The organism is Streptomyces changchenzhani, from assembly GCF_039766235.1.
In the GTDB taxonomy this organism is placed as follows: domain Bacteria; phylum Actinomycetota; class Actinomycetes; order Streptomycetales; family Streptomycetaceae; genus Streptomyces.
On the sequence record NZ_JBDHNH010000007.1, the window covers coordinates 1 to 56,905 of the forward strand.

A 56,905-nucleotide genomic window follows, 5' to 3' on the forward strand; every position below is an offset into this window, starting at 1 on the left:
CATCCGCGGGTCGAACTCCTCGTCCTGGAGCCGCGGGTCGAAGTCCAGGGAGAGGCCGCCGAACGACGGACGCTCCTCCACCGGGTCACCGAGCACCCAGACCCCGCTGCGGCCCTCGACCCGGGAGGTCTCTACGCCGAACTCCGCACAGGTGCGGATCAGGGCGTCCTCCAGGCGGCGTACATGCGCCACGACGTCCACCGGGCGCGGCAACTTCATGATCGGGTAGCCGACGAGCTGGCCGGGGCCGTGCCAAGTGATCTTGCCGCCGCGGTCCACGTCCACCACGGGCGTGCCGTCCAGCGGGCGCTCACTGTCCGCGGTGCGCCGTCCCGCCGTATAGACGGGCGGGTGCTCAAGGAGCAGGCAGGTGTCCGGGACCTCGTCCGCGAACCGCGCCGCATGCACCTCACGCTGCTTCTGCCAGGCCTCCTGGTACTCGACGGCTTCCTCGCCGAACCCAAGACGGACAAACCGCAGCTCACTCACGGCAACGCCTCCCTAGAACCTTCACCGTGCACGTTTGCGCGCCCTCCGCCACTGTACGACCGCGCGGAGTGCGAACCCCCGGCAGGTCGTTTTCGTCAGCGACTCCAGAAATCCTCACACGATCGGATGAATGCGGGGCGAAGGCGGCAGTGCGGGCGGCCAGGGCCGCTAAATTCGCGCCGTTCCATGAGGGCTACTCCAGGAGCCCCGAAGGCAGGAGACCGCACAGCTGATGACGGAACGACCTCCGCAGCGCACACCCAACCGCCAGCTCGCCACGCTCGTCGCAGAAGCGGGATTCTCCAACGCAGGCCTTGCCCGACGGGTGGATCAGCTCGGCCTGGAGCACGGCCTGGATCTTCGGTACGACAAGACATCGGTGACCCGCTGGCTGCGCGGGCAGCAGCCGCGCGGCACCACGCCCGCCCTGATCGCCGAGGTGTTCACCCGGCGGCTCGGCAGACGGCTGACCGCCCAGGACCTGGGGCTCGACGCGTGTGCGCCCGTCTACGCGGGGCTGGAGTTCGCGGCCACCCCCGACGAGGCGATCGACATCGTCAGCGGGCTCTGGCGCAAGGACTCCGGCAGCCATGCCGAGTTGAGAAAGGTCGCGTTCACTCCGGCCGGTCTGGTGGTTCCGAGCCGGGACTGGCTGATCGGCAGGCCCGACGACCGGGTGGCGCGCCCAGAGCCGTCGAACGGTGTGCGGGTGCCCGTGCAGGGCCGCCCCGTGGTGCCCCGGCAACGGCAGACCGACCGCGCCCCCGGGCAGCGCGTCACCTCGGGCGACATCGCGGCGCTCCGCTCGGTCGGCGAGCTGTTCCGCACGCTGGACCAGGCCTACGGCGGCGGGCACGCGCGGCAGGCCCTGGTGCGCTATCTGGAGCACGAGGCGGAGCCGATGCTGCGCGGTACGTACGGGGAGGCGACGGGGCGGCGGCTGTTCGCGGCCGCCGCCGATCTGACCCGGCTCGCGGGCTGGACGTCGTACGACATCGCGGCGCACGGCCTCGCCCAGCGGTACTTCGTGCAGGCGCTGCGGCTGGCGCAGGCGGCCGGCGACCGGTCCTACGGGTCGTATGTGCTGGTCACCATGAGCAGGCAGGCGGTTTATCTGGGTCACGGGCGGGAGGCGGTGCAGCTGGCCCGGGTCGCCCAGCAGGGGGTCGGCAGCTCGGCGCCGGCTGTCGTCCAGGCGATGCTGCACTCCGTCGAGGCGCGCGGGCACGGTGTGCTGGGCGAGGTGCGGGCGTGCACGGCTTCGCTGGTGCGGGCCGAGCGGGCGATGGAGACGGCACGGCCCGGCGACGAGGTGCCGCACTGGGCGCGCTTCTTCGACGAGGCGCAGCTGGCGGACGAGTTCGGGCACTGTCACCGGGATCTCCAGCAGTACCGGGCGGCGGCGCAACACGCCGAGCGGTCGCTGCAGTTGCGGTCGCCCGGGTACGCGCGCAGCCGGCTCTTCTGCCGGGTGGTGCTTGCCACGGCGCGGCTCGGGCTCGGGGAGCTGGACCAGGCGTGCGCACTGGGTGCCGAGTCGGCGCAGCAGGCGGGCGAGATGCGGTCGGCGCGGGCGCTGGAGTACGTACGGGACTTCGAGAAGCGGCTGGAGCCGTACCGGGAGTCTGCGGCGGCACGCAACTACCGGGACAAGGTCGCGGCGCTGGGGTGAGGACGGTGGTGGGCCGGACGGGCTCGAATCGTGTGAGCCCGTCCGTGCCTGCCTTCAGTTGGCCGGTACGCCGCTTACCCGAGCCGGCGCCGTGGCTGCCTTGCCGAGCGCGAGGTCTCCAGGGCCGTCGCCCCGTCGGCCTCAGGCGGCGTCGCGCAGTTGCTCCGTCGCGTATCCCGGCCGGATGCCGAAGTCGTGCAGGATCGCGTGCGCGGCCCGGCGGCCCGAGTAGAGCGCGCCCTGCACCGTGCTCGTGTCGCGGTGGTCGCCGCACACGTACAGGCCCGACAGCAGCCGCACGGGGCGGCGCAGGTCGTGGGGCGCGGGCATGGCGGGGACCGCCTCATGGTCGTGGTGGACGGCGAGGAGCTCCCAGTCGTCCGTCGGGGCGCCGTAGAGCCTGGCCAGGTGGGCGCGTACGACGCGGTCGGCGTCCGGCGGGGGAGCGGCGAGCACCGTCGACGAGATCAGCGCCCTGCCCAGCGGGGCGCGGGTGGGGTCGACCTCGCTGAGTACGGCGGTGTGCGAGACGGGCCCGCTCCGGTCGGCGTCAAGGAGCAGCGCGGCGTCCTTCAGCGGGGACACGGGGGCAGCGTGGTGCAAGACGGTCACCGGATGGAAGGACGGCATCCGCAGCCCGGGCAGCAGCCCGGCGGCGGCGCGGGCGCCGGTGGCCAGCAGGAGGGAGCGGCAGGAGAGTTCGCCGTGCTCCGCGGTGGTCACGGAGGTGGTGGACGCCGAGGTGACGCGTATGCCGGTACGGACCGTGCCGGGCGGCAGGGCGGCGGCCAGCAGTTCGGGCAGCGCGGACGCGCCGCCCGCGGGCACGCACAGCCTGCCGCGTGCGAAACCGCGCAGCGCGAGGTCGGCGCACCGGCTGGAGGTGGTCAGTTCGGGGTCGCACAGCAGCGCGGACAGCAGGGGGCGCAGGAAGCCGTTGACCGTACGGGGCGAGAGCCCGCGCCCGGACAGGGCTTCGAGGGCGGGCAGTTCGGGCCGGGCCGTCAGCCGGTGCGTCGGCGTGGCCGCGAACCGTGCGAGTGCCACGCCGAGGCGCGCCTGATCGAGAGCGCCGCCGAACGGGGGGCGGGGGGCGCCCTTCATGGCGCGCGCGGCGGTGAGTGCGCCCCGTGCGCTCCCCGCCGCTCCGGCCCGGTAGCGGCGGCCTTCGCTGTGCACCAGGACGCCGGGGGTGAACGGGCGCAGGGCGAGTCCGCCAAGACCCGGCGTGCGCAGCAGTTCGGGATAGGCGGTGCTGAGGACCTGGCCGATGCGGTCGAGCCGGAATCCGTCGATCTCCTCGGTGGACATTCGCCCGCCCGCGTAAGGGGCTGCCTCCAAGACAGTGACCGTTACACCCGCGCTGGTCAGCTGGTGCGCGGCGGAGAGACCGGCGACGCCGGCCCCCACAATGACGACGTCCGCATGATGAGCGCTGCTGAGCACGTGCCCCTCCCCGAGGCCGGCGCGACTGACGGGGTTCTCATGCCCCCTCGGCCGCGGAATACCGAAATCCGGATACCGGATCCGGGTTGCAGCGTAGGAGGGGACGCAGCCGCGCACAGTCGCGCACCGACCGGGCACCGGAGCACAAGCGGAGCACAGAGCGGCACGAGAGCGGCAGAACCGGAGCGCAATGGCCGCTCAGCGAAAGGGAGTTGCCTGCATTCGATCAGCGCAGTGCCGACCGCACCGCTTCCTCGATCCCCGGGAACGCGAAGGAGAAGCCCGACTCCAGCAGCCGCCGCGGCACGACCCGCTGACTGCCCAACACGTCCCCGGCGAAGTCGCCCAGCGCGATCCGCAGCGCGGGCGCGGGCACGGTGAAGAGCGTCGGCCGCTTCAGTACCCGCCCCATCGCCTCGGTCACCTCGCGGTTGGTGACCGGCTGGGGCGCGGTGAGGTTCACCGGACCCGAGAGCGACTCGGTGTCGATCAGGTGGCGCAGGGCGGCCACATGGTCGTGCAGCGCGATGTAGCTCCAGTACTGGCGGCCCGATCCCATCCGGCCGCCGAGACCCGCCTTGAAGAGGGGGAAGAGCTTCCCCCAGGCCCCTCCATCTCGCGAGACCACCAGACCGGTGCGGGCGAACACGGTCCGCACGCCCGCCTCCTCGGCCGGCGCGGCGGCCTCCTCCCACTCCACACAGACGTCCGGCAGGAAACCCGCGCCCGGGGGTGCTTCCTCGTCCACCGCGCGGTCCCCGGTGTCCCCGTAGAAACCGATGGCGGAACCGCTCACGAGCACCGAGGGCTTCACATCGAGCGAGGCGACGGCCTCGGCGATCGCGGCCGTACCGAGCACCCGGCTGTCGCGGATCTCCTTCTTGTACGCCTCGGTCCACCGGTGGTCGCCGACGCCCGCCCCGGCGAGATGGACCACGGCCCCGCACCCGGCGAGGCCGTCGGCGTCGACGTACTGCCGCTTCGGGTCCCACGTCACCTCGTCCTTCGTGCGCGAGGGGCGCCGCACCAGGCGCACCACCTCGTGCCCGTCGGCGAGCAGGGAGCGCACGAGCGCCGTTCCGATAAGACCGGTCGAGCCGGTGACTGCGATCCGCATGGGACCCATCCTGCCCCGCATCCGGGCCCGTTGGGCTCCCGTGGCACAGTGGCGGGCATGTCCGAGCCGATGATTCCGAGTCCTTCCGACGCCGTGAAGCCCCTCATACGGCCCGCCACCCGGGCGGACGACAACGACCTTGCCGAGCTCGCCCGGGACACCTGGTCACCGCTGCACGCCGTACATCCGAGGGCCGAGCCGCCGTACGCGCCCTTCTTCGACGACAAGTACCCGCCGGAGGAGATCCTGGTGGCCGAGGTGGACGGCCGGATCGCCGGTTTCATCAGGCTGCTCGGGCCCAGCCACCTCGCGGCCAACGCGCACGTGCGGCTCATCCAGGGCCTCGCCGTGGCGGGGTGGTCCCGAGGACGCGGCGTGGCGCGTGCGCTGCTGCGCGCGGCGATGGACGACGCGCGGCGGCAGGGTGCGGTGCGCATCACCCTGCGGGTGCTCGGCCACAACGCGCCCGCCCGCGCCCTGTACGCGTCGGAGGGCTTCGGCGTCGAGGGTGTGCTGCCGGGCGAGTTCTTCCTGGACGGGAAGTACGTCGACGATGTGCTCATGGGGCGGACACTGGCTCCCTGAGCGATAGTGGGGCGAGTGATGAACGATCACCGGACGCCGCCCGCACCAGCGCCCCACGCCATGCGCCCGGGGCGCGCGGACCGATGAGCTCGACACGGGCCAGGGGCGCGGGCGAGGCCCCCAAGTGGCTGACCGGGGCGCCGCAGCCACGCTGGTTCAAGCTGCTGCCCGTACTGATCCTGGTGCTGCTGAGCCTCGCTCAGCTCGTCACCCCCGAGAGCGTTCAGCTGGGCTTCTTCCTTGTCGCCCTGCCGCCGGTCGCGGCCCTCGCCTACGGCCCCCTGAGCGTCGCCGTGCTCGGCGCCCTCACCCTGCTGGTGCTGTCCCTGCCGTACAGCCGCCATATCTGGTACGTCGAGGCCGGCGACCTGCTCGCCGTGCTGATGGTGATCCTGCTCAGCGTGGTCATCGCCTGGGTGCGCACCCAGCGCGACGAGCAACTGGTGACGGTCCGCACCGTCGCCGAGGCCGCCCAGCTCGCGGTGCTCCCGCCGCTGCCCGCCGCGGTGGGTCGGGTGCGCTGCGCGGGGCTGTACCGGTCCGCGCAGCGCGGGGCGCTGGTGGGCGGGGACCTGTACGACGTACGCGAAGGGCCTCATGGCGTACGGGCCGTGGTGGCGGACGTGCAGGGGCACGGGATGGCGGCGGTCTCCACGGTCGCCGCGCTCCTCGGCGCCTTCCGGGAAGCAGTGCTGGACGAGTCGGACCTGGCGGGGATCGCAGCGCGGCTCGACCGGCGGCTGGTGGTCGACGCAGGCTCGGTGACGCACGCGGAGCTCTTCGCGACCGTGCTCGTGCTGGAGTTCCCGGCCGACGACTCCGTCGTACGGATCATCTGCTGCGGCCATCCGGCGCCGCTGCTGTTGCGCGGCGGGGCCGCGCACGAGCTGCCGGTGGACTCGTCGCCGCCGCTCGGCATGGGACTGGCGGGAGTGGCCCCGCCCAAGGTGGTCTCGGTGCCGCTGGAGCCGGGGGACCGGATCCTGGTCCATACGGACGGCGTGACGGAGGCGCGGGATGCGGCCGGAAGCTTCTACCCGCTGGAGCGGCGGCTGGCCGCCCTGGCCGAGTCGGTGCCCTCCGCGGATCTGCTTGGCCTCACCGAGGCCGTACGCAAGGACCTGGTGCGCTTCGTGGGCCGCGCGGACGACGTCCACGACGATGTGGCCCTGCTGGCACTCGCGCCCGGTGACGTCCATGACCGCGCACAGACAGCAGCCGCCCGCCGCCACTAGCAACGGCGGGCGGGCGGCTGCGACAGGTGGATTGTTACGCGCCGAACCGCTCCCAGAGCCGCGGATAGCGGTCGGCCAGGGCGTCGTTGTTCTCGAAGTCGAAGGGTGATCCCTCCGGTTCGGGCGCCTGCGCCGGGACGCCCAGCTCAGGGGCGACCGCGCCGGTGAGCTGCTCGTACGCCTCGTCCGCCGCGAACCCCAGCTCCTCGCCGTCACCGTCGATCTCGTCGTCGAACTCGTCGAGAAGATCGGCCAGGTTGTCCGGATCGTGCAGCGAGCCCTCGAAGACCTCCCGGCCCTGGCCGATCAGCCAGCAGCGGAAGTAGTCGAAGGCGTCGTCGCTCGCGCCGCCGAGCAGCACGGCCGCCGCGCCCCAGAGGTCCCAGCGGTACGCGCGGTTGTAGCGCACCTCGAAATGTCTGGCGAAGTCGAGCACGGAATCGGGGTCGCGCTGGAGCAGGCGCTCGACAAGCAGGTCGGCATGATCCTCGGGGTCGCCCTCGGCGGCCACGCGGGTGCTGTCGATGATCTCCCAGAAGTCCGTCTCGTCCATCACGGGTCAAGCATCGGGGTTGAAACACGCGGGCGCACGCGGAGTGCACCGTATGCGGCTGTCTCGTTACTCACGTTCGAGCGCACGTCCGAGGGGTGCGGGGAGTCAACCGGGGGCGCATCCGGTGTGACCGTCCCATGATTCACTCGTTTGAAGGGCAAGCGAAGCACGATTACTCACCCTCTAAGGGGTTGCCCTCGTCATGCGCATCGCAGACCAGCCGGAGCCGTCGGAGCTGACCGGAGCCATCGGTTCCGCGGTGAGCGTGGAACAGGCCGAAGCCGCACTCGTCGAGCACTATCCGCGACTCGTCCGGCTCGCCTTTATCACCTTGCCGCCCGCTCTGGGCCGCCACCGGCGGGTGCTCGCCGCCCACGCCACCGTGCAGCGCGCCCTGCCAAGGATCCGCACCGGCCGAAGCGAATTGCCGACGGAGCCCAGAGTCCCGGCCCAGCGCGGCGCCCCGGCCACGAACCCCGGATACGCCCTGGTCCGCGCCCGGGTGCTGCACGACGCGCTGGCCCACGAGCGGCGCCCCGGCTGGTGGCCCGCCCGCCTCCCGGCGCCCACGGCACTGCGCCACGTCCTGCCCGCCGTCTGGGGGCTGCGGTTCTTCCCGGCGGCCGGTGGCGCCGACGAGCTGGCGCTGGAGCAGGTGCTGTCCGGGGCGGACGCGCCGACCAGGGCTGCGCTCGCCCTGCGTCGACTCGAAGGGCTCTCCGATGCGCAGACCCGCACCCTGCTCACCGAGGCGGGCGTCGCGGAGGCGGGCCTCAGCCTGCGCACCGCGGAGCGGCTGGCCCGTACGGCCGGGGAGGAGACGGGCGGGGGCTCCGCATCGCTGCTGCTCTCCGGCGAGTTCGACCCCTGCTTCGTGCACACCCGCCCCACGGATCTGCTGCGCAGGCGGCAGCGGGGCAGGGCGGCCGTCGCTGTGGCCGCGGTGGTCGCGCTGGCCGCCGTGACGCTGCCCGCGCTGGCCGGAGCCGGGGACGCGCGCGAGGACGCGCGCGCCCCCGTCGTGGCCGCCGGGCCCGTGGACCGCTCCGCGGCGGGGCGGGCGCTGGACCCCGCGCGCCTCCTGCGCGCCCCGGCCGGGGAGTGGGCCGACACCTCCCGTGTCGACTTCACCTCCTGGCCGGCCCGCGGCGACCGCACCGACGACCGCGCCCTGCTCGGCCGTGCCCTCGCCGTGTGGGCAGGCCCCACCCGTGAAGTGCGCGTCAGCGCCACCCCCGACACCGCCACCGCCGCGCCCGCGCAGCCGCCCCGCCTGCTGTACGCGGGAAAGGTAGACGGCGCCGCCGTGGTGCTGCTGCACGACGGGCAGCGCGTGGTCAGGTACGCCGAGCCGGAGTCCGGCTCCGGGGCCCCCGTGCTCGATTTCGCCCGTACCGACGACGCCGACGTCACCTCGGCCGCGGCGCTCGTCGTGGCCCGCCGGGCCGGTGGGGCCCGCTATCTGATGGCGCCGTGGATCGCCGAGTCCGCCACCCGTGACCTGCTGAAGCCCGACACCCCGGCGCGCGGACTCGCGGTGGGCAAGGACGGCGTCACCGATGCCGTCCCCGGCCCCTCGGGCGGCGGCAGTTGCGACTCCTGGCCCGTGCTTCAGCTGCGGTCGTCGGAACTCATCGTGGAGAAGCACGCCTTCCTGGTCACCGACCTTGGCGACCTCGCCCCCGTACACCTCACCTACACGCCGCCGCCCGGCAGCGGCGCCCCGGCCCGCCAGCCCCGCGAGGCGACCGGCGGCCCGGCCCTGTTGAGCTGGGCGCGCGGTGCCTGCCACCTCGACTCGCTGCGCGGTTCGGGCGTGCGCGCCGTCAACTACTGGGTGTACGCCCAGCAGGCGCTCCCGGAGTCCGGCGGCCGCGCGTCCTGGGTCTGCACCCGCGCCGACACCTGGCAGGGCCCCGGCAGGGTCCTGGTCCAGCTCCAGCTCCCCGGTTCGTCGCGGACCGCGCCCGGTGTGCGGGTGGCCGAGGTGAAGAACACCGCCTCGTGCAGCCGCTTCGGCCAGCACGTCCTGGCGGGTACCAACTGGAAGGCCAAGTCCGGCGATTGGTACCTCCTCGCGGCGGGCAGCCGCCGCATCACCCGCATCGAGGCCACCGGCGGTGTGCGCGCCACGGCGGCCGGACCGACGATGGCGGTACGGGCCCCCGAGGGGGCCGACGCGACCCTGCGCGCCACCCTGGCGGAGGGCGGGACGCTGGCCGCGCTGCGCTGAACGTGAGGTCCCCGCGCATACCCGAGCCGAACGAGAGCTCCCGCGAATACCGAATACCGAATACCCGACAGGAGATGTCTGCTTTCGGTGGCAGTGTCGAGGTGCAAGCACGACAGCGGCGCGCGTATTCACGCGGAAGCACACGGAGGAGCAGACATGGGCGAGCAGAACGCACCACTGGCAGGCCGGATCGCCCTGGTCGCCGGGGCCACCCGGGGCGCGGGCCGGCAGATCGCGGTGCAGCTCGGGGCGGCGGGCGCGACGGTGTACGCGACCGGGCGCACCACCCGCGAGCGGATCAGCGAGGTCGGCCGTACGACGGAGACCATCGAGGAGACCGCCGAGCTCATCACCGCGGCGGGCGGCGTCGGTATCGCGCTGGCCGCCGACCATCTGGACCGGGACCAGGTCGGCGAAGTCGTCGCGCGCATCGAGCGCGATCACGGGCGGCTCGACATCCTCGTCAACAACCTTTGGGGCGGTGAGCACCTGGTCGTGTTCGGCAAGAAGATGTGGGAGACCGACCTCGAACAGGGCCTGCGCATGCTGGAACTCAGCGTGAAGAGCCACATCATCACCAGCAGCATCGCCCTCCCGCTGCTGATCAGGAACCGGGGCGGTCTTGTCGTCGAGGTCACCGACGGCACGGCGGAATCCAACCGCGACTTCCGCGAGAACTTCTACTACGACCTGGCCAAGAACGGCCCGATCCGGATGGCGTACAACCTGAGTGAGGACCTCAAGGACCTGGGCGGTACTGCGGTCTCGGTCACCCCGGGCTTCCTGCGCTCCGAGCAGATGCTGGACCACTTCGGCGTCACCGAGGAGAACTGGCGGGACGCGATCGCGAAGGACCCGCACTTCGCCATCGCCGAATCACCGGTGTTCGTCGGACGGGCGGTCGCGGCCGTCGCGGCCGACCCCGAGCGGGCGCGCTGGAGCGGGCAGTCGCTCTCCAGCGGGCAGCTCGCCAAGGTGTACGGATTCACGGACGCGGACGGCAGCAGGCCGGACGCCTGGGCGTACATCTCGGAGGTCGCGATGGGCGGCAAGGACGCGCCGGCGAGCGATTACCGCTGACCGACTGCCGCAAACAGTGGCTGTACGGCTGAGGGGTGGCCCTCAGCCGTCGTACAGCGCCCCCATCCTGGCCCCCGCCTCCGCGAACCGCGCCCGCAGTTCCACGGGTTCGAGCACCTCCACCTCCGGACCCAGGGTCAGCAGCTGCGCGTACGCCACCTCCGCCGACTCCACCAGGAGTGTGACCGTGGTCCGGCCCCGGTCGTCCGGCGGGCCCGCCGCCGCCAGGGCCTCCTGGGCGGCGGACCGGTCCGTGACGTGGGGCAGGGAGCGCACGCCCTCCTCCGAGAGGCGTACGACGACCTCCGCACGCAGGATCGACCGGCTGAACTGGGCCGCGCGCTCCGCCCAGAAGCCCGGTAGATCGAAGTCCTCGTCCCGTTCGAACCGGTCCTGCGAGACGGCCACCGCGGTGAATCTGTCCAGGCGGTAGACCCGGAAGTCGCCCTCCGCGCGGGCGCACAGGTACCAGACGCCGGCCTTGAGCACGAGCCCGTGCGGCGCCAGTTCCCGCTCCACCACCCGGTCGGCCCGCCCGTAGCGGACGGTCAGCAGCCGGTCGTCCCAGACCGCTTCGGCGACGGCGGGCAGCGCCTTGGGCACCTTGGGTTCCTGGTACCAGCCGGGCGCGTCCAGATGGAAGCGCTGCGCCGCCGAGTCCGGGGCGCCCCGCAGCGAGGGCAGGAGCGCCGCCGACACCTTCAGCCGGGCCGCGGACGCGGCGTCCTCCAGGCCCATCTCGCGCAGGGCGCCCGGCAGCCCGGACAGGAAGAGCGCCTCGGCCTCGCTGCGGCCGAGCCCGGTCAGCCGTGTCCGGTAGCCGCCGACCAGGCGGTACCCACCGGTCCGACCCCGGTCCGCGTACACCGGGACACCCGCCTCCGACAGGGCCTGGGCGTCCCGCGTGACGGTCCGCTCGGACACCTCAAGCTCGTGCGCCAGCTCGGCCCCGGTCATGGAGGGCCGGGACTGGAGGAGGAGCACCATCTTGATGAGCCGGGCAGCGCGCATGGAGGCATTGTGCCGCGCCACGGCGCGCGCGGCCCGGAGCGCGGGCCCGCGGGCGCGTGCGAAGCCCGGCCCGAGCGCCCCGCGGCCCGAAGCGCGCAGGCCCCCGCCGCAGCGCGACGAGGGGCGGGCGCAGGGGCGCGGGGGCGACTACAGCCCGTACCGCTCCCGTGCTTCCTTGATCGTCTCCGGCTTGATCTCGCCGCGCCGGGCCAGCGCGGCGAGCGCCGCGACCACGACCGACTGGGCATCCACGCCGAAGTGCCGGCGCGCCGCCTCACGGGTGTCGGACAGACCGAAGCCGTCCGTGCCGAGCGAGGTGTAGTCCTGCTCGACCCACTGGCTGATCTGGTCCGGGACCTGGCGCATCCAGTCGCTGACCGCCAGCACCGGGCCGGGGGCCCCGGCCAGCGCGCGGGTGATGTACGGCGTGCGCTGCTCGCCCTGCAACAGCGCCTCGTCGCAGGCCAGCGCGTCGCGGCGCAGTTCGCTCCAGGAGGTGGCCGACCAGATGTCGGAGGCCACGCCCCAGTCGGCGGCCAGCAGCTGCTGGGCTTCCAGGGTCCAGTGGATCGCCGTGCCCGAGGCGAGCAGCTGGATCCGCGGTGAGTCCGCGGCCGGCGCCTCGCCCTGGTTGAAGCGGTAGAGCCCCTTGACGATGCCTTCCTCGACGCCCTCGGGCATCGCGGGCTGGCGCTTGGGCTCGTTGTAGACCGTCAGGTAGTAGAAGACGTTCTCGTTCTTCTCCGGGTCCGGGCCGTACATGCGGCGCAGCCCGTCCTTGACGATGACGGCGATCTCGTACCCGAACGCCGGGTCGTAGTTGAGCGACGCCGGGTTGGTCGCGGCGATCAGATGCGAGTGGCCGTCCGCGTGCTGCAGGCCCTCACCGGTGAGCGTGGTGCGGCCGGCCGTCGCGCCGACGATGAAGCCGCGGCCGAGCTGGTCGGCGAGCTGCCACATCTGGTCGGCCGTGCGCTGCCAGCCGAACATCGAGTAGAAGATGTAGAACGGGATCATCGGCTCGCCGTGCGTCGCGTACGACGTGGCGGCGGCGATGAAGTCGGCCATGGAGCCGGCCTCGGTGATGCCCTCGTTGAGGACCTGGCCGTCCTTGGCTTCCTTGTAGTACATGAGCTGGTCGCGGTCGACCGGGTCGTACGTCTGGCCGAGCGGCGAGTAGATGCCGGCCGACGGGAAGAGCGACTCCATGCCGAAGGTGCGGGCCTCGTCCGGGACGATCGGAACCCAGCGCTTGCCGGTCTCCTTCTCCCGCATCAGGTCCTTCATCAGACGCACGAAGGCCATGGTGGTGGCCATCTCCTGCGTCCCCGACCCCTTCAGTGCCGCCTTGAACGCCTTGTCGGAGGGCTCGGGCAGCGCCACCGGGTGCACCTTGCGCGCGGGGGCCGGGCCGCCGAGCGCCGCGCGGCGCTCGTGCAGATAGCGGATCTCGGGGGAGTCGGCGCCCGGGTGGCCGTAAGGCACCAGGGCCTCGTCCAGTTTCGCGTCCGGGATGGGGAGGTCGAGCAGGTCCCGCATCGTGCGGAATTCCTTGCCCGAGAGCTTCTTCATCTGGTGGTTGGCGTTGCGCGACTCGAAGCCGGCGCCGAGCGTGTAGCCCTTCACCGTCTGCGCGAGGATCACGGTCGGCGCGCCCTTGAACTCGACGGCGGCGCGGTAGGCGGCGTACACCTTGCGGGGCTCGTGGCCACCGCGCGAGGTGTGGAAACACTCGGCAATCTTCGCGTCGGTGAGTACACCGGCCAGCTGCACCAGCGCCGGGTCGGCGCCGAAGAAGTGCTCGCGGATGTACGCGACATCACGCGTGGCATACGTCTGGAACTGCGCGTCGGGCACCTCGCGCAGGCGGCGCACCAGCGCGCCCGTGGTGTCGAGCCGCAGCAGCTCGTCCCAGGCGGAGCCCCAGAGGGACTTGACGACGTTCCAGCCGGCGGCGCGGAACTGCGCCTCCAGCTCCTGCACGATCTTGAAGTTCGCGCGGACCGGACCGTCGAGGCGCTGCAGATTGCAGTTGATGACGAAGGTCAGGTTGTCGAGCTGCTCGCGACCGGCCAGCGCGAGGGCGGCGGTCGACTCGGGCTCGTCCATCTCGCCGTCGCCCAGGAACGCCCAGACGTGCGAGTTGGCGGTGTCCTTGATGCCGCGTCCGGTCAGGTAGCGGTTGAACCGCGCCTGGTAGATCGCGGAGAGCGGGCCCAGGCCCATGGAGACGGTGGGGAACTCCCACAGCCAGGGCAGCCGGCGCGGGTGCGGGTAGGAAGGGAGGCCCTGGCCGCCCGCTTCCTGCCGGAAGTTGTCGAGCTGCTGCTCGCTGATACGGCCGTCGAGGAAGGCGCGGGCGTAGATTCCGGGGGAGGCGTGGCCCTGGATGTAGAGCTGGTCGCCCGATCCGTCCGCCTCCTTGCCCCGGAAGAAGTGCTGGAAGCCGGTCTCGTACAGCCAGGCGGCCGAGGCGAAGGTGGCTATGTGGCCGCCGACGCCGAAGCGCGAGCCGCGAGTCACCATGGCGGCCGCGTTCCAGCGGTTCCACGCGGTGATGCGCTGTTCCATCGCCTCGTCACCGGGGTACTGGGGCTCAGCGCCGGTGGGGATGGTGTTGACGTAATCGGTCTCCAGCAGCTTGGGCAGCGCGATTCCCGCGCCCTCGGCGTGCTGGAGGGAGCGACGCAGCAGATACGCGGCACGGTGCGGACCCGCCGCCTTGGTGACGGCATCGAGGGAGTCCGCCCATTCGGCGGTCTCCTCGGGGTCGCGGTCCGGGAGCTGGTCGAGCTCGCTCGGAAGCTTGCGTGCGGGGTCGGTCATGACGCCGCCTTCCGTGAAGGAGGGGGGTGGAGAAAGGGGGGCCCTGGCTGGCAGGACAGGGCTGTGGACTGGTGGGTCCGTCGTCGACTGTAAGGCGCTGATCGATGATCGATCAAAGGGTTGAAGCGAAAAACTTCTCCGTATCCCAAAAGTGGCATTCCGTGCCACGGAAGAGGGCACGCTGTGCCTTCGTGAATCGGCTGAAATCAGGCACGCGGAGCACACCCGAGCACGTGTTCCTTCACCAGAGCGCCGATCCGTGGATCGCGTCGGCGGAACGCCTCGACCAGGTCCTGGTGCTCCTCGGCGTACGACTTCTGTACGGTCCCGAGCCAGCGGATCGCCAGTGCGGTGAAGACCTCGATGCCCAGGCCCTCCCAGGTGTGCAGGAGTACGCCGTTGTGGGCCGCTCGCACCAGCTCCCGGTGGAAGGCGACCGTATGCCGGACCTGCGCCGTCCCGTCGGCCGTGCGGTCCGCCTCGTACAGCGCCGCCACATGGGGCTCAAGCGCCGAGCAGTCCTCGGCCAGCCGCTCCGCGGCCAGCTCCGCGGCGATCTGCTCAAGCCCGGCCCGGACTGGATAGCTCTCCTCCAGATCGGCCGCGGACAGGTTCCGCACCCGTACGCCCTTGTTGGGGGCCGACTCGATCAGCCGCAGCGTCTCCAGCTCCCGCAGCGCCTCGCGCACGGGCGTCTGGCTGACCTCCAGCTCGACCGCGATCCGCCGCTCCACGATCCGCTCACCCGGCTTCCAGCGTCCGCTGACGATGCCCTCCACGATGTGCTCGCGGATCTGCTCGCGCAGCGAGTGGACGACGGGCGGGGTCATGAAGGCTCCTTGGCGCGGTGGTGGACGTGGAGGCCCTGGACGGGTGGAGATTCTGGACAAGCGGAGGCTTTAGACCGACCGACAAATGGGGTGCGGTCTTAGACAATACGACGGCGCCCCCGCCCGGATGTTCCGGGCGGGGGCGCCGACAGCACGCGTACGGTCCTGCTGGGGCCTACAGACCGAGCTCGACCTCGAACTCGCCGGCTTCCAGAATGGCCTTGACGGCCGTCAGGTAGCGGGCCGCGTCGGCGCCGTCGACCAGGCGGTGGTCGTAGGACAGCGCCAGGAACGTCATGTCACGCACCGCGATGGTCTCGCCGAGGTCCGGGTGGTTGATGACCACCGGGCGCTTGACGGTCGCGCCGATGCCCAGGATGGCGACCTGGTTCGGGGGCACGATGACCGTGTCGAACAGCGCACCGCGCGAGCCGGTGTTGCTGATCGTGAAGGTCGCGCCGGACAGCTCGTCCGGAGTGATCTTGTTGCCGCGGACCTTGCCGGCCAGCTCCGCGGTCTTCTTGGAGATACCGGCCAGGTTGAGGTCGCCCGCACCCTTGATGACCGGAGTCATCAGACCCTTCTCGGAGTCCACCGCGATACCGATGTTCTCGGTATCGAAGTAGGTGATGGTGCCCTCGTCCTCGTTGATCCTGGCGTTGACGACCGGGTAGGCCTTCAGCGCCTGGGCAGCGGCCTTGACGAAGAACGGCATCGGGGACAGCTTGACGCCCTCACGGGCGGCGAAGGACTCCTTGGCCTGGGCGCGCAGTCGCATCAGCTTGGTGACGTCGACCTCGACGACCGTGGTCAGCTGGGCCTGCGAGTGCAGCGCCTTCATCATGTTGTCGCCGATGACCTTGCGCATGCGGGTCATCTTGACGGTCTGGCCACGCAGCGGGGACACCTCAAGGGCCGGAGCCTTCGAGGCGGCGGCGGCAGGGGCCGGGGCGGCAGCGGCGGCCTTGGCGGCCTCCGCGGCGGTGATGACGTCCTGCTTGCGGATACGGCCACCGACGCCGGTGCCCTTGACCGAGGACAGGTCGACGCTGCTCTCGGCGGCGAGCTTACGGACCAGGGGGGTCACGTACGCGCCTTCGGCGTCACCGCTGGAGGCGGCGGGCGCCGGGGCTGCCGGAGCGGCGACAGGCGCCGGAGCGGCCGATGCCTGCTGCGGAGCCGGAACGGAGGGGGCCTTCGGAGCGGGCGCGGCGACCGGAGCCGGTGCCTCCTGCTTCGGGGCCGCCTGAGCCGGTGCCGGGGCTGCCGGAGCGGCGACGGGCGCCGGAGCGGGCGCGGCCGGGGCCGCGCCCTTGGCACCGATGACGGCGAGCCTCGCGCCGACCTCGGCGCTCTCGTCCTCGGCGACCAGGATCTCCAGCAGGGTGCCCGCGACCGGGGAGGGGATCTCGGTGTCGACCTTGTCGGTCGATACCTCAAGCAGCGGCTCGTCCTCCGCGACCTCGTCCCCGACCTCCTTCAGCCAGCGGGTGACGGTGCCCTCGGTGACCGACTCGCCCAGTGCGGGCAGCGTGACATCGGTACCGGAGGCGCCGCCGGACGGTGCCTCGGCCTGAGCCGGAGCCTCGGCCGCGGGCGCCGGAGCGGCCTCGGGCTGTGCCGCCGGAGCCTCGGGCTCGGCGGCGGGGGCCTCGGCGGCAGCCGGGGCGGACTCGGCAGCGGGCGCGCCCGAGCCGTCGTCGATGAGGGCCAGCTCCGCGCCGACCTCCACCGTCTCGTCCTCGGCGACCTTGATGGACGCGAGGATGCCGGAAACGGGGGCCGGGATCTCGGTGTCGACCTTGTCGGTCGATACCTCAAGCAGCGGTTCGTCGACCTCGACGTGCTCGCCCTCGGCCTTCAGCCAACGGGTGACAGTGCCCTCAGTGACGCTCTCGCCGAGCGCCGGAAGGGTTACGGAAACCGACATGGTTTCAGTTGCTCCTTACGAAAGTGAAGTGGTTGCGCCCGGGATGACTAGTCGTGGGAGTGCAGAGGCTTACCGGCCAGGGCCAGGTGAGCCTCGCCCATCGCCTCGTTCTGCGTCGGGTGGGCATGGATGAGCTGCGCGACCTCGGCCGGCAGCGCCTCCCAGTTGTAGATCAGCTGAGCCTCGCCGACCTGCTCGCCCATACGGTCACCGACCATGTGGACGCCGACCACGGCACCATCCTTGACCTGGACGAGCTTGATCTCGCCCGCGGTCTTGAGGATCTTGCTCTTGCCGTTGCCCGCGAGGTTGTACTTCAGAGCGACGACCTTGTCCGCGCCGTACACCTCCTTGGCCTTCGCCTCGGTGATACCGACCGAAGCGACCTCGGGGTGGCAGTACGTCACGCGCGGCACACCGTCGTAGTCGACCGGCACGGTCTTGAGACCGGCCAGCCGCTCCGCCACCAGCATGCCCTCCGCGAAGCCGACGTGCGCGAGCTGGAGGGTGGGGACGAGGTCGCCGACCGCCGAGATGGTGGCCACGTTGGTCTGCATGTACTCGTCGACGAGGACGAAGCCGCGGTCCATCGCGACGCCCTGCTCCTCGTAACCGAGGCCCTGCGACACCGGGCCGCGGCCGATCGCGACGAGCAGCAGCTCGGCCTCGAACTCCTTGCCGTTGGCGAGGGTGACCTTGACGCCGTCGTTGGTGTACTCGGCCTTCTCGAAGAAGGCGCCGAGCGAGAAGTTGATGCCGCGCTTGCGGAACGCGCGCTCAAGCAACTTCGAGCTGTTCTCGTCCTCGACCGGCACGAGGTGCTTCAGGCCCTCGACGATGGTGACTTCGGTGCCGAAGGACTTCCACGCGGAGGCGAACTCGACGCCGATGACGCCGCCGCCCAGCACGATCGCGGACTTCGGGACCCGGTCCAGCGTCAGCGCGTGGTCCGAGGAGATGATGCGGTTGCCGTCGATCTCCAGGCCCGGCAGCGACTTCGGCACGGAGCCGGTCGCCAGCAGGACGTGGCGGCCCTGGACACGCCCGCCGTTCACATCGACGGAGGTCGGGGAGGAGAGCTTGCCCTCTCCCTCGATGTACGTCACCTTGCGCGAGGCGACCAGGCCCTGCAGCCCCTTGTACAGGCCGGCGATGACGTCGTCCTTGTACTTGTGGACGCCCGCCATGTCGACGCCGTCGAAGGTGGCCTTGATGCCGAACTGCTCGGACTCGCGCGCCTGGTCGGCGATCTCGCCCGCGTGCAGCAGGGCCTTCGTCGGAATGCAGCCGTTGTGCAGGCAGGTGCCGCCGAGCTTGTTCTTCTCGATCAGTGCGACGTCCAGGCCCAGCTGCGCTCCGCGCAGAGCGGCGGCGTAACCGCCACTGCCACCGCCGAGGATCACTAGGTCGAAAACGGTGCCGGCGTCGTTCGCCACGTCACGTCCTCCATGCATGTGCGCCGGTCGCCGGTCACCGAAGACCGGGCGGCGGCTGGTGTTCGGCCGCTTTTTGTTCGGCCCTGTGGTGGGGGCCCTGTCCTGCCGAGAACCCATCTTCGCACTTGTTGACGGGAGGCGGGACGGGGGGCCGGGGTCCGAGACGGTCATGGACCGCTCTTCTCGGAATTACTCGGGTGTACGGGCGTACGGTTTCCGCCGAGTTTCATCGAGGGCGAAATCGCTCGTACGCCCGCAGCCGCACGCGGGACCCCGGACACATCCCGGGGCCCGCGTGCGGCGGCAGGTGTCAGCCCAGGTCGCCTGCGGCGGTGCGCTCGGCCAGCCGCACCAGGGTGCGGACCGAGGTGCCGGTGCCGCCCTTGGGGGTGTAGCCGAACGGGCTGCCCTCGTTGTAGGCCGGGCCCGCGATGTCCAGGTGCGCCCAGGCGATGTCCTCGCCGACGAACTCCTGGAGGAACAGACCGGCCGCCAGGCCGCCACCCGCACGCTCGCCGATGTTCGCGATGTCGGCGGTGGGGGAGTCCATGCCCTTGAGCAGCTCCGCGGGCATCGGCATCGGCCAGGACTGCTCGCCGACCTCCTCCGCGATCTCGTGGATCGCGGTACGGAAGGACTCGTCGTTGCCCATGATGGCGAAGGTGCGGTTGCCGAGGGCCACCACCATCGCGCCGGTCAGCGTCGCCACGTCGACGATCGCGTCCGGGTGCTCCTCGGAGGCGCGGGCCAGCGCGTCGCCCAGGACCAGACGGCCCTCGGCGTCGGTGTTGAGGACCTCGACGGTCTTGCCGCTGTACATGCGCAGGACGTCGCCGGGGCGCGTCGCGTTGCCGGACGGCATGTTCTCGGCGAGCGCGAGCCAGCCCGTGACGTTCACCTGGAGGCCGATGCGGGCGGCGGCCACGACGGCGGCGAGCACGGCGGCCGCGCCGCTCATGTCGCACTTCATCGTCTCGTTGTGACCGGCCGGCTTGAGCGAGATGCCGCCCGAGTCGTAGGTGATGCCCTTGCCGATGTACGCCAGGGTCTTCTGCGCCTTGGGGTGCGTGTAGCTGAGCTTCACCAGGCGCGGGCCGTGCGTGGCGCCCTGGCCGACGCCGATGATGCCGCCGAAGCCGCCCTTGAGCAGCGCCTTCTCGTCGAACACCTGCACCTTGATGTCGTGCTCCTTGCCGGCGGCGGTGGCCACGGCGGCGAAGGACTCGGGGTACAGGTCGTTCGGCGGGGTGTTGATCAGGTCCCGGGCGCGGTTGATCTCCTCGGCCAGGGCCACGGCGCGCTCGGTGGCGGCCTTGAGCGCCTTGTCGCGCGGCTTGGCGCCGAGCAGGGTGATCTCGCCGAGCGGCAGCTTGGCGCCGTTCTGGTCCTTCTTGCTCGTGCCGTCCTTCTCGATGTCCTGGTAGGCGAGGAAGGCGTACGCGCCGAGCAGGGCGCCCTCGGCGATGGCCTCGGCGTCCTCCACGGTCTCGACGGGCAGCGCGAAGCCGGCCTTCTTCGAGCCGGTCAGGGCGCGTGCGGCGGCGCCGGCGGCGCGGCGCAGCGACTCCGCGCCGTACGTGTCGTCCTTTTCCGGGACCGCACCGAGCCCGACCGCCAGCACGACCGGGGACTTGAAGCCCGACGGGGCGGGCAGCTTGGTGACCTCGCCCTCGGCACCCGAGGCGCCGAGGAGCTCAAGGACGGAGGCGAGCTTGCCGTCGAACGCCTTGTCCACGGCCTCGGCGCCCGGTGCGACGACCGGCCCCTTGGCGCCCTTCGCGACGCCGACGACGATGGCGTCGGCGCGCAGCGTCGCCGCGCCGGAAGTGCTGAGAGTGAGAGCAGTCACGGTGGTGAAATCTCGCTTCCATTGAGTTCTGTGGGCCGAGGGGGTGGGGTCGGCCGTACCCGGCGCATCGCCGTCCGGGGCGGGTGAGCGCCAACTGTGAGCCTACGCGCGGTTCAGTCGTTCGATCACAGCAGCGAGCAGTTCGCCCACCAGAGGTGTCTCAGCCATGTTGAGGACGTGACGGGTGGGGGGCGTCGTGCCCGTCACTGCCCCGGAAGGCATCCGCAAGCAACTGCCGGGGGGCAACTGCGTGTTCGGCGCCGCGTACGCAGGGCAGCGCTCGGCGTGGACCGGGCCCGAGGCGCTCCAGCAGACCGTCACGCTGAAGCTGCCCCTGCCCACGGCCTGACCTCGGCGCGGGCGGGCCGCTGCGCACGCGCCTGTTCGCGGTGTTGCTCCTGCTCCCGCTCGCGGGCTGCACGGCGGAGCCGCCGGGGTCGGACTGCGACGCACCGGCGGACGCGTGCCGGCAGCCGAGCTCGGTCTCTTCCGGCAGTGGCGGCTCAGCGCCGACGTCCACGTCCGCGGCCGGTCCAGTTCGCCCCCACCCCGGCCAGATGCACGGCCAGGATCGTGAGCCCGAACAGCAAGAGGCTCATCGGCGCGAAGAGCACCTCGGTCGACGTCTCGGTCGCGTGGAGGATGAACGCGATGAAGAAGATCGCGGCTGCTACGAAGGCCAGCATTTCTGCTCCCACTGGTCGAGGACGCGCCACGCCCCAGTCGGGGTGACTGCGTCGGTTCCAGCAACCAGGTGCCCCGTCAGGAACCGGCCATTCGTCCGTGGCGCGAACTGCTAGCGCGTTCGTCAGCCCAGCACCAGCACGACCAGCGCCACAGTCGCCGCCGTCTCGGCCAGCCCGCCGAAGACGTCACCCGTCACTCCGCCGAAGCGCCGGACGCAGTGGCGCAGCAGCAGTTGGGCCGCGCCCAGGGCGAGCAGGACGGCCGCGGCGTGGTGCAGCGCGGCGTACGGGCCGAGGAGCGCGCCCGACACGCCCGCGCAGACGGCGGTCACCCCGCCCGCGACCAGCGCCGCCGTACGGCCCCGGACCGTGCCCGCGACCACTGCGCCCAGGCCGTCGGGCCGGGCCGCGGGCACCCCGGTCCGGGCGGCGAGGGTCAGCGCGAGCCGGGCCGCGACCGCCGAGACGACCGTGGCCGACGCGCCGTACGCCCAGCCCGCCGCGTACAGCTCGTAGCCCGCCGCGACCTGCGCGAGCAGCACGAACAGCAGCGTGACGACGCCGAAGGGACCGATGTCCGACTGCTTCATGATCCGCAGCGCGTCGTCGGCCGGCTTGCCGCTGCCGAGACCGTCGGCCGTGTCGGCGAGGCCGTCGAGATGGAGGCCCCGGGTGAGCACCGCGGGCACCGCCGCCGACGCCACGGCGGCGAGCAGCCGGCCCGAGCCCAGGAGCAGCAGCAGGGCGGCCGGCGCCGCCGCGCACAGACCGACGACGAGCCCGGCCAGGGGGGCGTACAGCATCCCGGCGCGCGCCGCGTCGCGGTCCCAGCGGGTCACGCGCACGGGGAGCGCGGTGAGGGTGCCGAAGGCGAAGCGAATGCCGTCGCTGTGGAGGGAGGTCACCGCGCGCACGCTAGCCGGTGGCGCCGCCCGGTAGGTTGCGCATAACGCGCAAATAGGGAGCGAGTGGCATGAGTCACTGGTTGTACCGGAACATTGTCGAGCCGGGGAAGCTGCCGCTGCTGCTCGCGCTGGGCTCGTTCATGCTGTCCTTCCTGGTGACGCGGACCATCACCCGCCTCATCCGGGCGGGCAGGGGGCCCTTCAGGAACATCTCGCCCGGCGGCATGCACATCCACCATGTGGCGCCCGGCGTGATCCTGACGACGATCGGCGGCTTCGGGGCGGTGGCGAGCGGCCGGCACGGGTTCGGCGCGGCCCTCTGCGCGGTGCTCTTCGGGCTCGGCGCGGGCCTGGTCCTGGACGAGTTCGCGCTGATCCTGCACCTCGACGACGTCTACTGGAGTGAACAGGGCCGCAAGAGCGTGGAGATCGTGGTGCTGACCGCGGCGCTCGTGATGCTGGTGCTCAGCGGCGCCGTCCCGTTCGGGGTCAACGAGCTGACGGTGGACGAGCGGCAGAGCCGCGGTCTGCTCGTCGCGAACGTGTCCTTCAACTTCTTCCTCGCACTGATCGCACTGTCCAAGGGAAAGCTGCGCACCGCGCTGTTCGGCGCGGTGGTGCCCTTCGTGGCCCTGTTCGGCGCGATCCGGCTGGCCAGGCCGGGCTCCCCGTGGGCGAAAAACCTGTACCGCAGACGCCCCAGGGCCCGCGCCAGGGCGACCCGGCGCGCCTACCGGCACGACCGTCGCTGGGCGGCCAAGAGCCGCAAACTTCAGGATTGGCTCGGCGGGGCCCCGGACCGGGTGGAGGGAAGGGACGGCTGAACGGAGTGTCCGCGCACCGCGGACACCGCGCACAGCACCAGCACCCCCGCGATCGCCGCGAGGTGCTCCTTGCCCGCGAGGTTGTTCTTGACGAGCACCTCGATCACCATCGCCGCCACCACCAGGGCCGCCGTCCAGTACGCCCCGTAGCGCCAGCCCACGTAGACGGCGAGGCCGACGACGGCCGCCGATGGGCCGGTGTCGACGACCAGGGCGTCGGAGGCCTCCAGGCCCAGCGGGTTGGCGGGGCCCAGCGCGATGCCCACGCGCGCGTAGAGCGTCCCGGCGAGGGTCGCCACGTACGCGATGACCAGGGTCCGCAGTCGGCCCAGGCTGATCTCGGCGATGCCGAAGACCAGCAGGATCTGCGCGAGCGCGCCCCAGACCGGCAGGTCGAGCGCGGGCACGAACAGTGACAGGGGGGTACGCAACAGCGCGAGCCACAGCGGGTCCTCGGCCCGTACGGCGCCTATGTTCTGTACGGGCTGGTAGCCCCAGGGCTGGTTCTGCACGAGCTGGAAGAGCGCCGTCAGGGCGACGGCCGCCAGTGTCATGCGTACGGCGCGCCACTTGTGGGTGAGCAGGGCGCCGCGCAGGGTCGCGTACAGCGGCCCCCATTCGCGGCGCCCCGCACGGCGTAGAGCCGTTCTCAACGTCTTGTCTCCAGGTGCTTGCGGTGCATCCACTTGGGCAGTCCCGGCGCTTCCAGGAAGCCCTCGGCGCGGGCCGCGGCGATGCCGATGCGCAGCAAGTCGGAGCTCTTCTCGAACAGCATGAACCGGGGCTCCCAGATCGGCCGGTACTTGGCGTTGGCCCGGTACAGCGACTCGATCTGCCACCAGCGCGAGAAGAAGCTCAGCAGCGAACGCCACAGCCTCAGCACCGGTCCCGCACCGAGCCGCGAGCCACGTTCGAAGACCGACCTGAACATCGCGAAGTTCAGTGAGACCTGAGTGATCTTGATCTCCCCGGCGCGCTGGAGGAGTTCGATGACCATGAACTCCATCAGCCCGTTCTCGGCGTCGCGGTCACGGCGCATCAGGTCCAGGGACAGACCGCCCGGTCCCCACGGTACGAAGCTCAGCACCGCCCGCAGCTCGCCCTGGCCGTCCGTGCACTCCAGCATCACGCAGCGCCCATCGCCCGGGTCGCCGAGCCTGCCGAGCGCCATCGAGAAGCCGCGCTCGGTCGCGCCGTCGCGCCAGTCGTCGGCCTTGCGCAGCAGCTCGGCCATCTCGTCGTCGGGGATGTCCTCGTGGCGGCGGATACGGACCTCGTACCCGGCGCGCTTGACCCGGTTGTACGCCTGGCGCACGGTCCGCATCGCGCGCCCCTCCAGGGTGAAGTCGGCGATCTCCACGAGCGCCTCGTCACCGAGCTCCAGGGCGTCGAGGCCGTGCCGGGCGTAGATCGTGCCGGCCTCCTCGCTCGCGCCCATCACGGCGGGCGCCCAGCCGTGCTCACGCGCCTCCGCCAGCCACGGCTCGATCGCGCCGGGCCAGGCCTCGGGGTCGCCGATCGGGTCGCCGGACGCCAGCGACACGCCGCCGACTACCCGGTAGGTGACGGCGGCCTTGCCGGTGGGGGACCAGACGGCGCTCTTCTCGCGGCGCAGGGCGAAGTAGCCCAGGGAGTCGCGTTCGCCGTGCTGGTCGAGCAGGACGCGCAGTTTCGCCTCGTCCTCCTCGGTGAGGGGATCGATGGTTCTGCGGGAGCGGAAGGCGGCGTACAGGACACCGAGGAGCAGCAGCGTGCTGAGGATGTTGATGCCGACGTTGACCCACCCGGGGGTGGTGATGCCCGCGAACCGCGAGTCGTCGGCGGCCAGCGACACCAGCCGCATCACGCCGTAGCGCCACCGGTCCAGGAACGTCGAGTGCTCCGCGCCGCGCGCCGTGTTGGTGACGGTGACCAGCAGTGCGGCGATCAGCGAGGTGACCAGCAGCCCGCCGACCGCGACGACCGCGGCCAGCTTTGGGTTGGAGCGGTCGCCCTTCGCGCTGAACACACGCCGGCCGAGGAGCAGCGACACGAAGAAGGCGGCGGTCAGACCAAGCGAGATCCAGTTCTGCCAGTACTGCCGCACCTCGGGGAAGAACATCACGAGGGCGAAGAGCAGCAGGAACAGCCCGCTCAGTACGAGGTTGAGGATCCAGGCCGCACGCTTGCGGCGGCGCATGGTGATCGCCAGGAAGAGGGTGAAGAGGCCCGAGGCGAAGCCCGCGGTCAGCATGTACGGCGTGAAGTAGTTCTCGGTGTTGTGGCGTCGCAGGTCCTGGCCGAGGGAGACCCAGACGGCGCTCAGGAAGTTGATGAACGCGACGGCACGCAGGTACCAGACGGCGAACGCCGCACTGCGTCGCGACCGGACAGTGCCCCGGTTCGTTCCTTCGGTGGCCAAGCTGACTTCTCCCATGAAAGGTGATGATATGGGGGCATCACCGGTCAAGAGAGCGCGACTGAGCACGACTACGGCGCGAACGCGGCAAGGGGTGAGTGCGGCCGATGGTCGACGGCCGCACTCGGGTCGGCTACGTTTCGCTGTCCGCCTCGGCCGCCTCGGCCGCCTCGGCCGGTTCGGTCTCTTTCGGATCCTCCGGCCGCTCGGGCAGCTCCGCGGCCAGGGCGGCCGCGGCTTGGACGAGCGGAAGTGCGAGCAATGCCCCGGTTCCTTCCCCGACAGTGACGCCTTGATCGAGCAATGGGTTGAGTGCCATCCGGTCCAGTGCCTTCGCCTGGGCCGGTTCGCCGCTCACATGGCCCGCCAGCCACCAGTCGGGCGCCCGGAAAGCGGCCCGCTGGCCCACCAGCGCGCAGGCCGCGGACACCACACCGTCGAGGATCACCGGTGTACGTCGCACGGCGCACTGGAGCAGGAAACCGGTCGTCGCGGCCAGGTCGGCGCCGCCGACGGCCGCCAGCAGCTCCAGCTGGTCGCCCAGGACCGGCCTGGCCCGGCGCAGCGCGTCCCGGACGGCCGCGCATTTGCGCATCCAGGCCAGGTCGTCGATGTCGGCGCCGCCGCGCCCGGTGACCACCGAGGCGTCCGTGCCGCACAGGGCGGCGATCAGGACGGCCGCGGCGGTCGTGCCGCCGACGCTCAGATCGCCGAGGACGACCAGATCGGTGCCCGCGTCGGCCTCCTCGTCGGCGATCGTCATGCCCAGCCGCACCGCCTGCTCGGCCTCTTCGATGGTCAGGGCGTCCTCGACGTCGATACGGCCGGAGCCGCGCCGCACCCGGTGACGTACGACGTCCTCGGGCAGCAGCCCGGGGTCGCAGTCCAGCCCCGCGTCGACAACCCGCACCGACACGCCGTTGCGGCGGGCCAGTACGGCGACGGGGCTCGCGCCGTCCAGCACGGCGCGCACCAGCTCGTGCGCGCCCCCGGCGGGCCTGGCCGAGACGCCCAGCTGCGCCACGCCGTGGTCACCCGCGAAGAGGATCACGCGGGGGCGTTCCACGGGCTTGACCCGGGCGGAGGCCTGAGCGGCCGAAAGCCACTCGCCCAGCTCGTCGAGACGGCCGAGCGCACCGGGCGGCACGATCAGCCGCTCCCGGCGCTCTTCGGCATCGCGCCGGACGCCGCCGTCGGGGCGTTCTATCAGGTCGGAGAAGTCGTCCAGGTTAAGCGAGCTCATGCGGCGAACAGTACCGGGAGGCCCGGAAACCAGGCCTGCCCGGCGGTACGGGCCTGCCCGGCGACGACGGCCGGGCCCGCAGGGCACGCGCCCGTTCTGCGCTGCTCGTCCCCGCGTCGCTCGTTGCTACCCCGTGCTCGTCCCCGAGCCGCCCGCCTCACCCGCGCAGCGGCACCGCCTGCCCCGCGACCACCAGCAGGACGTGCTCGCACTCGGCCGCGATCGTCGCGTTCAGCCGTCCCAGCTCGTCGCGGAAACGCCGCCCGCTCGCCGTCGCCGGCACGATGCCCGAGCCCACTTCGTTGCTGACCGTGACGACCGTGCGCCGGGTCGCCCGTACCGCTGCCACCAGCTCCGCCGTGCGCTCGTGCAGCGCCCGCCGGCCGTCCGCCGCCCACTTCGCGTCGTCCCACGCACCGACCCGGTCCATCGCGTCGGTGAGCCACAGCGCGAGGCAGTCGATCAGCAGCGGCGGGCCATCCCCGGCCAGCAGCGGCGCCAGCTCGCAGGTTTCCTCCGTGCGCCAGGTTCCCGGCCGCCGCTCCCGGTGCAGCCCCACCCGCGCCGCCCACTCCGAGTCGCCTTCCCGGGTGCCGCCGGTCGCGACGTACAGCACCTCGGGAAAGGCTTCGAGCCGTCGCTCCGCCTCCACCGACTTGCCCGAGCGCGCCCCGCCGAGCACCAGTGTGCGGCGCGGCAGATCGGGGACCGCGTGGTAGTCGCCGACGATCAGGGTCGTCCCGTCGGGCACGGCCCGCGCGCCCGCCGCCGCCAGCCGCCTGACCAGCTCGGGCCCCGGCGGCACATCGTGATCGAGGTGTACGGCGATGACATCCGTCGTGACGCCGATCGCACCGAGTGCCCGCAGCTTGGCGAGCGCGTCCGGCCGTCCCACGACATCGGCGACCACCATGTCGTACCTGGGCCCGGTGCCCTCCCCGGCGGGAGCGCCACCCGGCGGCAGATACAGCAGACGCTCGCCGTCGGGCGAGGTCACCTCGTACCCCGTACCGGGAGCGTCCATCGGCACGGCCCGCACCCGATGCCCGCTGATCAGCGTCAACGACCGGCCGTCCGCCACCCGCCCCGCCGTCGGCAGCCCGACGGGCAGTTCGACGGGCGGCCCGTCGTGCGGATGCGTCAGCAGTACCTGCCGCACCGCGGCCAGCGAACGCCCGGCACGGGCCGCGGCGAACGCGGCCCCGGGCGTGAGGTCGAGCAGCAGCGCACCGTCCACGAGCAGCGCGGTCGTGGCGCGCGCCAGCTCGCCGCGGGCGGTGGCGCACGAGGCGCAGGGGCAGTCGGGGCGGGGCAGGCCTGCCGGGGCTCCGGTGCCGAGAAGAGTCAGTTCCACGATGATGATCCTCCCGCTTCCCCTCCGGTGATGCGCGCCCGGCTAGTGTGCGGGCAGGCTGTGCTGGACAAAAGCACGGGTAGGACCCGGGAGGCGAACATGGCGTGGACGTGGCGGTTCGAGAAGGCCGACGGTACGGAGGTCCAGCCTGCGGTGGTGCCTGAGGAGTTCACCACGCAGGGTGATGCGGAATCCTGGATCGGCGAGGTGTGGAAAGAGCTCGTTGAGGGCGGCGCCGACCAGGTGGTTCTGTCCGAGGACAACACCAAGATCTACGGCCCCATGAACCTGCACGCCGACGAGGCCTGACGCACGAGAGCGGCGGTTGCGCCCGCGGACCCCGACCGGGGTGCGCGGGCGCAACGGTGCGCGGGAGCGGTGCGTACCCGCGCAGGGGGGCGTATCCGCGTATAACCGGCGTACCGGCATACCGGCCACGCGGCCAGATCGACGCGTACCCGGCTCAGATCTCGCCGGGCCTGTCAGGCCTGCCGGGTCAGCCGCGTACGCCGCACAGATGCAGCAGCGCCGCGACCCGTCGGTACGGATCCGTACGCCCGCCCCGGTCCTCCAGCGCCAGCACCCGCTCCAGCTCCTCCGCCGTCGGCTCCGCCGCGTTGGCGTCACCCTCGACGCTGTCGGTGAAGACCCGCACGCCGTACCAGGCGTGCAAGGGGGCGGCGATTCCCGCGAGGGTCGCCGTCAGGGCGTCCAGGCGGTCGGCGCGCACCTGGAGACCGCGCCGGTTGGTGTACGTGTTCGTCTCGAAGGCCGTCAGCGCCGCCGACCAGTCCCCGGCGAGCCCGGGGCGCATCGCGAGTGCGTCGGCGTTGCGTACGAGCAGGGAGAGCAGGCCGCCGGGGGCCAGCATCCGGGCCAGGCCCGCCACCAGCGCGTCGGGCTCCTGGACGTACATCAGCACGCCGTGGCACAGCACCACGTCGAAGCTGCCGGGCAGGAAGTGCACTCCGGTGTCGCGGCCGTCGCCCTCGATCAGGCGCACCCGGTCGCGGATGCCCGCGGGCTCGCCGTCGAGTGCCTCGCGCGCCGTGAGGAGCATCTTCGAGTCGGACTCCAGGCCGGTCACCTTGTGCCCGGCCCGCGCCAGGCGCAGCGCCTGGGTGCCCCGGCCCATGCCGACGTCGAGCACTGCGAGCCGCCGGCCCACCGGGAAGCGGGCCGATACCTGCTCGTCGAGCTGGCGGGCGACCAACTCCTGGCGGACGGCGTCGCGCAGCCCGCCGAGGCCCTTCAGCCAATTGGCCGAAGCACCTTCGAACGCGGAGGCACCGGGCCCGGAAACGGCCGCCCCGGAATCGGCCGCGTCCGACGAAGCGACGGCGTTCGCGCCCGAGGCAGCCCCCTCCGACGCGGGCGCGTCGGAAACGCCCGCCCCGGAGGCGTCCGCGTCAGCTATGCCCGCTGCGTCCGAGACATCCGCGCTCAGGGCCGTTCCCCGCGCTTGACCTGCGGCTTCGGCAGCCTCAGTCGGCGCATCTGGAGCGTGCGCATCAGGCCGTAGGCGACAGCGCCGCGCTTGGGCTCGTTCGGGAAGCGCTCCTTGAGCTGCTTCTTGAGCCTGATCACGAGGCCGACCGAGTCGACGACGATCATCACGATGACGCCGAGCCACAGCAGCAGCGAGATGTTCTGCACGTTGCCGACGCGGATCATGCTGAGCACCAGGATGATCACCGCGAGCGGCAGGAAGTACTCGGCGACACAGAATCGGGAGTCGACGAAGTCGCGCACGAAACGGCGCACCGGCCCCTTGTCGCGGGCCGGCAGATAGCGCTCGTCCCCGCTCGCCAGTGCCTCCCGCTGCTTAGCCAGGTCCACGCGCCGGGCTTCACGCTGGCGCTTCATCGCCTCCTTGCGGTTCGTCGGGGCTGCGGCCACGCTTCGGCGCTGCGACTGTGCGACAGCGCGCTTCGGAGTGGCGCGGCCCTTCGGGGCCTGCGGGTCACGGGTCTGCTTGGAGAGGTCTACCTGCACCTTGTCGGTGGGGGCCTTCTCATCTTTGGAGCGGCTACGGAACACAAAACCCAAGGGTACGGGGTGCGGCGCGGGGGCCACAGCCCGGTGGGGAACGATCCGGCAACGGTCACCCGCCTGGACCGGTTCCCCCACTCCTCCCCCGACTGTTCCCTACTCCCTACGCCTGAGTCCGGCGGACCACAGTCGTTCTGGAGGAGGAGCGCATCCGCGCTGGAACAGTGCGGTAATGGATGCAGGGCCCGTACTGTGGGTTCAAGTGCTGGAGCTGGAGTCCGTCAGAAGGGGGCGCGCGAAGCCCATGAGCGGTGTCATGAAGCGTATGGGAATGATCTTCCGCGCGAAGGCCAACAAGGCCCTCGACAGGGCAGAGGACCCGCGCGAGACTCTCGACTATTCGTACCAGAAGCAGCTTGAGCTGCTTCAGAAGGTACGCCGTGGGGTCGCCGACGTGGCGACTTCACGCAAGCGCCTTGAGCTGCAGCTCAATCAGCTGCAGGGGCAGTCCTCCAAGCTGGAGGACCAGGGGCGCAAGGCGCTCGCGCTCGGCCGGGAGGACCTCGCACGTGAGGCGCTGTCCCGTCGTGCCGCGTTGCAGCAGCAGGTCACCGACCTGGAGACGCAGCACCACACCCTCCAGGGCGAGGAGGAGAAGCTGACGCTCGCCTCGCAGCGACTCCAGGCCAAGGTCGACGCCTTCCGCACGAAGAAGGAAACGATCAAGGCCACGTACACCGCCGCGCAGGCGCAGACCCGGATCGGGGAGGCCTTCTCCGGCATCTCCGAGGAGATGGGCGACGTCGGCCAGGCGATCCAGCGTGCCGAGGACAAGACCGCGCAGCTGCAGGCGCGTGCCGGTGCGATCGACGAGCTGCTGGCCTCCGGCGCCCTGGACGACCACTCCGGTCTTGCGAAGGACGACATCGCCGCCGAGCTGGACCGGCTCTCCGGTGGTACAGATGTAGAGCTGGAGCTGCAGCGGATGAAGGCGGAGCTGGCGGGCGGTTCGCCGTCGAAGCCGGCCATCGAGGGCGGTCCCCAGGACGCCCAGCAGCCTTCGCCGACACAGAGCAAGTTCGACAAGCAGTAGTCCTCACTCCCGAACTCCCGAAGGAGAGCGTCGTGATCGTACGGATCATGGGGGAGGGGCAGCTGAAGCTGGCCGACAGCCACTTCACCGAACTGAACAAGCTGGACGACGAGCTGCTCGCCGAAATGGAGAGCGGCGACGAGGAAGGCTTCCGGCGGACGCTCGGCGCGCTTCTCGACGCGGTACGCCGCATCGGCGAGCCGCTCGCGGACGACGCCCTTGAGCCGTCCGAGCTGATCCTGCCGCCTCCCGACGCCACGCTCGACGAGGTCCGCGAGATGCTCAGCGACGACGGGCTCATCCCCGGCTGACACGCGCCACCTTCCAGCAGCCACGACGCCCCGCCCACCGGATTCACCCGGATGGCGGGGCGTCGTGCTGTCCGGGCACCCGGGCCCGTCCCCGGCGCGCCCGGGTGCCCGTACGCCGTACCGTTGCGTGACATGACTGCCCTCGGTACGGGCCTCTCCCGCTCCCGGCGCTGGTTGCGCGCGCATCCGCTCGCGCTGGACGGTGCGCTGGCGTTCGCCGTACTGGTGACGATCCTCGTCGGCTCGTTCGTCGACCCGCACGGCCGCAACGGTCCGGACTTCGGCACCCGCACCCCCGAGGCTCGCAGCGTCGTCCTGATGGTGCTCAGCGCGGCGGCCCTCGTGTTCAGGCGCCGCGATCCCATGGCCGTACTCGCGTTCACCGGGGTGGTCGCACTCGTCGAGCTCATCGTGGGCGATCCGCCGGCCCCCGTCGCGATGAGCGCGGTCGTCGCGCTCTACACCGTCGCTTCGCGCACCGACCGCCCGACCACCTGGCGGGTCGGCCTGCTCACGATGACCGGCCTGACCGCGGGCGCCATGTGCTTCGGTCCTGGCCCCTGGTACTCCCAGGAGAACCTCGGGATCTTCGCCTGGGCCGGCATCGGGGCGAGCGCGGGCGACGCCGTACGCAGCCGCCGCGCCTTCGTCGACGCCATCCGTGAGCGGGCCGAGCGCGCCGAGCGCACCCGGGAGGAGGAGGCCCGCCGCCGGGTCGCCGAGGAGCGGCTGCGTATCGCCCGCGACCTGCATGATGTCGTGGCCCATCACATCGCCCTGGTCAATGTCCAGGCGGGTGTGGCTGCGCATGTCATGGACAAGCGGCCCGACCAGGCGAAGGAGGCGCTCGCGCATGTACGGGAGGCCAGCCGTTCGGCGCTGAACGAGCTGCGCGCCACCGTCGGCCTGCTCCGCCAGTCCGGTGACCCCGAGGCCCCGACCAGGCCGGCCCCCGGGCTCGCCGTACTCGACGAACTCCTGGAGACGTTCCGCAACGCGGGCCTCCCCGTGGAGGTGGCCAGGCCCGACAGGGGAGTGGCCGCTCCGCTGCCCGCCGCCGTCGATCTCGCCGCGTACCGGATCATCCAGGAGGCCCTGACCAATGTCCGCAAGCACGCGGGCGCCCATGCGAAGGCCGAGGTCAGCGTGGTGAGGGTGGGCTTGTCCGCCGAAGTCACCGTGCTGGACAACGGCGGCGGCGCGGGGGAGGGGCCCACCGACGGCAGCGGCCACGGCCTCATCGGCATGCGGGAGCGCGTCGGCGCGCTGGGCGGCGTCCTCACCACGGGCCCCCGCTACGGCGGCGGCTACCGCGTGCATGCGATCCTGCCGGTCAAGGCGCGTACGGGGGAGAACACATGACGACGGCCGAGATCATCAGGGTGCTGCTGGTGGACGACCAGGCGCTGCTGCGCAGCGCGTTTCGGGTACTGGTGGACTCGGAGCCCGACATGGAGGTCGTCGGGGAGGCCGCGGACGGCGCCGAGGCCGTGGAGCTGGCCCGCACGCTGCGCGCCGATGTGGTCCTGATGGACATCCGAATGCCGGGCACCGACGGCCTCGCCGCCACTCGCATGATCAGCGAGGACCCGGAACTGGCCGCCGTGCGCGTGGTGATGCTGACGACCTTCGAGGTCGACGAGTACGTCGTGCAGTCGCTGCGCGCGGGCGCCTCCGGCTTCCTGGGCAAGGGGGCCGAACCGGAGGAGCTGCTCAACGCCATCCGGATCGCCGCGGCGGGCGAGGCCCTGCTCTCCCCGGTGGCGACCAAGGGGCTGATCGCCAAGTTCCTTGCCCAGGGCGGCAGTTCGCAGGACGACGAGGACATCGCGGCCCGCACCGAGCGGCTCTCCGCGCTGACCGTGCGCGAGCGCGAGGTGCTCGTCCAGGTCGCCGGCGGCCACTCCAACGACGAGATCGCCGAGCAGTTGGTCGTCAGCCCCCTCACGGTCAAGACCCATGTGAACCGGGCGATGTCGAAGCTCGGCGCCCGTGACCGCGCCCAATTGGTGGTAATCGCCTACGAATCAGGCCTGGTGCGGCCAAGGGTGGAGTGAGGGTGTAGTCGGATCTACTCCACCTGCGGTATGCGGCGCATAAGGAAGGGCACCTGCGAGCGACGGTTGCTCCTGCCCGCATGGCAGATCGTAGAGACGGACCACCGCGTCCACCTGCCGCGCACGCCACAGAAGAGAGACCCACCCATGTCCTGGCTGTCCAAATTCAGCCTCGCTCAGCGGGCCTTGATAGGCCTGATTTCGATCGTTGCGATCGTCTTCGGGGCCATCGCGATACCTCAGCTCAAGCAACAGCTGATGCCCACGATCGAGTTCCCGATGGTGTCAGTGCTGGCGCCCTACCAGGGTGCGTCCCCCGATGTGGTCGAGAAGCAGGTCGTCGAACCGCTCGAAAGCACCATCAAGGCCGTGGACGGCATCACCGGTGTCACTTCCACGGCGAGCGAGGGCAGCGCCGTCATCATGGCGCAGTTCGACTACGGGGACAGCGGCTCCAAGCAGCTCGTCGCCGATGTCCAGCAGGCCGTGAACCGCGCCCGCTCCCAGCTTCCCGAGGACGTCGACCCGCAGGTCGTGGCCGGCTCGACGGACGACATCCCGACCGTCCTGCTCGCCGCCAGCTCGGGCAAGGACCAGCAGGCGCTCGCCGACCGGCTGGAGCGCAGCGTCGTCCCCGAGCTTGAGGACATCGACGGTGTCGGCCAGGTCAGCATCGACGGCGTACAGGAACTCCAGGTCGCCGTCACCCCCGACGACAGGAAACTGGCCGCTGCCGGGCTCGACGCCGGCTCGCTCGGCCAGGCCCTCCAGGCGGGCGGTGCCACCCTCCCGGCCGGCTCCTTCGCCGAGGACGGCAAGAGCCGCACGGTCCAGGTCGGCGGCGGCTACACGTCGCTGAAGCAGATCGAGGACCTGCGCGTCAGCGCCGCCCCCACCGGCCAGGGCAAGCCCCCGAAGCCGGTACGCCTCGGTGACGTCGCCACCGTCGACGAGCAGCCCTCCACCGCGGTCTCCATCACCCGGACCAACGGCAAGCCCAGCCTGTCGCTGTCCCTCACCATGGACCAGGACGGCAGCGCCGTCGCCATCTCCGACGCGGTCAAGGACAAGCTCCCCGACCTGCGCGAGAGCCTCGGCGCCGGCAGTGAGCTCACGGTCGTCTTCGATCAGGGCCCGGCCGTCTCCAAGTCGATCTCCGGCCTGACCACCGAGGGCGCACTGGGCCTGGTCTTCGCCGTGCTGGTGATCCTGGTTTTCCTGGGATCGATCCGCTCGACGCTCGTCACCGCGATCTCCATCCCGCTGTCGGTGCTGCTCGCGCTGATCGTGCTGTGGACCCGCGACCTGTCGCTCAACGTGCTCACCCTGGGCGCGCTGACCATCGCCATCGGCCGGGTCGTCGACGACTCGATCGTGGTCCTGGAGAACATCAAGCGCCACCTCGGCTACGGCGAGGAGCGCGGCTCCGCCATCATCGTCGCGGTCAAGGAGGTGGCCGGCGCGGTCACCTCGTCGACCCTCACCACGGTCGCGGTGTTCCTGCCGATCGGCCTGGTCGGCGGCATGGTGGGCCAGCTGTTCGGCTCGTTCTCCGTCACGGTCACGGCAGCGCTGCTCGCCTCGCTGCTGGTGTCCCTCACCGTCGTCCCGGTGTTCTCGTACTGGTTCCTGCGCGCCCCCAAGGGCTCCGAGGGTGTCGACCCGGACGAGCTGCGCCGCAAGGCCGAGGAGAAGGAGCGCCGCAGCAGGCTCCAGCGGCTGTACGTCCCGGTCCTGCGCTTCGCGACCCGCCGCCGCTTCACCAGCCTGGCCATCGCGGTCGTCGTGCTCATCGGTACGTTCGCGATGGCGCCGCTGCTGAAGACCAACTTCTTCGACCAGGGCGAGCAGGACACCCTGACTCTCACCCAGGAGCTGAAGCCCGGCACCAGCCTGCAGGCCGCCGACGAGGCGGCCCTGAAGGTCGAGAAGGTGCTCGGCTCCATCGACACGATCAAGGACTACCAGGTCACGGTCGGCTCGTCCGGCTTCGCTGCCGCCTTCGGCGGCGGTACGGGCGCCAACCAGGCGTCGTACCAGCTGACCCTCAAGAGCGCCTCCGACGCCGAGTCCACCCAGGACCGGCTCGACGAGGAGCTCGCCAAGCTCGACGGCATCGGTGACACCAGGGTCGGCGCGGGCGGCGGCTTCGGCAGCCAGGACCTGAGCGTCGTGGTCAAGGCCGGCGACGCGGACACCCTCAAGAAGGCGTCCGAGCAGGTCAGGGACGCCGTCGCGAAGCTCGACCAGGTCAATGACGTGCAGAGCGACCTGGCCACGAGCGTGCCGCGGATCTCCGTGCGGGCCAACGAGAAGGCCGCCGACGCGGGATTCAACCAGACCACGCTCGGCGCGGCCGTCACTCAGGCGGTCCGCGGCACCACGTCCGGCAAGGCGATCCTCGGCGACACCGAGCGTGACGTCGTCGTGAAGTCCGCCAAGCCCGCGAAGACGATGGCCGAGCTGAAGAACCTGGCCCTCGGCCCGGTCAAGCTCGGCGACATCGCCGACGTGGAACTGGTGCCAGGACCGGTCTCCAAGACCCGGATCGACGGCGCCACCGCGGCGACGATCACGGCCAAGCCCGACGCCGACGACACGGGCTCGGTGACCACCGCGCTCCAGACGAAGATCACCGAGCTGGAGAAGAAGCTGCCCGAGGGCGCGAGCGTCGAGATCGGCGGCGTCTCCTCGGACCAGGACGAGGCGTTCGTCCAGCTCGGCCTGGCCATGCTGGCGGCCATCGCGATCGTCTTCATGCTGCTGGTGGCGACGTTCCGCTCGCTCATCCAGCCGCTGATCCTGCTGGTCTCCATCCCGTTCGCGGCGACCGGCGCGATCGGCCTGCTGCTCCTCACCGGCACCCCCATGGGCGTACCGGCGATGATCGGCATGCTGATGCTCATCGGCATCGTGGTCACCAACGCGATCGTCCTGATCGACCTGATCAACCAGTACCGGACCCAGGGCCTGGATGTCGTCGAGGCGGTCCTGGAGGGCGGGCGGCACCGGCTGCGCCCGATCCTCATGACCGCCCTGGCGACCATCTTCGCGCTGCTGCCGATGGCACTGGGCATCACCGGCGAGGGCGGCTTCATCTCGAAGCCGCTGGCGATCGTGGTGATCGGCGGTCTGATCACGTCGACGCTGCTCACCCTGCTGCTCGTGCCGACGCTGTACGCGATGGTCGAGCTCCGCAAGGAGCGCCGCGCCAAGAAGAAGGCGGCCAAGCGCGCGGCGAAGGCCGGCATCCCGGCCCAGTCCGAGCCGGACGCGGTCTCCGGCGAGCAGGAGCCCGCGAAGGTCTGATGCACGGTACGGAGTACGACAGCGCGCCCCGGCCCCCTTCGGAGGGGACCGGGGCGCGCCCCGGTCAACGGCCTTCGGCCGCTCAGGCCTCCGGCGGCCCTGTCGGTACGGCGTGCACCTCGACGGGGTCGTTGCCGGGCTTGCCGCCGGGGCCGGGACAGGCCGACGCCCGCGCGGCGATCTCTACGGCGCGCTCCTCGTTCTTGACCTCGACCACCCAGTAGCCGGCCAGGATGCGGCCCCGCTCGGCGGGCCCCTCGGTCACCCGCGGCTGTCCGTCGTCGGCCGCCCGCACCGTCTTGACCAGGCCGGGCCCGCCAAGACCACGTGCCTCGACCAGCTCGCCGGCGGCGGTGAGCTCCTGGTTGAGCGTCTCCATGTAGTCGAACATCAACTGCATGTCGTCCGGTGAGAACGCCGACATCATGGCGTCCCACTGATCGGCCGGCACATTCATCTGGATCATGTACTGCATGTCCCTCATCCCTTCGGGCGGCTGACTGCTCCTGTGAAGAAGTAGACCGCCGGGGACCCGGGAAGTCATCGGTGACGGCGCCGGTACGCCAGAGGGGCGCCCCCAATGGCCGGGAGCGCCCCTCTGGGACGTACGACACGCACCGCGGCGGGCCGTGGCTACGGCAGCGACAGCATCCGCTCCAGCGCCAGCTTCGCGAACTGCTCGGTCTCGCGCTCGACCTCGATGCGGTTGACCAGATTGCCCTCGGCCAGCGACTCCAGCGTCCACACCAGGTGCGGCAGGTCGATCCGGTTCATGGTCGAGCAGAAGCAGACCGTCTTGTCGAGGAAGACGACCTCCTTGTCCTGGTCGGCGAACCGGTTGGCGAGCCGCTGCACCAGGTTCAGCTCGGTGCCGATCGCCCACTTCGAGCCGGCCGGGGCCGCCTCCAGCATGTTGATGATGTACTCCGTCGAGCCGACGTAGTCCGCCGCCGACACGACCTCGTTCTTGCACTCGGGGTGCACCAGCACATTGACGCCGGGTATGCGGGCGCGTACGTCATTGACGGACTCGACCGAGAAGCGCCCGTGCACCGAGCAGTGCCCGCGCCACAGGATCATCTTGGCGGCGCGCAGCTCCTCGACGGTCAGGCCGCCGTTCGGTTTGTGCGGGTTGTAGAGGACGCAGTCCTCCAGCGCCAGCCCCATGTCACGCACCGCGGTGTTGCGCCCCAGGTGCTGGTCGGGGAGGAAGAGCACCTTCTCGCCCTGCTCGAAGGCCCACTCCAGGGCGTTCTTGGCATTGGACGAGGTGCAGATCGTGCCGCCGTACTTGCCGGTGAAGGCCTTGATGTCGGCGGAGGAGTTCATGTACGAGACGGGCACGACCTGCTCGGCGATGCCCGCGTCGGTCAGCACGTCCCAGCACTCCGCGACCTGCTCGGCGGTGGCCATGTCGGCCATCGAGCAGCCCGCCGCGAGGTCCGGCAGTACGACCGCCTGGTCGTCGGAGGTCAGGATGTCCGCGGACTCGGCCATGAAGTGCACACCGCAGAAGACGATGTACTCGGCCTCCGGCCTGGCGGCCGCGTCCTTGGCCAGCTTGAAGGAGTCACCGGTCACGTCGGCGAACTGGATGACCTCGTCACGCTGGTAGTGGTGGCCGAGGATGAAGACCTTGTCCCCGAGCTTCTCCTTGGCGGCGCGGGCACGCTCCACCAGGTCCGGGTCCGAGGGGGATGGCAGGTCGCCGGGACAGTCCACACCGCGCTCGCTCCCGGTATCGGCCTCGCGGCCGAGCATGAGCAGGGCGAGGGGCGTCGGCTGGACATCCAGTGGCTGGGCGGTGGTCACGACACGCACCCTTTCTTCTCTGCTGACAAGTCTGCGGAACAAGCCTTTTCGTCGATTTGACGTTATCTATCATAACCCCTTCACGTCATGTTGACGATGGCGATTTCGTCGATGTGACGAATTCCCGAAGCCGTCTTCCCGTGCCCCCGGCGGGCCCGGTGTGCGAGCATGAAAGGAGAAGACAAGCCCCCGGCCCGGAATGAATCCGCGAGCCGGCGGGTTGCAACCGTCGGCAAGCAGTCCGTACAACCCGGGAGAGATGTAGATGTCCGTTCAGGACGAAAAGACCACCGTGAGCGACGGCATTCTCCTGTCGGATGCCGCCGCGGCCAAGGTCAAGGCCCTGCTGGACCAGGAAGGCCGGGAAGACCTGGCACTGCGCGTCGCCGTTCAGCCCGGTGGCTGCTCGGGCCTGCGCTACCAGCTCTTCTTCGACGAGCGTTCGCTCGACGGCGATGTCCTCAAGGACTTTGAAGGCGTCAAGGTTGTCACCGACCGCATGAGCGCCCCGTACCTGGGCGGCGCCTCCATCGACTTCGTCGACACCATCGAGAAGCAGGGCTTCACGATCGACAACCCGAACGCCTCGGGCTCGTGCGCCTGCGGCGACTCGTTCAACTAAGCCCCAAGACACGGCGAAGGCGGCGACCCCTGGTGGGGGTCGCCGCCTTCGCATGCCCGGTTCGCGTGCCCGGTTCACATGTGCCTTTCGCGTGCGCGGGTGTCAGGCCCGCGGTACCGCCTTGCCCTGCTCGTCCACGACCTTGCGGTCCGCCAGCGGCTTGTCCAGCGTCACCGTCTCGGTCAGCTCCTTGGCGATCATGATGCAGGCCTCCTTCGGGTCCGGTTTCGGCTCGGTGACCCGCACCTTCACCATGCCGTCCACCTCGGACGCCTTCGCCACGTAGTCGCTGCACGCACCGCCCCAGAAGTGCACCTTGAGCTTGCGCCCGTCGACGGCGTACGACTCGATGTGCTGCTCCCGCGCGGGAGCCTCGCCCTTGGGTGGCGCCGGTGTGCTGCTCTCCGGCGGCGTGGCCGGGGGCTTGGCCAGGTACTTCGGGTCCACCGCCGGATGCGTGATGGTGAAGGGCTTCGCGTCACCCGCCGGATCGACCTCGAAGAGCCATGACGGTACGAGTGCCTGCCGCCCGTCGACGTACAGCGCCGCGAGGCCGAAGGACGCGCCGTCCACGGTCACCGGCTCGGGGGAGGCGGGCACCTTCTTGCCGTCCGGCTCGCAGGTGGCCTCGGGCTTGATCTCTCCCTCGGCCTTGTCCCCGTGCGGTACGGGCGTGGCGCAGCCGCCGATGCCGACCCTGCCATTGCTGGCCCCGTTCAGCTCCTTGAGGGCCTCGTCGGCGCTGATCACCGGATACTCGGCGCCCTTCTTGAGCTCCTTCAACTGCCCGCTGCCGCCGACCAGTTTCCCGTCGGAGCCGATCTGCAGCCCGGTCGCCCAGCCGTACGTCGGCAGCCCGCCGACCTCCGGGTCGGCGTTCACCACCCTTACGGCGCCCATCAGTTGGCGGGCATCGAGCGCGGCGTCGTCCTGCTCCAGCGCCTTCAGGACCGGAGCGGCAGCCTCCTTCGCGGCCTTCTCGCTCACCGGCTTCCCCTGGCCGCCGGGCGCTACCGAGGTGCCGCCGCACTTCTCGCCCTTGGCGCAGTTGTCGCCGCGGCTGGGGCCGTACTGCGCGAAGGTCCAGGTGCCGGGAGCCTCCTTGTTGACCCGCAGCACAGGACCGGAGCCGTCCTTGCTGATCCCGACCTTCCAGGCCCCGCTCTCGATGCGCGGCTTGCCGCTCACGCCGAGTGCCTCGGCCAGCCGCGTCACATCGGCCTCGCCGACCGCGCCCGAAGCCCGGTACACGGAAGCGGAGTCGGGCCCGTCGGGCAGCTCGCCGTCGGCCCGGTAGGTCACCCCGTTCGGGTCGGGCTCGCCGGGCGCGATGCCCGGTGCGTCGCCCTCCGTATGGCCGTCGAGGGCCAGCGGGGGCGGATCGCCGTCACTGCCCGGCGCAGCGGTGTTCTTCTTCGCGCCCTCCGCGCCGTCCCCGGCGGTCGATGCCCAGTACGCGCCGCCGCCGCCGGCCAGCAGCACCGCTGCCGCCACCGAGGCGGCGATCAGCGGGGACCGCCGCCTCTGGGCGCTGACTGCGTCGTTGTCCGGTCGCTCGGTGCTCACCGCATTGCTCCTTCGCCTGCTTGGCCGACCCGTGCCGTACGCCGTCTCCCCTTTGCGGGGGACACCGGTGGGACGGAGCAGAGGAGCGCACGGTTCCCCGCGAGCGCCGGGGGCGCGGTGCTCAGCCGCCGTACTCCGACATCCCGCCCACCAGCCGGGCGGAGGCCGAAGGCACGGTGACGCCGTGGATCAGGGAGGCCGGCACGGGAGCGGGCGCCGCCGCTGCGGGCACCGCCCAGTGCGGGACCATACGGGCGCAGTCGCCCCGCAGTTCCTCCATGCCGCCGTCCAGCTCGACCGGTGCGGGGACCGTGGCGCTGTGCTTCTGCATGCGGGCTGCTCCCGTGGCTTTCGGGGCCGCATCGTCGCGAACCCTCGTACTGGCACCGTATGCAGGCAGGACTGCACGAAAAAAGCCCTACTATCGGGTAGTTTTGCCTCTTCGTGTGAGGACCGGTGACCCGATAGCGTGAACTTGTCCCCCCGTCGCCCTCCGCAGGAGCAGCCACGCCGTGCGTATCGCAGTCACCGGCTCCATTGCCACCGACCACCTCATGACCTTCCCCGGCCGCTTCGCCGACCAGCTGGTCGCGGATCAGCTGCACACGGTCTCCCTCTCGTTCCTCGTCGACAACCTCGACGTGCGCCGGGGCGGTGTGGGCGCCAACATCTGCTTCGGGATGGGGCAGCTCGGCACCGGACCGATCCTGGTCGGCGCCGCGGGCTCCGACTTCGACGAGTACCGCGCCTGGCTCGACCGGCACGGTGTCGACACCGAGTCGGTGCGCATCTCCGAGGTCCTGCACACCGCCCGCTTCGTGTGCACCACCGACGCCGACCACAATCAGATCGGCTCCTTCTACACGGGCGCCATGAGCGAGGCGCGCCAGATCGAGCTCAAGAAGGTGGCCGACCGGGTCGGCGGCCTCGACCTGGTACTGATCGGCGCGGACGACCCCGAGGCGATGCTCCGCCACACCGAGGAGTGCAAGGCGCGGTCCATCCCGTTCGCCGCGGACTTCTCGCAGCAGATCGCCCGGATGAGCGGCGACGACATCCGCACCCTCCTGGACGGCGCGACGTACCTCTTCTCCAACGAGTACGAGAAGGGGCTCATCGAGTCCAAGACCGGCTGGACCGACGCGGAGATCCTCGCCAAGGTCGGCCACCGCGTCACCACCCTCGGCTCGCGCGGCGTGCGCATCGAGCGCGTCGGCACCGAGCCGATCCTGGTGGGCTGCGCGGAGGAGGAAGCGAAGGTCGACCCGACCGGCGTCGGCGACGCCTTCCGTGCGGGCTTCCTCTCCGGCCTAGCCTGGGGCGTCGGCCTGGAGCGCGCCGCACAGGTCGGCTGCATGCTGGCGACCCTGGTCATCGAGACCCTCGGCACCCAGGAGTACACGCTGAGCCGCGCCCGCTTCATGGAGCGCTTCGTCAAGGCGTACGGCGACGAGGCCGGCGACGAGGTCGCGGCGCACCTCGGCTGATCAGCGCGGTACGGGCATCATGAGCGCCGGCGGACCACAAAGGCGGAGCCACGGTCCGCCGGCTGCTCGCCCACGTACTCCTGGTCGCGCATCGCGCACCACGCCGGGATGTCGAGCCGCGCCGCCTCGTCGTCCGCCAGGACCGTCACGGTCCCGCCGACCGGGACGTCGCCGATCACCTTCGCCAGCTCGATCACCGGGATCGGGCACCGCCTGCCGAGCGCGTCCACGACGAGCGACACGGCGGCCGTCTCTTCGGTCCTGACAGGGGCGGCGGTCACCGGCGCGCCCAGCCGCTCGCGCACCCCGCTCACCGCGCCGGGCAGGACGGCCAGGAAACGCTCGACGTCCTCCTCGGTGGTCCCGAGCGGGAGCGACACCCGGACGTTGCCCTCCGAAAGCACCCCCATTGCCCGCAGTACATGGCTGGGCGTCAGGGTGCTGCTCGTGCAGGAGGACCCGGAGGAAACGGAAAAACCGGCCCGGTCCAGCTCGTGCAGCAGTGTCTCCCCGTCGACATAGAGACAGGAGAAGGTGACCAGATGCGGCAGCCGCCGCACTGGATCACCGACCACCTCGACATCCGGTACGAGCTCGGGCACCCGGGCCCTGATCCGGTCCACCAGCGCCCGCAGCCGCACCCCTTCCCGGTCCGCCTCGGCCCGTACGGCGCGCAGGGAGGCCGCCGCCGCCACGATCGCGGGCAGATTCTCGAAGCCGGCCGCCCGCCCCGACTCGCGTTCGTCGGCGGGGCCTTGGGACGCGAACCGCGTGCCCTTGCGGACGACCAGCAGCCCGACTCCTGCCGGACCGCCCCATTTGTGGGCACTGGCGGCGAGCAACGACCAGGCCCCTTCCACCCGGCCCCAGCCCAGCGACTGCGCCGCGTCCACCAGCAGGGGCACACCCGCTGCCCGGCACCTCTGGGCGATTTCGGCCACCGGCTGTTCGGTGCCGACCTCGTGATTGGCGGACTGCAGACAGGCCAGCGCGGTGTCCACGCGCAGGGCGCGCGCGTACGTATCGGGGGACACGGCGCCGGTCCGGTCCACCGCCACTTCGGTCGACGTACCGCCCGCGGCCTCATGGGCCGCCGCTGAATGGAGCACCGAGGAGTGCTCGACGGCCGACACCACCAGATGCCCGCCGACACGCCGACGTGCGGCGAGGGCGCCGGAGATCGCGGAGTGCACCGCGCGGGTGCCCGAAGAGGTGAAGACCAGCTCGTCGGGGCGGCATCCCACCGCGTCGGCGGCGGCCTCCCGCGCCGCGTCGAGCAGCAGCCTGGCACGCCGCCCCTCGCGGTAGAGCCGGGCGGGGTCGGCCCATCCCTCGTCCAGCGAGGCCACCAGGGCCTGTCGGGCGACGGGGTGCAGGGGGGCGGCGGAGGCGGTGTCGAAGTAGGGCACGCTGCCACGCTAATCCCCACCTCGGCCGGCCGATGCCCCACCGCAGGGGAGAGGCCGTCAGGAGAGCCCCGGAGGCCGGGATTCCGCCGAGATTCCATCCCTTCGATGAGCACTGCGGCGCGTTGGGCACCCTCCCCGCGCGACCCCAAATAGCGTCCAGTAGGGTTTGGTCCGCATAAACATCCAAACCCCTGCCCGCGTCAGGGCCGGCGACCGACCAGCGAGGCGGCCGCACAACCGACCGCGCGGGCGAGACTCTCGGGAAGGCGCTACGTGAGTCCCAACGGCTCCGACCGCTCGTCGCGGCGCCCGATGCGGCGGAAGCTGCTCCAGGTGCTGACCGTGGGCGTGGTCCTGGCGACCGCCTCTGGTTGCTCGTACACATGGGAGGACTTCCCCCGCCTCGGGATGCCTACCCCGGTCACCGAAGAGGCTCCGATCATTCTTTCCCTCTGGCAGGGCTCGTGGGCGGCAGCGCTCATCACGGGTGTGCTGGTATGGGGTCTGATCCTGTGGAGCGTTATCTTCCACCGGCGTAGCCGCACCAAGGTCGAAGTACCTCCGCAGACCCGGTACAACATGCCCATCGAGGCGCTGTACACCGTGGTCCCCCTCATCATCGTCTCGGTGCTCTTCTACTTCACCGCACGCGACGAGTCGAAGCTTCTCAAGCTCGACGACAAGCCGGCCCACACCATCAATGTGGTCGGTTTCCAGTGGAGCTGGGGCTTCAACTACGTGGAGAACGTGGACGGCAATGCCGCCACGGGCGGGAAGCTCTCCAAGGAGCTCGACGCGATCCCGGACAAGTTCACCAAGCAGTTCCCCGAAGGAGCCGAGGGCGTCTATGCCGTCGGCACTCCGGGTGAGCGGAATCCGCAGAACGGCAATCCGGGTCCGACCCTGTGGCTGCCGAAGGGCGAGAAGGTCCGCTTCGTTCTTACTTCGCGCGACGTCATCCACTCCTTCTGGGTGGTGCCGTTCCTGATGAAGCAGGACGTGATCCCGGGCCACACCAATGCCTTCGAAGTGACCCCCACCCGTGAGGGCACCTTCAAGGGCAAGTGCGCCGAGCTCTGCGGTGCCGACCACTCCCGGATGCTCTTCAATGTGAAGGTCGTCTCTCCGGAGCGCTACCAGCAGCACCTCAAGGAGCTGGCGGAGAAGGGCCAGACCGGCTACATCCCGGCCGGTATCGAGCAGACGGACCCGGCCAGGAATGCGGAGACGAACAAACTGTGAGCATCCTCAATCAACCCCAGGGTGCCGAGGCAGCAGACGACTCGTACGAGAACGAGCTGCCGGTACGGCGCAAGGAGCCGGGGAACGTGGTCGTGAAGTGGCTCACCACCACTGACCACAAGACGATCGGCTCGCTCTACCTGATCACGTCGTTCGTGTTCTTCTGTGTCGGCGGTGTGATGGCGCTCTTCATGCGCGCCGAGCTCGCCCGTCCCGGCACGCAGATCATGTCGAACGAGCAGTTCAACCAGGCGTTCACGATGCACGGCACGATCATGCTGCTGATGTTCGCGACGCCGCTGTTCGCAGGGTTCGCGAACTGGATCATGCCGCTGCAGATCGGCGCGCCCGACGTGGCGTTCCCGCGGCTGAACATGTTCGCGTACTGGCTGTACCTGCTCGGCTCGATCATCGCGGTGGCCGGCTTCATCACCCCGAACGGCGCGGCCGACTTCGGCTGGTTCGCCTACTCCCCGCTGTCGGACGCGGTCCGCTCGCCGGGTGTCGGCGCCGACATGTGGATCATGGGTCTGGCCTTCTCCGGCTTCGGCACGATCCTCGGCTCGGTCAACTTCATCACCACGATCATCTGCATGCGCGCGCCCGGCATGACGATGTTCCGGATGCCGATCTTCACCTGGAACGTGCTGCTGACCGGTGTGCTGGTCCTGCTCGCGTTCCCGGTGCTTGCCGCCGCGCTGTTCGCGCTGGAGGCGGATCGGAAATTCGGTGCGCATATCTTCGACTCGGCCAACGGCGGGGCAATTCTCTGGCAACACCTCTTCTGGTTCTTCGGCCATCCAGAGGTGTACATCATCGCTTTGCCATTCTTCGGAATCATTTCCGAAGTAATCCCGGTCTTCAGCCGCAAGCCGATGTTCGGTTACATCGGCCTCATCGGCGCGACGATCGCGATCGCCGGCCTCTCGGTCACGGTGTGGGCACACCACATGTACGTCACGGGCGGCGTCCTACTGCCGTTCTTCTCGTTCATGACCTTCTTGATCGCGGTGCCGACCGGTGTGAAGTTCTTCAACTGGATCGGCACGATGTGGAAGGGCTCACTGTCCTTCGAGACACCGATGCTCTGGGCCGTCGGCTTCCTGATCACCTTCGCCTTCGGTGGTCTGACCGGCGTCATCCTGGCTTCGCCCCCGATGGACTTCCACGTCTCCGACTCGTACTTCGTCGTCGCGCACTTCCACTACGTCATCTTCGGCACCGTGGTCTTCGCGATGTTCGCCGGATTCCACTTCTGGTGGCCGAAGTTCACCGGCAAGATGCTGGACGAGCGGCTCGGCAAGATCACCTTCTGGACGCTGTTCGTGGGCTTCCACGGCACGTTCCTGGTGCAGCACTGGCTCGGTGCGGAGGGCATGCCGCGGCGTTACGCGGACTATCTCGCCGCCGACGGCTTCACCGCGCTGAACACCATCTCGACGATCAGCTCGTTCCTGCTGGGCCTGTCGGTGCTCCCGTTCTTCTACAACGTCTGGAAGACCGCGAAGTACGGCAAGAAGGTCGAGGTCGACGACCCCTGGGGCTACGGCCGTTCGCTCGAATGGGCAACGTCCTGCCCGCCCCCGCGGCACAACTTCCTCACGCTGCCGCGGATCCGTTCCGAATCCCCGGCGTTCGACCTGCACCACCCGGAGATCGCGGCTCTCGACCAGCTCGAGAACCACACCTCCGACGGTGACAAGGTCCTCACCGGCGGCAAGGAGGCCGGCAAGTGAAGGTCCAGGGACAGCTTTTCATCTGGCTGAGCGTCTTCCTCGCCGCCATGGCGATCACCTATGGCGTGTGGTCGAAGGAGCCCGCGGGCACCACGGCCCTCGTGCTCGCCTTCGGCCTGAGCGTCATGATCGGCTTCTACCTGGCCTTCACGGCCAAGCGTGCCGACGCGATGGCTCAGGACGACACGCAGGCCGACGTCGCGGACGAGGCCGGTGAGGTGGGGTTCTTCGCCCCGCACAGCTGGCAGCCGCTCGCGCTGGCCATCGGTGGGGCGTTCGCGTTCCTCGCCGTCGCCATGGGGTGGTGGCTGCTGTACTTCTCGGCGCCGCTGCTCCTGATCGGCCTCTTCGGCTGGGTCTTCGAGTACTACCGCGGCGAAGACCAGAACCAGTAGCACCACCGCAGCATTCGCGAGGGGCCCGGCCACCTGTACGTCAGGTGTCCGGGCCCCTCGTTTGCACCCACCCGGCGCGCCGGATCCGGTTTATGTTCATAACGTGTGATCATGACCAATTCACCTCGAATCCGGACGGTCCTGAGCTGCTCCCTGCTGGTCGTGTCCCTCGGGGCGGGAGTCACCGCTTGCGGCGAGTCCGACAGCCATCCGCTCTCGGCGACGCCCTACGACGCGGCGGGCCAGATCTCCTTCAACGGAGCCGAGGGCACGGCCAAGGCCGACCCGGACAAGCCCCTTGAGGTCATGGCCAAGAGCAAGAACGGCCGGATCACCGACGTGACGGTCACCGACGCCGCAGGTCGCTATCTGGCGGGCGAACTCTCCGCCGACGGGGCCCGCTGGCACAGCACCGCCCCGCTGGCCGCAGGGGCGCGTTACGCGGCCCGGGTCAGCACCGAGGACAAGAGCGGCTCGCCGGGCAGGCGCATACTCACCTTCGACACGGCGCCGGCGAAGAAGAAGCTGAAGGTCACCTTCGGCCCGGAGGCCGGCAAGTACGGCGTCGGGCAGCCCGTCACCGCCGAACTCAGCGCCCCCGTCAAGGGCAAGGAGGCCAGAGCGGTCGTCGAGCGTGGCCTGCGGGTCGAGTCGAAGCCCTCGGTGGACGGAGCCTGGCACTGGGTCGACAGTGAGAATCTGCACTTCCGCCCGAAGGAGTACTGGCCCGCCAACGCCACCATCGAGGTGCGCAGCAACCTCGAAGGCATCAAGGTCGCAGACAAGCTCTACGGCGGCGCGACAAAGGTCCTGAAGCTCACCACGGGCGACCGTATCGAGGCCGTCACCGACGCGGGCTCGCACTACATGACGGTCAAGCGCAACGGCGAAGTGATCAATACCATCCCGGTGACCACCGGCAAACCGGGCTATTCCACCCGCAACGGGGTCAAGGTGGTACTGGGCAAGGAGTACTTCGTACGGATGCGCGGTACGAGCATCGGCATCCCGGAGGGCACGTCGGACTCGTACAACCTGCCCGTCTACTACGCGACGCGCGTCACCTGGAGCGGTGAGTACGTCCACGCGGCCCCGTGGTCCGTCGGCTCGCAGGGCTCCAGCAACGTCAGCCACGGCTGCACCGGCATGAGCACGGGCAACGCCGCCTGGTTCTACGAGACCGTCCGTCAGGGCGACATCGTCAAGGTCGTCAACAGCTACGGCGACACCATGGACACCTTCGGCAACGGCTTCGGCGACTGGAACCTGTCCTGGGACAAGTGGCGCAAGGGCAGCGCCCTGCTGGCCGGCACCCAGGACGGCAGAAGCCCCGTCGACGCGGCCCGACTGCGGCCGGAGGTCTGACGGGGCCTCGGGGCGTCCGGCGGATCTCCGCGGATATCAGGCCTCGACGGCGAGCCTGGTGCGCAGCAGGTCGGCCAGCGCGCCGGCGAAGTTCACCGGCTCCACGGGGAGGGTCACCGCGCTCTCGGCGCGGCTCCAGGTGGCCAGCCAGGCATCCTGCGGGCGGCCGATCAGCAGCAGCACGGGCGGGCAGTTGAAGATCTCGTCCTTGATCTGCCGGCAGACGCCCATGCCGCCCGCGGGAACCGCCTCGCCGTCCAGCACACAGACGTCGATGCCCCCCTCGTCCAGGGCCTTCAGGACGGCGGGCAGCGTCGCGCACTCGAAGAACTCGACCGGCGGAACGTCCGCGGCGGGCCTGCGACCAGCTGCCAGCCGCACCTGTTCACGGGTGTTGGCGTTGTCGCTGTAGACCAGGACCGTGGCGCTCGACTGCATGGTTCCTCCGATTCGTCGGCGGCATCGGCTCAGGCGCCGATGCGCGGATGCTACTCCGCCGAACGCCCTGTCAGTACCGGTTCGGACAGGGCTTCGGTGGGCCGTTCGGGCAGGGCACACGGTCCTGACACACCGAATGGCACCCCCGGGAGTGAGGGCGGGATAAGCGACCGACATAATGTCGGTCGTGGCGACAGCAACGACAGTAGATACCGGGCACGCGCACCCGTCGGTCAATCGGCCGAACCTCACCAGCGTCGGAACCATCATCTGGCTGAGTTCCGAGCTGATGTTCTTCGCGGCCCTCTTCGCGATGTACTTCACCCTGCGATCGGTGATGGGTCCCGACCACTGGAAGGAAATGGCGTCATCGCTGAACTTCCCGTTTTCGGCGACAAACACCACGATCCTGGTGCTCTCTTCCCTGACTTGCCAGCTCGGCGTCTTTGCCGCCGAGCGTGGCGATGTGAAGAAGCTCAGGGCCTGGTTCATTCTCACCTTCGTGATGGGTTCGTTCTTCATCGGCGGCCAGGTGTACGAGTACACCGAGCTGGTCAAGCACGAGGGCCTCTCGCTCTCGTCCGACCCGTACGGCTCGGTGTTCTACCTGACCACCGGGTTCCACGGACTGCATGTGACGGGCGGACTCATCGCCTTCCTGCTGGTCCTGGGCCGCACGTACGCGGCCAAGAGATTCACCCATGAACAGGCAACCGCCGCCATCGTCGTGTCCTACTACTGGCACTTCGTCGATGTCGTCTGGATCGGGCTCTTCGCCACGATCTACATGATCAAGTAGGTCGGGTCCGCACCCGTCCCGCATCCAGTCACCGACGCAGAAGATCCTGACACCGGGGTAATCCGTGAAAAAGCTCTCCGCACGACGACGCCATCCGCTGGCGGCGGTCGTCGTCCTACTCCTCGCGCTGGCGGCCACCGGGGGGCTGTACGCCGCGTTCGCCCCCGCGGGCAAGGCCCAGGCCGATGAAACCGCCCAGTCCCTCGCCATCGAGGAGGGCAAGAAGCTGTACGCCGTCGGCTGCTCCAGCTGCCACGGCACCGGCGGTCAGGGTGGCACCGACGGGCCGAGCCTCGTCGGCGTCGGCTCGGCCGCAGTGGACTTCCAGGTCGGCACCGGCCGTATGCCGGCGCAGCAGCCCGGCGCCCAGGTGCCGAAGAAGAAGAAGATCTACTCGCAGGCCGATATTGATCAGCTTGCCGCGTATGTCGCTTCGCTCGGCGCCGGCCCCATCATCCCGGCCGAAAAGCAGTACAACCCCGAAGGTGCGGACATCGCCAAGGGTGGCGACCTGTTCCGTACCAACTGCGCCCAGTGCCACAACTTCACCGGTGAGGGCGGCGCGCTGACCAACGGCAAGTACGCCCCGAACCTTGAGGGCGTGGACCCGAAGCACTTCTACGAGGCCATGCAGACCGGCCCGCAGAACATGCCTTCCTTCCCCGACGGCACGCTGCCGGAGGAGCAGAAGAGGGACATCATCGCGTACATCCAGACCGTGAACGGTGAGCAGTCCGAGAACCCGGGCGGCCATGCGCTGGGCGGCCTCGGTCCGGTCAGTGAAGGTCTTTTCTCCTGGATCTTCGGTCTGGGTTCGCTCGTCGCATGCGCCGTCTGGGTCGCGGCCCACACCGCTAAGGCCAAGAAGTCATGAGTAGCCAAGAGATTTCAGAAGAGAACCTGCCCAGTGAGCAGGACGCCTCGCACGGCGAGGTGGCCGGGTCGGACGATCCGTTCGCCAACCCGGGGCTGCCGGCCCACAAGCCGCGCATCCAGGACATCGACGAAGAGGCAGCCAAGCGCTCCGAGCGCACGGTCGCGTTCCTCTTCACGCTGTCCATGCTGGCGACGGTCGGCTTCATCGCCTCCTTCGTGACCTTCCCGGTCGACCAGATCGTGTACATCTGGCTGTTCGGCAACGTGAGCGCGCTCAACTTCTCGCTGGGCATGACCCTCGGTCTGGCGCTCTTCTGCATCGGCGCGGGGGCGGTCCACTGGGCCCGCACCCTGATGTCCGACGTGGAGGTCGCCGACGAGCGGCACGCGATCTCGGCCGAGCCCGAGGTCAAGGCCAAGGTGATGGCCGACTTCAGGGCCGGAGCCCAGGAATCGGCCATCGGGCGCCGCAAGCTGATCCGCACCACGATGTTCGGCGCGATGGCCATGGTGCCGCTCGCCGGTGTGGTGCTGCTGCGCGACCTCGGGCCGCTGCCCGAGAAGAAGCTGCGCGAGACGCTGTGGGCCAAGGGCAAGATGCTGATCAACCAGAACACTATGGAGCCCCTGCGGCCCGAGGACGTGGCGGTCGGTTCGCTGACCTTCGCCATGCCGGAAGGGCTGACTGAGGACAATCACGAGTTCAACAACGAGATCGCCAAGGCCGCCCTGATGATCGTCCGCATCCAGCCGAAGGACATCAAGGACAAGCGCCAGCTCGAATGGGCCCACGAGGGCATCGTGGCGTTCTCGAAGATCTGCACCCACGTCGGCTGCCCGATCAGCCTGTACGAGCAGCAGACGCACCACGTGCTCTGCCCGTGTCACCAGTCCACCTTCGACCTCTCCGACGGCGCGCGCGTCATCTTCGGCCCGGCCGGTCACGCGCTTCCGCAGCTGCGGATCGGTGTGAATGACGAAGGATTCCTCGAAGCGCTCAGCGGCTTCGAAGAGCCCGTCGGTCCTTCCTTCTGGGAGCGCGGATGAGTACCGTCACCGAACCACAGCGCAAAGAGGCGCCCGCCGGCGAGAAGGTCGCCGACTGGGCCGACGGCAGGCTGGGCATCTACAGCCTCGCCAAGGCCAACATGCGCAAGATCTTCCCGGACCACTGGTCCTTCATGCTGGGCGAGATCTGCCTCTACAGCTTCATCATCATCATCCTCACGGGTGTGTATCTGACGCTGTTCTTCCACCCGAGCATGAACGAGGTCGTGTACCACGGCTCGTACGTGCCGATGCAGGGCATCCGTATGACGGAGGCCTACGCGTCGACCCTGGAGATCAGCTTCGACGTCCGCGGCGGTCTGCTCATCCGGCAGATCCACCACTGGGCCGCGCTGATCTTCCTCGCGGCGATGTTCGTGCACATGATGCGCGTGTTCTTCACGGGCGCCTTCCGCAAGCCGCGTGAGATCAACTGGCTGTTCGGCTTCCTGCTGTTCGTCCTGGGCATGTTCACCGGTTTCACCGGCTACTCGCTCCCGGACGACCTGCTGTCGGGCACCGGTGTCCGCTTCACCCAGGGCGCGATCCTGTCCATGCCGGTCGTCGGCACGTACATCTCGATGTTCCTGTTCGGCGGAGAGTTCCCGGGCCACGACATGGTGGCCAGGTTCTACTCGATCCACATCCTGCTGTTGCCCGGCATCATGCTCGGCCTTGTGGTGGCGCACCTGATCCTGGTCTTCTTCCACAAGCACACGCAGTTCGCGGGTCCCGGCCGCACCAACAAGAACGTCGTCGGCATGCCGCTCCTGCCGGTCTACATCGCCAAGGCCGGAGGCTTCTTCTTCCTGGTCTTCGGTGTCATCGCGGCCATCTCGGCGATGTTCACGATCAACCCGGTCTGGGTACTCGGTCCGTACCGGCCCGACCAGGTCTCCACCGGCGCACAGCCCGACTGGTACATGGGCTTCGCCGAGGGGCTGATCCGAGTGATGCCGGGCTGGGAGATCAACATCTGGGGCCACACGCTGGCCCTGGGCGTGATGATCCCGCTGATGATCTTCCCGCTGGTGCTGGGCGCGATCGCGGTCTATCCGTTCATCGAATCCTGGGTCACCGGGGACAAGCGCGAGCACCACATCCTGGACCGCCCGCGCAACGCCCCGACCCGTACCGGCTTCGGTGCGGCCTGGATCGCGGCGTACTTCATCATGCTGATCGGTGGCGGCAACGACATCTGGGCCACCCAATTCAGCCTGTCGATCAACACGATCTCCTGGTTCGTCCGGATCTTCTTCTTCGTCGGACCTGTCCTCGTGTTCATCGCCACCAAGCGGATCTGCATGGGTCTGCAGCGGCGCGACGCGGAGAAGGTGCTGCACGGACGCGAGTCCGGCATCATCAAGCGGCTGCCGCACGGTGAGTTCGTCGAGGTCCACCAGCCGCTCAACCAGGAGGACCTGCACACCCTCACGGCGCACGAGCAGTACGAGCCCGCCGAGGTCGGCGCGACGGTCGACGAGAACGGTGTGCGGCGCAAGGTCTCCGGCTCGCAGAAGCTGAAGGTCAAGCTGAGCAAGGGTATGTACGGCGAGGGCAACCAGATTCCCAAGCCCACCGCCGACGAGTACAAGGAGATCACCAGCGGCCACGGCCACCACTGATCACCTGAGCATGTGACCGAAAGGTCGCCACGGCAGGAGCCCCGTCCTTCCCCAAGCTCTTAAGGAGCAGGGGAGATCCCATTCTGGACGGGGCTCCTCGCCGTTCCCGGGGGCTGGATAGGGTGGGGCCATCCTTATTCGGCTGTGGACCCAGGAGCGGACCATGAACGTTGTGACCCCGGTTGGCGGCGACAGCGTGGCGGCCGGCTCCTGGCCGGGTGTGCTGAACGCCCTGCTGCGCGGCGAGAACCTGACCGCGGACGACACGGCGTGGGCCATGGACCGCATCATGAGCGGCGAGGCGACCGACGCCCAGATCGCCGGGTTCGCGGTCGCGCTGCGGGCCAAGGGCGAGACGGTCGACGAGGTCTCAGGGATGGTGCGCGCGATGTACGCGCACGCCAACACCATCGAGGTGCCCGGCCGTACGGTCGACATCGTCGGCACCGGCGGCGACCTGGCCAAGACCGTCAACATCTCCACGATGTCGGCGATCGTCGTCGCGGGCACCGGCGCCAAGGTCGTCAAGCACGGCAACCGCGCCGCGTCGTCGGCGAGCGGCGCCTCGGACGTCCTGGAGAAGCTCGGCGTCAACCTGGAGCTGACGCCGCGGCGCGTCGCCGAGGTCGCGGAGGAGGCGGGCATCACCTTCTGCTTCGCCGTGAAGTTCCACCCCGCCCTGCGGTACGCCGCGAAGGCGCGCAAGGAGCTGGGCGCGCAGACCACCTTCAACATTCTCGGCCCCCTGACGAACCCGGCGAGGGTACGGGCGCAGGCGGTCGGGGTCGCGGACGCCCGGATGGCCCCCATCGTGGCGGGTGTGCTCGCCGAACGGGGAAATTCCGCGCTGGTCTTCCGCGGCGACGACGGACTCGACGAGCTGACCACCACCGCGACCTCCCGCGTCTGGGTGGTACGCGACGGAGCCGTCCGCGAGGAGGCCTTCGACCCGCGTCACGTGGGCCTGGAGATCGTGCCCGTCGAGGCGCTGCGGGGCGCGGACGCGTCGTACAACGCGGACGTCGCGCGCCGGCTGCTGGCGGGCGAGACCGGGGCCGTGCGGGAAGCGGTGCTGCTCAATACGGCGGCGGCGCTGGTCGCGCTGGACCCGACCGACGCGACCCTGACCGAGCAGCTCGCGGTGGGCATCGGCAAGGCCGCCGAGGCGATCGACTCGGGGGCGGCGCGCGCGGCGCTGGAGCGCTGGGTGGCGGCCAGCAACAGCTGAGGAACGGGTTTGTGTGACGCAGGGCGCAGTCCGAACTCTGGACTGCGCCTTGCGTCTTTTGGATCGTGTGGCAAGATTCTGCACAGGTCATGAGTGACAGCGTTTTGGCCCCGGCTTGCTGTCCGGCAACCCTCCGTCCGTGGCGGGGTGCCCCGGGTGAAGACCAGGCCGTAGACAGAAAGGTCTACGGCAAGCGCGGACCCTGGCATCTTTGAATGTCACAGCCTCTGGGGTCCTGGTCCTCAAGGGAGCAGTCTCGTGAGCAAGCGAATGCGATAGGGCTCGTAGCCCCACTTCCGCACCCCCTTTTCGTCTTTCCTGCGTTGCCGCATGCCTGCCGGCGCAGTGAATTCGCCTGCCCTCCACGGGAGTTCGCCATGTCTGTCTCCACTGTTGCCGCCGACCAGACCCTTTGTGCGCCTCTGCCCGTGCTTGGGCGAGATGTTCTCGTGCCGCTCGTCACCGGTGGCGAGGTCACCTACGCCGCCCTTGACTACGCGGCGAGCGCCCCGGCCCTGCAGCGGGTGTGGGACGACGTGGCGGCGTACGCCCCGTACTACGGCAGCGTGCACCGCGGCGCCGGTTACCTCTCGCAGCTGTCGACCGACCTCTTCGAGAACAGCCGCGCCACCGTCGCGGAGTTCCTCGGCTGCCGCGAGAGCGACCAGGTCGTTTTCACCCGGTCCACCACCGACTCGCTGAACCTGCTGGCCGCGGCGCTGCCCGCCGACTGCCAGGTCTTCGTCTTCGAGACCGAGCACCACGCGTCCCTGCTGCCCTGGCGCGACGCCGAGGTGACCTACCTGAACGCGCCGCGGACCCCGACCCAGGCCGTCGAGACCCTGGAGCGCGCGTTGGCCGCCCGCGATCCCCACGGTCCGGCGCTGGTCTGCGTCACCGGCGCCTCGAACGTCACCGGTGAGCTGTGGCCGGTGAAGGAGCTCGCCGCCGCGGCGCACGCCCACGGCGCGCGCATCGTGCTGGACGCCGCGCAGCTCGCGCCGCACCACTCGCTGGACATCGACGAGCTGGACGTCGACTGGGTCGCCTTCTCCGGGCACAAGTTGTACGCGCCGTTCGGCTCGGGTGTGCTCGCGGGCCGCGCCGACTGGCTGCAGGCCGCCGAGCCTTACCTCGCGGGCGGCGGGGCCTCGCGCAAGGTCGCCCGGCGCGGCGACGGCGGCGTGGACGTCGAGTGGCACACCACGGCGGCCCGCCACGAGGCCGGCTCGCCGAACGTCATCGGGGTCTACTCGATCGCCGCCGCCTGCAAGGCGCTCACCGAGGCCGGCTTCGACTCGCTGGTCGAGCGCGAGCAGGGGCTCGTCACCAAGGTCCGCGAAGGCCTCGCCGAGGTCGACGCGGTCAGGGTGCTGTCTCTCTTCGGGGACGACGCCCCGCGCGTCGGCGTCATCTCGTTCGTGGTCGAGGGCTGGAACAGCTCGCACTTCGCCGCCGCGCTGTCCGCCGAGTACGGAATCGGCGTACGGGACGGTCTGTTCTGCGCCCACCCGCTGGTGCGCACCCTGCTCGGCAGCGACGCGCAGGACCCGGGGGAGTGCGGCGCCCCCGAGGCCGAGCCGGGCGAGCGCTCGCTGAACGCGATCCGGGTCAGCTTCGGCGCGGGGACGCCCGACGAGCACGTGGAGCGGTTCGTGGGCGCCGTCAAGGAGCTCGTACAGCAGGGCGCGCAGTGGAACTACCGCACCGAGGACGGCCGTTGCGTGCCGGACCGGGACTCCGTGAACACGCCGGCGCTCTAGGGACCTGACCGCACGGGGTGCACGCCACGAGGCGGGCGCCCCGTGCGGCTTCGTTGCGGCGGGGCGATCGCGCGGCGCGGACGTTACGCGTCGAGGCCGATGGCGAAGGCCGCTTCGAGGTCGTGCTGCGAGTACGTACGGAACGCGACATGGGTGTCGGTGCCCTCGACGCCGGGGATCTTGCTGATGCTGCCGGGGATGACATCGGCGAGGTCGTCGTGCTTGGCCACGCGCACCATGGCGATCAGGTCGTACGTACCGGTGACCGAGAAGACCTCGCTGACGCTTTCGAGCGAGGCGATCGACTCGGCGATCTCGGGGATCCGGTCCACGCTGGTCTTGATGAGCACGATCGCGGTGATCACGGTTGGCTTTCTCCCTCGGTGGCCTGCGCTGGGGCTCTCACTCTATCCGTACGCCCGTACCGCCCCCAGGCGTAGAGGAAGCCCGTGCAGAAGCCCACCAGGTGCGCGAGATACGCGACCCCGGGACCGGAGTCGGCGCTCCGCGCCGCCAGCCATTGGAGGGCGAACCAGAAGATCAGCACGATCCAGGCGGGGAAGCGCAGCGGCAGGAAAAGGAGGAAGGGGAACAGGCTGGTGACCCGGGCCCTGGGGAAGAGGAAGAGGAAGGCGCCGAGCACCGCGGAGATCGCGCCGGAGGCGCCGACCAGCGTCTGGTCGGAGTCCGCGTGCGCGACGGCGTACGCCAACAGGGCGAGATAGCCGCAGGCCACGTAGAACAGGGCGAACTGCACGCGGCCCATCCTTTCCTCGGCCATCATCCCGAAGACGTACAGGAAGAGCATGTTGCCCAGCAGGTGGAGCCAGCCGCCGTGCACGAACAGGGCGGTGACCGGGGTGACCAGCGCCGCACCGGAACCGCTCAGCAGCTCGCTGGGAATCACGCCCCACCGCTCGAAGTACGCGCTCTGGGCGGCGAGCAGGGTGTCGCCCGTGCCGTATGCCGGGTTGAAGCCGGAGACGGGGCCGATGACGAAGGCCAGACAGCACACACCGATCAGGCCGTAT

51 protein-coding genes and 1 riboswitch (1 of these 52 cut by a window edge) are annotated in these 56,905 nt (G+C 70.2%); of the genes, 25 read left to right on the top strand and 26 right to left on the bottom strand.

The genetic code is table 11. The features are described from left to right. On the bottom strand, positions 1-489 hold a 489-nt coding region (gene lipB / locus ABCR94_RS21885), incomplete at its 3' end, for a lipoyl(octanoyl) transferase LipB (protein WP_347121416.1). 232 nt (positions 490-721) lie between these two features. On the opposite strand from lipB, the gene ABCR94_RS21890 reads away from it, so the two are divergent. After that, entirely contained in the window at positions 722-2,161 is a 1,440-nt protein-coding gene (locus tag ABCR94_RS21890) for an NsdA family TPR-like regulatory protein (RefSeq protein ID WP_347121418.1), read from the top strand. Between the two features lie 141 nt (positions 2,162-2,302). On the opposite strand, the gene ABCR94_RS21895 is transcribed toward ABCR94_RS21890, so the two are convergent. Together ABCR94_RS21895 and ABCR94_RS21900 are read right to left on the bottom strand one after the other, a co-directional pair. Next, on the bottom strand, positions 2,303-3,607 hold the full coding sequence (locus tag ABCR94_RS21895) for an NAD(P)/FAD-dependent oxidoreductase (protein WP_347121420.1): 1,305 nt from the start codon (positions 3,605-3,607) through the stop codon (positions 2,303-2,305). Between the two features lie 226 nt (positions 3,608-3,833). Continuing rightward, positions 3,834-4,733 (bottom strand): TIGR01777 family oxidoreductase, encoded by a 900-nt coding sequence (locus ABCR94_RS21900; protein ID WP_347121422.1) that lies wholly within the window; start codon positions 4,731-4,733, stop codon positions 3,834-3,836. 48 nt (positions 4,734-4,781) lie between these two features. On the opposite strand from ABCR94_RS21900, the gene ABCR94_RS21905 reads away from it, so the two are divergent. Next, positions 4,782-5,309: a GNAT family N-acetyltransferase gene (locus ABCR94_RS21905; protein WP_347121423.1), complete on the top strand. Its 528-nt coding sequence runs from the start codon at positions 4,782-4,784 to the stop codon at positions 5,307-5,309. Positions 5,310-5,392: 83 nt separating this feature from the next. Further along, complete coding sequence (locus tag ABCR94_RS21910; RefSeq protein ID WP_347121425.1) at positions 5,393-6,544, top strand: PP2C family protein-serine/threonine phosphatase; 1,152 nt, start codon at positions 5,393-5,395, stop codon at positions 6,542-6,544. A gap of 34 nt (positions 6,545-6,578) precedes the next feature. On the opposite strand, the gene ABCR94_RS21915 is transcribed toward ABCR94_RS21910, so the two are convergent. Further along, positions 6,579-7,097 carry a DUF4240 domain-containing protein gene (locus ABCR94_RS21915; RefSeq protein ID WP_347122007.1) on the bottom strand — a complete coding sequence of 173 codons (519 nt, stop codon included), beginning with the start codon at positions 7,095-7,097 and terminating at the stop codon, positions 6,579-6,581. A gap of 202 nt (positions 7,098-7,299) precedes the next feature. Between ABCR94_RS21915 and ABCR94_RS21920 the strand changes: the two genes are divergently transcribed. Continuing rightward, a complete protein-coding gene (locus tag ABCR94_RS21920) occupies positions 7,300-9,330 on the top strand; it encodes an amino acid adenylation domain-containing protein (protein ID WP_347121426.1) in 2,031 nt (676 codons plus the stop codon). A gap of 156 nt (positions 9,331-9,486) precedes the next feature. Continuing rightward, positions 9,487-10,410 carry an SDR family oxidoreductase gene (locus ABCR94_RS21925; RefSeq protein ID WP_347121428.1) on the top strand — a complete coding sequence of 308 codons (924 nt, stop codon included), beginning with the start codon at positions 9,487-9,489 and terminating at the stop codon, positions 10,408-10,410. A 42-nt stretch (positions 10,411-10,452) separates the two neighbouring features. On the opposite strand, the gene ABCR94_RS21930 is transcribed toward ABCR94_RS21925, so the two are convergent. The 6 genes from ABCR94_RS21930 to ABCR94_RS21955 form a co-directional block, all read right to left on the bottom strand. Continuing rightward, complete coding sequence (locus ABCR94_RS21930; protein ID WP_347121430.1) at positions 10,453-11,421, bottom strand: helix-turn-helix transcriptional regulator; 969 nt, start codon at positions 11,419-11,421, stop codon at positions 10,453-10,455. A gap of 147 nt (positions 11,422-11,568) precedes the next feature. Further along, positions 11,569-14,247 (bottom strand): pyruvate dehydrogenase (acetyl-transferring), homodimeric type, encoded by a 2,679-nt coding sequence (gene aceE / locus ABCR94_RS21935; RefSeq protein ID WP_347121431.1) that lies wholly within the window; start codon positions 14,245-14,247, stop codon positions 11,569-11,571. 206 nt (positions 14,248-14,453) lie between these two features. Beyond that, a complete protein-coding gene (locus ABCR94_RS21940) occupies positions 14,454-15,077 on the bottom strand; it encodes a GntR family transcriptional regulator (RefSeq protein WP_347121433.1) in 624 nt (207 codons plus the stop codon). Between the two features lie 175 nt (positions 15,078-15,252). Then, complete coding sequence (gene sucB, locus ABCR94_RS21945) at positions 15,253-17,007, bottom strand: 2-oxoglutarate dehydrogenase, E2 component, dihydrolipoamide succinyltransferase (RefSeq protein WP_347121434.1); 1,755 nt, start codon at positions 17,005-17,007, stop codon at positions 15,253-15,255. Positions 17,008-17,054: 47 nt separating this feature from the next. Beyond that, positions 17,055-18,443 (bottom strand): dihydrolipoyl dehydrogenase, encoded by a 1,389-nt coding sequence (gene lpdA, locus ABCR94_RS21950; protein WP_347121435.1) that lies wholly within the window; start codon positions 18,441-18,443, stop codon positions 17,055-17,057. Positions 18,444-18,753: 310 nt separating this feature from the next. Then, positions 18,754-20,292 carry a leucyl aminopeptidase gene (locus tag ABCR94_RS21955; protein ID WP_347121437.1) on the bottom strand — a complete coding sequence of 513 codons (1,539 nt, stop codon included), beginning with the start codon at positions 20,290-20,292 and terminating at the stop codon, positions 18,754-18,756. A 196-nt stretch (positions 20,293-20,488) separates the two neighbouring features. Here ABCR94_RS21955 and ABCR94_RS21960 point away from each other — a divergent pair, with 196 nt between their 5' ends. Continuing rightward, complete coding sequence (locus ABCR94_RS21960; RefSeq protein ID WP_347121439.1) at positions 20,489-20,641, top strand: hypothetical protein; 153 nt, start codon at positions 20,489-20,491, stop codon at positions 20,639-20,641. Between the two features lie 154 nt (positions 20,642-20,795). Here ABCR94_RS21960 and ABCR94_RS21965 read toward each other — a convergent pair whose 3' ends face one another. Together ABCR94_RS21965 and ABCR94_RS21970 are read right to left on the bottom strand one after the other, a co-directional pair. Continuing rightward, positions 20,796-20,978, bottom strand: coding sequence for a hypothetical protein (locus ABCR94_RS21965; RefSeq protein WP_347121440.1), 183 nt, complete (start codon positions 20,976-20,978; stop codon positions 20,796-20,798). Between the two features lie 122 nt (positions 20,979-21,100). Continuing rightward, positions 21,101-21,883 carry an adenosylcobinamide-GDP ribazoletransferase gene (locus tag ABCR94_RS21970; protein ID WP_347121441.1) on the bottom strand — a complete coding sequence of 261 codons (783 nt, stop codon included), beginning with the start codon at positions 21,881-21,883 and terminating at the stop codon, positions 21,101-21,103. 68 nt (positions 21,884-21,951) lie between these two features. On the opposite strand from ABCR94_RS21970, the gene ABCR94_RS21975 reads away from it, so the two are divergent. Then, a complete protein-coding gene (locus ABCR94_RS21975) occupies positions 21,952-22,707 on the top strand; it encodes a hypothetical protein (protein WP_347121443.1) in 756 nt (251 codons plus the stop codon). On the opposite strand, the gene ABCR94_RS21980 is transcribed toward ABCR94_RS21975, so the two are convergent. The 4 genes from ABCR94_RS21980 to ABCR94_RS21995 all read right to left on the bottom strand — a co-directional run bounded on the left by ABCR94_RS21980 (position 22,656) and on the right by ABCR94_RS21995 (position 27,702). Continuing rightward, complete coding sequence (locus ABCR94_RS21980; RefSeq protein ID WP_347121445.1) at positions 22,656-23,360, bottom strand: hypothetical protein; 705 nt, start codon at positions 23,358-23,360, stop codon at positions 22,656-22,658. The two genes, ABCR94_RS21975 and ABCR94_RS21980, sit on opposite strands and share 52 nt — an antisense overlap. Then, positions 23,357-25,123: a phosphatidylglycerol lysyltransferase domain-containing protein gene (locus ABCR94_RS21985; protein ID WP_347121446.1), complete on the bottom strand. Its 1,767-nt coding sequence runs from the start codon at positions 25,121-25,123 to the stop codon at positions 23,357-23,359. The genes ABCR94_RS21980 and ABCR94_RS21985 overlap by 4 nt, the downstream gene beginning before the upstream one ends. A gap of 115 nt (positions 25,124-25,238) precedes the next feature. Further along, a complete protein-coding gene (gene cobT / locus ABCR94_RS21990) occupies positions 25,239-26,348 on the bottom strand; it encodes a nicotinate-nucleotide--dimethylbenzimidazole phosphoribosyltransferase (RefSeq protein ID WP_347121448.1) in 1,110 nt (369 codons plus the stop codon). Positions 26,349-26,505: 157 nt separating this feature from the next. Next, positions 26,506-27,702 carry a bifunctional adenosylcobinamide kinase/adenosylcobinamide-phosphate guanylyltransferase gene (locus ABCR94_RS21995; RefSeq protein WP_347121450.1) on the bottom strand — a complete coding sequence of 399 codons (1,197 nt, stop codon included), beginning with the start codon at positions 27,700-27,702 and terminating at the stop codon, positions 26,506-26,508. Positions 27,703-27,801: 99 nt separating this feature from the next. On the opposite strand from ABCR94_RS21995, the gene ABCR94_RS22000 reads away from it, so the two are divergent. Beyond that, entirely contained in the window at positions 27,802-28,011 is a 210-nt protein-coding gene (locus ABCR94_RS22000; protein WP_347121451.1) for a hypothetical protein, read from the top strand. A gap of 187 nt (positions 28,012-28,198) precedes the next feature. Here the strand turns inward: ABCR94_RS22000 and ABCR94_RS22005 are convergent, their stop codons facing one another. Continuing rightward, positions 28,199-28,939, bottom strand: coding sequence for a class I SAM-dependent methyltransferase (locus ABCR94_RS22005; RefSeq protein ID WP_347122008.1), 741 nt, complete (start codon positions 28,937-28,939; stop codon positions 28,199-28,201). Positions 28,940-29,145: 206 nt separating this feature from the next. Beyond that, a complete protein-coding gene (locus tag ABCR94_RS22010; RefSeq protein WP_347121452.1) occupies positions 29,146-29,742 on the bottom strand; it encodes a DUF3043 domain-containing protein in 597 nt (198 codons plus the stop codon). A 268-nt stretch (positions 29,743-30,010) separates the two neighbouring features. Between ABCR94_RS22010 and ABCR94_RS22015 the strand changes: the two genes are divergently transcribed. The 5 genes from ABCR94_RS22015 (at position 30,011) to ABCR94_RS22035 (ending at position 36,464) form a co-directional block, all read left to right on the top strand. Next, a complete protein-coding gene (locus tag ABCR94_RS22015) occupies positions 30,011-30,787 on the top strand; it encodes a PspA/IM30 family protein (protein WP_347121453.1) in 777 nt (258 codons plus the stop codon). A 32-nt stretch (positions 30,788-30,819) separates the two neighbouring features. Next, positions 30,820-31,098, top strand: coding sequence for a PspA-associated protein PspAA (pspAA, locus tag ABCR94_RS22020; protein WP_347121454.1), 279 nt, complete (start codon positions 30,820-30,822; stop codon positions 31,096-31,098). 132 nt (positions 31,099-31,230) lie between these two features. Then, complete coding sequence (locus tag ABCR94_RS22025; RefSeq protein WP_347121456.1) at positions 31,231-32,460, top strand: sensor histidine kinase; 1,230 nt, start codon at positions 31,231-31,233, stop codon at positions 32,458-32,460. After that, positions 32,457-33,155, top strand: coding sequence for a response regulator (locus ABCR94_RS22030; RefSeq protein ID WP_347121457.1), 699 nt, complete (start codon positions 32,457-32,459; stop codon positions 33,153-33,155). Before ABCR94_RS22025 ends, ABCR94_RS22030 begins: the two co-directional genes overlap by 4 nt. A gap of 147 nt (positions 33,156-33,302) precedes the next feature. Then, the gene (locus ABCR94_RS22035; RefSeq protein WP_347121459.1) at positions 33,303-36,464 is read left to right on the top strand and encodes an efflux RND transporter permease subunit; all 3,162 of its coding nucleotides are present in this window, start codon (positions 33,303-33,305) and stop codon (positions 36,462-36,464) included. A gap of 82 nt (positions 36,465-36,546) precedes the next feature. On the opposite strand, the gene ABCR94_RS22040 is transcribed toward ABCR94_RS22035, so the two are convergent. After that, positions 36,547-36,939, bottom strand: coding sequence for a YciI family protein (locus ABCR94_RS22040; RefSeq protein ID WP_347121460.1), 393 nt, complete (start codon positions 36,937-36,939; stop codon positions 36,547-36,549). Positions 36,940-37,097: 158 nt separating this feature from the next. Further along, positions 37,098-38,285, bottom strand: a complete 1,188-nt coding sequence (gene nadA, locus ABCR94_RS22045; RefSeq protein ID WP_347121461.1) for a quinolinate synthase NadA — start codon at positions 38,283-38,285, stop codon at positions 37,098-37,100. Positions 38,286-38,541: 256 nt separating this feature from the next. Here nadA and ABCR94_RS22050 point away from each other — a divergent pair, with 256 nt between their 5' ends. Further along, on the top strand, positions 38,542-38,898 hold the full coding sequence (locus tag ABCR94_RS22050) for a HesB/IscA family protein (RefSeq protein WP_347121462.1): 357 nt from the start codon (positions 38,542-38,544) through the stop codon (positions 38,896-38,898). A 102-nt stretch (positions 38,899-39,000) separates the two neighbouring features. On the opposite strand, the gene ABCR94_RS22055 is transcribed toward ABCR94_RS22050, so the two are convergent. Together ABCR94_RS22055 and ABCR94_RS22060 are read right to left on the bottom strand one after the other, a co-directional pair. Next, positions 39,001-40,464 carry a hypothetical protein gene (locus ABCR94_RS22055; protein WP_347121463.1) on the bottom strand — a complete coding sequence of 488 codons (1,464 nt, stop codon included), beginning with the start codon at positions 40,462-40,464 and terminating at the stop codon, positions 39,001-39,003. A 121-nt stretch (positions 40,465-40,585) separates the two neighbouring features. Next, on the bottom strand, positions 40,586-40,795 hold the full coding sequence (locus ABCR94_RS22060; RefSeq protein WP_347121465.1) for a hypothetical protein: 210 nt from the start codon (positions 40,793-40,795) through the stop codon (positions 40,586-40,588). Between the two features lie 181 nt (positions 40,796-40,976). Here ABCR94_RS22060 and ABCR94_RS22065 point away from each other — a divergent pair, with 181 nt between their 5' ends. Next, positions 40,977-41,951, top strand: coding sequence for a carbohydrate kinase family protein (locus tag ABCR94_RS22065; protein ID WP_347121466.1), 975 nt, complete (start codon positions 40,977-40,979; stop codon positions 41,949-41,951). A 17-nt stretch (positions 41,952-41,968) separates the two neighbouring features. On the opposite strand, the gene ABCR94_RS22070 is transcribed toward ABCR94_RS22065, so the two are convergent. Continuing rightward, the gene (locus ABCR94_RS22070) at positions 41,969-43,360 is read right to left on the bottom strand and encodes a cysteine desulfurase/sulfurtransferase TusA family protein (protein WP_347121467.1); all 1,392 of its coding nucleotides are present in this window, start codon (positions 43,358-43,360) and stop codon (positions 41,969-41,971) included. 273 nt (positions 43,361-43,633) lie between these two features. On the opposite strand from ABCR94_RS22070, the gene ctaC reads away from it, so the two are divergent. The 4 genes from ctaC (at position 43,634) to ABCR94_RS22090 (ending at position 48,098) form a co-directional block, all read left to right on the top strand. Continuing rightward, complete coding sequence (ctaC, locus tag ABCR94_RS22075; RefSeq protein WP_347121469.1) at positions 43,634-44,602, top strand: aa3-type cytochrome oxidase subunit II; 969 nt, start codon at positions 43,634-43,636, stop codon at positions 44,600-44,602. Further along, positions 44,599-46,338 carry an aa3-type cytochrome oxidase subunit I gene (ctaD, locus tag ABCR94_RS22080; protein WP_347121470.1) on the top strand — a complete coding sequence of 580 codons (1,740 nt, stop codon included), beginning with the start codon at positions 44,599-44,601 and terminating at the stop codon, positions 46,336-46,338. The genes ctaC and ctaD overlap by 4 nt, the downstream gene beginning before the upstream one ends. Then, a complete protein-coding gene (locus ABCR94_RS22085) occupies positions 46,335-46,733 on the top strand; it encodes a cytochrome c oxidase subunit 4 (RefSeq protein ID WP_347121471.1) in 399 nt (132 codons plus the stop codon). Before ctaD ends, ABCR94_RS22085 begins: the two co-directional genes overlap by 4 nt. A gap of 111 nt (positions 46,734-46,844) precedes the next feature. After that, complete coding sequence (locus ABCR94_RS22090) at positions 46,845-48,098, top strand: L,D-transpeptidase (RefSeq protein ID WP_347121473.1); 1,254 nt, start codon at positions 46,845-46,847, stop codon at positions 48,096-48,098. A 36-nt stretch (positions 48,099-48,134) separates the two neighbouring features. Here the strand turns inward: ABCR94_RS22090 and ABCR94_RS22095 are convergent, their stop codons facing one another. Further along, entirely contained in the window at positions 48,135-48,536 is a 402-nt protein-coding gene (locus ABCR94_RS22095; RefSeq protein ID WP_347121475.1) for a hypothetical protein, read from the bottom strand. A 178-nt stretch (positions 48,537-48,714) separates the two neighbouring features. Here ABCR94_RS22095 and ctaE point away from each other — a divergent pair, with 178 nt between their 5' ends. The 6 genes from ctaE to ABCR94_RS22125 all read left to right on the top strand — a co-directional run bounded on the left by ctaE (position 48,715) and on the right by ABCR94_RS22125 (position 55,874). Further along, positions 48,715-49,335 (top strand): aa3-type cytochrome oxidase subunit III, encoded by a 621-nt coding sequence (gene ctaE, locus ABCR94_RS22100; RefSeq protein WP_347121477.1) that lies wholly within the window; start codon positions 48,715-48,717, stop codon positions 49,333-49,335. A gap of 64 nt (positions 49,336-49,399) precedes the next feature. Continuing rightward, the gene (gene qcrC / locus ABCR94_RS22105; RefSeq protein ID WP_347121478.1) at positions 49,400-50,209 is read left to right on the top strand and encodes a cytochrome bc1 complex diheme cytochrome c subunit; all 810 of its coding nucleotides are present in this window, start codon (positions 49,400-49,402) and stop codon (positions 50,207-50,209) included. Next, positions 50,206-51,258, top strand: coding sequence for a cytochrome bc1 complex Rieske iron-sulfur subunit (gene qcrA, locus ABCR94_RS22110; RefSeq protein WP_347121479.1), 1,053 nt, complete (start codon positions 50,206-50,208; stop codon positions 51,256-51,258). The genes qcrC and qcrA overlap by 4 nt, the downstream gene beginning before the upstream one ends. Beyond that, positions 51,255-52,883: a cytochrome bc1 complex cytochrome b subunit gene (gene qcrB / locus ABCR94_RS22115; RefSeq protein ID WP_347121481.1), complete on the top strand. Its 1,629-nt coding sequence runs from the start codon at positions 51,255-51,257 to the stop codon at positions 52,881-52,883. Before qcrA ends, qcrB begins: the two co-directional genes overlap by 4 nt. A 163-nt stretch (positions 52,884-53,046) precedes the next feature. Next, positions 53,047-54,111 carry an anthranilate phosphoribosyltransferase gene (trpD, locus tag ABCR94_RS22120; protein ID WP_347121482.1) on the top strand — a complete coding sequence of 355 codons (1,065 nt, stop codon included), beginning with the start codon at positions 53,047-53,049 and terminating at the stop codon, positions 54,109-54,111. 85 nt (positions 54,112-54,196) lie between these two features. Beyond that, a riboswitch (SAM riboswitch) is annotated at positions 54,197-54,313 on the top strand. A 175-nt stretch (positions 54,314-54,488) separates the two neighbouring features. After that, positions 54,489-55,874, top strand: coding sequence for an aminotransferase class V-fold PLP-dependent enzyme (locus ABCR94_RS22125; protein ID WP_347121483.1), 1,386 nt, complete (start codon positions 54,489-54,491; stop codon positions 55,872-55,874). A gap of 83 nt (positions 55,875-55,957) precedes the next feature. Here ABCR94_RS22125 and ABCR94_RS22130 read toward each other — a convergent pair whose 3' ends face one another. Both ABCR94_RS22130 and ABCR94_RS22135 read right to left on the bottom strand, forming a co-directional pair. Further along, positions 55,958-56,239, bottom strand: a complete 282-nt coding sequence (locus tag ABCR94_RS22130; protein ID WP_347121485.1) for an Lrp/AsnC family transcriptional regulator — start codon at positions 56,237-56,239, stop codon at positions 55,958-55,960. Then, positions 56,236-56,905, bottom strand: partial view of a rhomboid family intramembrane serine protease gene (locus ABCR94_RS22135; RefSeq protein WP_347121487.1) — the 3' portion only. 41 nt of this gene lie beyond the right edge of the window; the window shows 670 of its 711 coding nt (coding positions 42-711); the start codon falls outside the window, past its right edge; it ends in the stop codon at positions 56,236-56,238. Before ABCR94_RS22135 ends, ABCR94_RS22130 begins: the two co-directional genes overlap by 4 nt.

Coding starts and splice junctions, on each gene's coding strand:
- ABCR94_RS21890 (WP_347121418.1), top strand. CDS start 722: ATGACGGAACGACCTCCGCAGCGCACACCCAACCGCCAGCTCGCCACG.
- ABCR94_RS21900 (WP_347121422.1), bottom strand. CDS start 4,733: ATGGGTCCCATGCGGATCGCAGTCACCGGCTCGACCGGTCTTATCGGA.
- ABCR94_RS21905 (WP_347121423.1), top strand. CDS start 4,782: ATGTCCGAGCCGATGATTCCGAGTCCTTCCGACGCCGTGAAGCCCCTC.
- ABCR94_RS21910 (WP_347121425.1), top strand. CDS start 5,393: ATGAGCTCGACACGGGCCAGGGGCGCGGGCGAGGCCCCCAAGTGGCTG.
- ABCR94_RS21915 (WP_347122007.1), bottom strand. CDS start 7,097: ATGGACGAGACGGACTTCTGGGAGATCATCGACAGCACCCGCGTGGCC.
- ABCR94_RS21920 (WP_347121426.1), top strand. CDS start 7,300: ATGCGCATCGCAGACCAGCCGGAGCCGTCGGAGCTGACCGGAGCCATC.
- ABCR94_RS21925 (WP_347121428.1), top strand. CDS start 9,487: ATGGGCGAGCAGAACGCACCACTGGCAGGCCGGATCGCCCTGGTCGCC.
- ABCR94_RS21930 (WP_347121430.1), bottom strand. CDS start 11,421: ATGCGCGCTGCCCGGCTCATCAAGATGGTGCTCCTCCTCCAGTCCCGG.
- aceE (WP_347121431.1), bottom strand. CDS start 14,247: ATGACCGACCCCGCACGCAAGCTTCCGAGCGAGCTCGACCAGCTCCCG.
- ABCR94_RS21940 (WP_347121433.1), bottom strand. CDS start 15,077: ATGACCCCGCCCGTCGTCCACTCGCTGCGCGAGCAGATCCGCGAGCAC.
- sucB (WP_347121434.1), bottom strand. CDS start 17,007: ATGTCGGTTTCCGTAACCCTTCCGGCGCTCGGCGAGAGCGTCACTGAG.
- ABCR94_RS21965 (WP_347121440.1), bottom strand. CDS start 20,978: ATGCTGGCCTTCGTAGCAGCCGCGATCTTCTTCATCGCGTTCATCCTC.
- ABCR94_RS21975 (WP_347121443.1), top strand. CDS start 21,952: ATGAGTCACTGGTTGTACCGGAACATTGTCGAGCCGGGGAAGCTGCCG.
- ABCR94_RS21985 (WP_347121446.1), bottom strand. CDS start 25,123: ATGGGAGAAGTCAGCTTGGCCACCGAAGGAACGAACCGGGGCACTGTC.
- cobT (WP_347121448.1), bottom strand. CDS start 26,348: ATGAGCTCGCTTAACCTGGACGACTTCTCCGACCTGATAGAACGCCCC.
- ABCR94_RS22000 (WP_347121451.1), top strand. CDS start 27,802: ATGGCGTGGACGTGGCGGTTCGAGAAGGCCGACGGTACGGAGGTCCAG.
- ABCR94_RS22015 (WP_347121453.1), top strand. CDS start 30,011: ATGAAGCGTATGGGAATGATCTTCCGCGCGAAGGCCAACAAGGCCCTC.
- ABCR94_RS22025 (WP_347121456.1), top strand. CDS start 31,231: ATGACTGCCCTCGGTACGGGCCTCTCCCGCTCCCGGCGCTGGTTGCGC.
- ABCR94_RS22030 (WP_347121457.1), top strand. CDS start 32,457: ATGACGACGGCCGAGATCATCAGGGTGCTGCTGGTGGACGACCAGGCG.
- ABCR94_RS22035 (WP_347121459.1), top strand. CDS start 33,303: ATGTCCTGGCTGTCCAAATTCAGCCTCGCTCAGCGGGCCTTGATAGGC.
- ABCR94_RS22040 (WP_347121460.1), bottom strand. CDS start 36,939: ATGCAGTACATGATCCAGATGAATGTGCCGGCCGATCAGTGGGACGCC.
- ABCR94_RS22050 (WP_347121462.1), top strand. CDS start 38,542: ATGTCCGTTCAGGACGAAAAGACCACCGTGAGCGACGGCATTCTCCTG.
- ABCR94_RS22060 (WP_347121465.1), bottom strand. CDS start 40,795: ATGCAGAAGCACAGCGCCACGGTCCCCGCACCGGTCGAGCTGGACGGC.
- ABCR94_RS22090 (WP_347121473.1), top strand. CDS start 46,845: ATGACCAATTCACCTCGAATCCGGACGGTCCTGAGCTGCTCCCTGCTG.
- ABCR94_RS22095 (WP_347121475.1), bottom strand. CDS start 48,536: ATGCAGTCGAGCGCCACGGTCCTGGTCTACAGCGACAACGCCAACACC.
- ctaE (WP_347121477.1), top strand. CDS start 48,715: ATGTCGGTCGTGGCGACAGCAACGACAGTAGATACCGGGCACGCGCAC.
- qcrA (WP_347121479.1), top strand. CDS start 50,206: ATGAGTAGCCAAGAGATTTCAGAAGAGAACCTGCCCAGTGAGCAGGAC.
- qcrB (WP_347121481.1), top strand. CDS start 51,255: ATGAGTACCGTCACCGAACCACAGCGCAAAGAGGCGCCCGCCGGCGAG.
- trpD (WP_347121482.1), top strand. CDS start 53,047: ATGAACGTTGTGACCCCGGTTGGCGGCGACAGCGTGGCGGCCGGCTCC.
- ABCR94_RS22125 (WP_347121483.1), top strand. CDS start 54,489: ATGTCTGTCTCCACTGTTGCCGCCGACCAGACCCTTTGTGCGCCTCTG.